Genomic DNA, 54,036 nt, shown 5'->3' on the forward strand with positions numbered 1-54,036 from the left:
AACCGCCGCAGTGCAATTGCCATTGGTGCCGCTCACGCTTCCGGCCGTCGTCGCGCCGCTTGGCGTGGGGGCCGGCGGCGGCGGAGTCGGCGGACCCGGCGTCGCACCCGGACCGGCGGCGCCGCGAGCCTCCGGTGGCGCTCCCGGCACGGCCCCGCTCCCCAGGGCTCGAGAACAACGTCCGCCGGCGTTCAGCGCGGGCAACGACGCGATGCCCGCAACGTACCGAGCCGGCTACGGCCAGTACCTGCGCACCGCGGGCCTCGGTGAGATGGCGGCCGTCGCGGTGCCGGGCGTCGCGGGCATCCTCGTGCTCACCCTCGCCGGAGGCGTCCTCGGGTTCCGGCAGGCCCGCGCCGGGCACGCCGTCCGCGCCAACGGCACCGCCCGATTCATCGGTTGATCGCAATCGTCGGCTTCAGCGTGAAAGGACAGGGATAGTGGAGTCATCGAGAGGGGGTTCGAATGCCAGCCAGCCGTCGCGTCACGCGTGCCGTCAATGAGGTTCTGGACCTCGCGCCGCGCCGGGGTGAAGTGTCGCTTGCACGTCTCGTGGATTCCGTGGCAGAGAGCCGCGGCCGACCCATCGAGCTGAAGATGGCAGACCTTCCGTCGGGAGTGTGCGGCCAATGGCGCCAGTACACCGACCGCGACGTCTTCCTGATCCAGCAGGGCCTGCCCGCCGGAGACCGGACCCTGGCGCACGAGCTGGGCCACCTCGTCCTCGGCCACGAAGGCATCTCCGTCGTCGAGGCGGCCAGGGACCACACCGAATTCGCCAGCTCCGACCTCATCGGCTACATGCTGAATCAGAGGACCGGCTGCATGGGCCCCAGCGGGGAGGACCTCGAGCAGGAGGCCGAGGACTTCGCGGCGTTGCTCATTTACCGCCTAGGCCGACTGCCGTCGGACCGCGCTTCGATCGTGCAGGTGCGCCTCGGAGAGGCGTTTGGTTGATCATCTGGGTGATAGCCGGTCTCCTCGGATTGGCCACCGGCCTGCGCATCGGCTGGGCACTCGTCAACAAGCAGTCCCTGGTCAGTGCCGCGATGATCCTCGCCCTCGGGAGCCTCGGGCTGGTCGCGGCACTCAACTGGGAGCCCCTCACACTGCTCATCGACACGCTGGTGCGGTGGCCCAACGTGTCCACCGTGCTCAGCCAGGTCGCACTGATCTCGTGCGCCGCGGGCAGCTGCGTGATGATCACGTCGGCCGCCTCGGAACGCGCGCCGACGACGATTCGCCGCATCGCGGTCGTCCAGTACGGCATCGCCGCCCTCATCGCGGCGCTGACCCTGGTGGCGTTCTTCACCTCCCCTCAGCAGCCAGAGATGGCGCCGGAGGAGTACTTGCGGCGCAACCTGGGATCCGGGGCCATGACGGTGTCGTGGCTGCTGCCGCTGCTCTACGTCATGCTGGCGCTGACGCTGGTTGCCTGGGCCGGGATGCGGCACTCGAACCGCACCCGGCGCGGTCGGGCTCTCTTCGTGTTCACCGTCGGCGTTGCGCTCATGGTCCTGGCCAGTGCGTTCTTCCTGCTGCGCGCCGTGGGCACTACCGACTTCATCGGCGTCGGCGCCGCGGCGACGCTGCTGGGCTGCGCCATGCTGGTCGTGGCCAGCGGATCACTGCTGCCGAGCGTCGAGGACTGGTTTGGTGCCCGCCACGAACTGCGGATCATCCAGCCCCTGCTAGACGAATTGAGCCGCCGTCATCCCAACGTCGGCATCGGGGTCCGGCCGCGTGGGCCACTGCTGTTCCGGGTCGCCGAGCAGATGTCGATGATCTCCGACGCGCTGTACCTGGAGGCCACTCGTGCGCTCGGCGGGGAGGTCGGCAACGAGGAATCCGACCACGACTCCACGGACTCGCCGGACGTCGAGCCGGAGGAACAGGCCCTGCGCATCGCCGAGTGGATCAATGCCGGACGCGACAACCCGGGGGAGACCGCGGACACCACGTTTCCCGGGCCACATTGGCTACGCCAGCCGCCGTCGTATTCAGATCGCGAGTGGATCCTCGCGATCGCCGATCAATATCGGACGCTCGAGAACAGGGTCAGCGTCCCGTCGAACTAGTCGTCGAGGTGCTCTTGGCGTCGCAGTTCGTCCACCTTCTGGACGAGGTCCTGCTGAGCCTCGGGCGACAGACCCACGGTGCGGGCCGCGATGCGACGGATGCCCTCGTCGCGCATGCTCGCCAGCCAGGTGAGTTCCTTGTCGAGCTTCTCGTAGTACTCGTCGTCGGTGAAGTACGCCGGCTTGATGCGGAAGAAGTTGGCCAGCGCGGCCATCGTCGCCACCGAGGGGTTGGTGCGGTTGCCCGAACGCAACTGAGACAAGTACGGCGCAGACATCGTCACCCCCTCGGACTTGAGGGCGGCAATGACTTCGGCCGACGTATGGGGGCCACGGCCGGGGGGGTAGACGGTGTCGAACAGGCGGTTCAGCCTGGCGGAAAATGTCATGCTCATCGATCTGTCCTCCACTTAGCGTTACGAGCGGGCGTCCCTTGAGGCGTATTTGCTGATCATCGTAGCGAGTGTTCTGCTGACAACCAAGTGCAAACCACCTAAAAGTCGATCCCACCCCACGCTACTACCCTTACCTGGGTGGTCTAGCAGCGGTTATCCCGGGAATGCGCACCGCGGAAGTGCAACGCCGCTAAGCCAAAAATAACGCATGAGTTGTTTTGCCCTGTGTTCCGGTGCGCTCGCTGCCAAATAGCGGGACGGGGTCTCGGTGCCGGGCAATCCGTAATATTCGTCGTTTCGACGACATCGGCGATTTGCTCCAGAATTTGACGATTCACGGTCGACGTAGCTACCACGGCTGCCTTCGCCCACGTCAGTCCGCGACGCGGCCGGGCATCCTTCGCGACGCCAGTCCTCGGACTGACAGTAGCCAATGGTTGGTTCCGTCCGAACGGTCGACGAATCGCGCACGACGCGGCACGTCAGATGGCCGCGACGGGCGACCGAGAGCGGCTAAGCCGCAAGCAGCATGGCCAGCACGGCGGTGTCGGGATGCGTAATCGGGTCGACGCCCACCCGGCTCACCATCGAGGTGATCGTGCCGTCGGATTCAGCCTCCACCCACGCCGCGCGGTGATCGAGACCGAGGTGCGGCAGACCGGGGAGCAGGACGCACCCCGAGGCGGCACCCGCGCACTCCGGAAGCGACGGCATCGTCTCCGACGGCGGGTGCAGCATCAACAACGCCGGCGGCTGGCGGCTGGCGAAGTACCCCGGCGGGATCGCGGCGTCTCCGACCACGGTGCCCTCGGCCATGACCAGGCCGACGGTGCCAGGCGCCGGTTCGTCGGGCAGCTCCTCGCGCACGCCGAAGATCGTCGTGGTGGAGAGCAACCCGGGCAGCGAGGCGACGCGAACCGCGACGATCAGCAGCTGGGCCCACTCCTTCGTCGAGTCCGGCCAGCGGCCCGAGACGACGAAACCCTTGAGTGATCCACCGGAGTGGAAGGGTGCGACTTCGATGGCTCCATGAGATCCGGTGTCCATCCTGGCCTCCGATCGGTGCGCATGATTGCCGCCCGACACGGCTGTGGGTCGATCACGGCAGTTTGCGGCAGTGGGCGGCTGGCACGCAAGGGGACACGACTGCCAGTAACGCAACCGACACCGAACCGATCAGCGTGCTTGCCGCCCGGCGAAGCTCCACACCACGCGATAGGAGCCCTCGGCCCGGACCGGGCCGAAGTCGTGGGAGTCGGAGGCATACCGCGCCCGAGGGTTGTCCGAGCGCGCCTCGAAGATCGACCCGTGCGAGGACGGGTGCACGTCGCCGACCCTCTTGACCAGCCACCGGGTCGACTTCGTCGGATCGCGGAACACCCGGATCTGGTCCCGTCGGGGCTCGCGGCCGTCGCGAAACGCGAGCAGCCACTCGCCGGGGCGCAGCGTCGGGCGCATCGACTCGCCGTCGACGCGGAAGATTCGCAGGGGCCAGCTTCGCGGAGCTTGATTGCCGCTCATGCCCAAAGGGTAAGTTGGACACATGCTTCCTCGACTCTTACCCAACGCAACTTCCGCCCATGCCCACTGCGACCTCTACTGCGGTGTCTACGATCCGGCCCAGGCCAAGATCGAGGCGTTGTCCTGCCTCAAGACGCTGAAGAAGTTCCACGACTCCGACGACGAGCACTTCAAGACGCGCGCGATCATCATCAAGGAGCAGCGCGCCGAAGAGGTCAAGCATCACCTGATGGTGCTGTGGGCCGACTTCTTCACCAAGGATCACTTCGATCAGTTCCCGAACCTGCACCAGCTGTTCTGGGACGGCGTGCACGGGGCGGGCGACGTGAAGAAGTCGACCGACGTGGCCGTCGCCGAGAAGCTGCTCAAGACGATCGACGAGATCTCCGACATCTTCTGGCAGACCGAGAAGGCCAAGGACATGGGCGTGTACCCGCCCGCCTGATCACCGACACGACGAAGGCCGGCCCTGCGCATCGCGCGGAGCCGGCCTTCTTCGTTGCCACGCCGAGATGGGGGTCAGGTCAAGACGATGAGCGCGAGCACTCCGAGTAGGGCGAGGGCGATCAGACCGGCCCGGAGGCACGCCATCAAGTGGCTGTGGGTGTAGACGTGGGCGGACGTGTGCCATTCGGACGGCGGTATAGCTCCGGGTCCCAGTGGATGCTATGCCATCAACAGCTCCTGACCTGCGCGATCACCGTTGTGTCCTCAGTGAGATCAGTCACAACGGAGTTTAGTGATCGCGATCATAGCGCCCCTGGACGCGACGGGAAAAATCGCCGTCGGAGGGTTCGTCGGGTGGTTAGCTCGCCGTGGTTTTTCGCTCCGCGTCGCGAGCCCTGTTGATTGCCGAGCCTCGTCGAGCCGAGTTGTGCACAGGTGAGTTCGGGGTGCCAGCGGATGTGCCGGGTCAGAAGGGGTGCGGCACGTGCAGCGCCTGTGCATGAACCTGTGGAAACTGTGGATAGGCCTCCGGTAGCTGACGACGCCGTGCCAGCATTGAGGACGTGAGACGCCGTGACGAGCAAGGAGCGGGCAGTGAGTGACGACACGGTTGGGGAAGCCCACATCGCCGACGTCCCCCAGACCTTCGACGAGTCGGTGGTGCTACTCGACGTCCGGGAGGACGACGAGTGGCAGCGCGGACACGCAGAGGGCGCCCAGCACATCCCCATGGGGGACGTGCCGGCGCGCATCGCCGAGATCGACACCGACGCCACCCTCTACGTGGTGTGCCACGCGGGCGGGCGGTCGATGCGCGTGGCGCAGTACCTCGCGCGCAACGGATACGAGCCCCTCAACGTGGCGGGCGGCATGCTGGCGTGGGCCGGGGCCGGGCGTGCCGTCGTCACCGACGACGGCTCTGCGGGCAGCGTCTGACGGACCGTAGGCTGGTCGCGTGATCCAGGTTTGTTCGCGGTGCGGCACGCGGTGGAACGTCCGCGACCGTCAGCGCGTCTGGTGCCCTCGGTGTCAGGGCTCGTTGCTTCCGCCGTCTGCGGAGCAAGCACCGCAGTGGTCGAGTCGACCCTCCGACGTGTCGAAACCGGGGGCCGCCGGCCCGCCGCAGCGGCTGCCCGCCGGCTACCGCTGGATCGCGGTGCGCCCGGGCGCTCCTCCGCCGGCCCGTCGTACGCCCCCTCCGCTGGGGCCGACGCCCAGATACGCGGTGATCCCGCGGTGGGGCTTGCAGGACCGGTTCGAGCCGCCCGCACCCGCGGCGCCCGTCGAACCGCCCAAGACGGCTACGCGGATGGTCCAGGCGACCGTTCTGGTCACCCTGCTGGCGCTGGCGTTCGCCGTGGTGATCCACATCGCGAACTACGCCCTGCTGCTCTACAACCGCTCCCGACTGCTCAACCCGATCGTCGCGGGCGTCGCGACGTGGGCGGGCGTCGCCGCCAGCGTGCTGGTGTTCTTCGCGTTGATCGCGACCACCGTGGTGCTGACCAATTGGCTGATCGTCCGGCGCGCGAGCACCTACGCGTGGCTCGGCGTGGAGGATCCGCGCCCGTCCTGGCAGCTGTGGGTGTGCTGCTTGGTGCCCGTGGTCAACCTCTTCTGGGCTCCGGTGTTCGTCCTCGAATTGGCCAGGGTCGAGGGACGGCTGTCGTGGCTGCGCACTCCCATCGTGGTGTGGTGGTGCGCCTGGTGGGTCAGCTGCCTGGTCTCGGCGTTCTCGTTCGCGACGAGCTTCACCAGCGATTCGCAGGGCATCGCCAACAACACGGTGGCCGCCACGATCGCGTATCTGGCTGCGCTCGCCGCACTGCTTCTGACCGTCCGGATGTACCAGGGATTCGAGCATCAAGCCGTCGACCAGCGGCCCACCACGCGTTGGGTCGTCGTCGCCGACGGTGCTCGCCACGTCGACGAGCCCGCGGACGCGACCCCGACGGACGCCGAACCGCAGGACGGGGATGCGGACGCCGCGACTCCGGCCGAGTCGGACCGTAGGGAACCGGCGGCATCGGGCATCATCAGCACATGACTTCGGCCGACGGGGCAGTGGGCGGTCACCCGTTCGTAGTGGCGCACCGGGGCGCATCCGCGGAACGCCCCGAGCACACGATTGCCGCCTACGAGCTGGCGCTGCAGGAGGGTGCCGACGGGGTCGAGTGCGACGTGCGCCTGACGCGCGACGGCCACCTGGTGTGCGTCCACGACCGGCGAATCGACCGAACGTCGACCGGCACCGGTCTGGTCAGCGACATGACGCTCGCCGAGTTGCGTGAATTCGACTATGGCGCTTGGCATTCCAGCGCGAAGGTGGACGGCGGTCCGGGGGAGACCGGGTTGCTCACGCTCGACGACCTGATTTCGTTGGTCCTGGACTGGAACCGCCCCGTCAAGATCTTCATCGAGACCAAGCATCCCGTCCGCTACGGCGCGTTGGTGGAGAGCAAGGTACTGGCGCTCCTGCACCGGTACGGCATTGCCTCGCCGGCGTCGGCAGATCTGTCCCGGGCCGTCGTCATCTCGTTCTCGGCGGCCGCGGTGTGGCGGATCCGCCGGGCGGCGCCCATGCTGCCGACGGTGCTACTGGGTGACACGTCCCGGTACCTGGGCGGCAGCGCGGCGACGACGGTCGGTGCCACCGCTGTGGGACCGTCGATCGCCACGTTGCGCGAGCATCCAGAACTCGTCGACCGTGCCGCCGTCCACGGCAGGGCCTTGTACTGCTGGACCGTGGACCACTACGAGGACGTGCGGTACTGCCGCGACGTCGGAGTGGCCTGGGTGGCCACGAATCATCCCGGCCGCACCAAGGACTGGCTGCAGAACGGGTTGACCGAGGCCCGGCCGGACGGCGCTTAGAGCCGTCCGCCTGCGGCCTTGGGAGCGGTCGCGTCGGCTTCGTCGGCACTGATCTCGCGGGCGACGAAGTCCTCCAGGTGGAACAGGTCGGCGCCGGCGCGCTCGCTGACCCGAACCAGGGTGGTCATCAGGGCGACTTCCTCGACCTGCTCCTTGAGGAACCACTGCATGAACTGCTCGCCGAGGTAGTCGCCCTCGTCGCGCGCGACGGCGGCGAGTCGGCTGATGTGCTCGGTGACGGTCCGCTCCTGCTCGAGGGCGAGACGCAGCGCCTCCGTCGGCGTGGTGAATGCGTTGCGCACGGCATCGGTGCCGGGGATCTCCACCTCGACGTCGCGGTCGATCAGGTACTGAACGAGCATCATCGCGTGGTTGCGCTCGTCGAGGGCTTGAGCGTAGAAGTGCTTGGCCAGCTGCGGGAGATCGGCGGAATCGAAGTGGACGGCGATCGCGGTGTATTGCTGCGAGGCGGTGAACTCGATGCGGATCTGCTCCTGGAGCAGGTGGTGGAACTTGGTGTCGTGGGGGGCTACTTCGCTCATGCCGCCCACGATAGGGCAGGTCAATGACCATTGTCATCAAAGGTCTGACTAATTAAGGCCAGGTTGCCCTAATTGACGGAGCCTCGAATGCAGGCACCAGAGTGTGTTTGCTACCGCGGTCGGCAAACGAAGGGTGGGCTAACCGGTGGCCGCGTCGAGAACGTCCTGAGGTACCTCGGCATCGGTGGCCATCGCGTGAAACAGGCGCGTCGCGGCATCGCTGTTCCAGACGACGACCGCACCCGAGTCACCGCTGGTGAACTCGCCGATCGGCACGGTGGTGGTGACGACGTCGCCGTGCAGGGCCCACGCCAGCCGGGCGAGATCCCAGACGTGCGCATCGGTGTCGACCGTGATCGCACCCGTCGCGGCGTGCGCCATCGGGTACCAGTGCAGTGGGTTCAGCAGAACGGCCGGACTGGTGGCCCGTTGCATCAGCGCCGCCATGAACTCCCGCTGGTGGGTCATGCGGTCGAGGTCGGCGCGCGGCGTCGCCCGCGAGCGGACGTATCCGAGCGCGCTCCGACCGTCGAGTTCCTGGCACCCGGCGGCCAGGTCGATGCCGGCGAGCGGATCGTCGATCGGCTCCGACGGGCACATCGTGACGCCGCCGACGGCGTCGACCATGGTGGCGAACCCGTCGAACCCGATCTCGGCGTAGCGGTCCAGCCGCAGTCCGGTGGCCTGCTCCACGGTCTGCGCCAGCAGCGGGGCCCCGCCCAGCGCGAACGCGGCGTTGACCTTGTCCTCGCCGAACCCGGGGATCGGCAGGTAGGAGTCGCGCGGGATCGACACCATCGTGGTGGGGACGTTCGACCCCAGGCCTGGCACGTGGACCAGCAAGATCGTGTCGGTCCGGCCGTTGCCGAGGTCACCTCCGGTGGCGAGCTCGGCCTGCTGCTCGTCGGTGAGGCCCTGCCGGCTGTCCGAGCCGACCAACAGCCAGGTGGTTCCGCTGTCGGCGGGTGGGCGGTCCGGCAGTGCCGCGAGCGCGGGCACGCGATGGAGCGACGTGTCGACCCACACGGCGGTGCCGATCGTCGCCGCGACGGCGAGCAGGACGACCGTCATCAGGATGCGGCCCCAGTGCCGCTTGCGCTTGGGCTTGGGTGCGCGGGCCGCAGGTGGCGGAGCCGTCGGCGGGGGCCGACGCGGTGGGGGAGGTCGCCGCGCCGGTGGGGGTGCGGGACGGTACCTCGGCGGCGGCGGCGGCGGCGGTGGTGGTGGAGGAGGAGGAGCGCTCCGCGGTGGGGCGATGGGTTGGGTGGCGTCGGCTGGCCGCCGCGGCGGTACCGGCGGGGGCCGGTAATTGGGGTCGCGCCGGATGACCTGCGACGCCTCCACCGGTGGCCGGGGACGCCGCGGATCGGGCGGCCGGTTGTCGCTCACGCGTCTGAATGTACGTGCCGGCGATGCCCGTGGTCAGGGCCTGACGTCGAGCCAGCCCAGGTGCCCGGCGAGCAGTGCGTAGCCGACGTAGGCGACGGCGTCGATGAGGCCGTGCGCCACGACCAGCGGCCAGAGCCGTCCGGTGCGCCGCCACACGTAGCCGAAGATCAGGCCCATCGCGACGTTCCCGAGACCTGCGCCGAAGCCCTGGTACAGGTGGTAGGCGCCGCGCAGCAGGCTGGACGCCACCAGGACGGCCACCGGAGACATGCCGAGTTGGCGCAGCCGCGTCATGAGGAACGCGACGACGATGACCTCTTCGGCCCAGCCGTTGGCGAAGGCCACCGCGAGCAGGACGGGGATGCGCCACCACGTGTCGCCGAGTTCGGACGGCACGACCGCAACCCCGATGCCCAGCGCGCGGCCCGCGACGTAGAGGCCCAGACCGGGAATGCCGATGAGTGCCGCGAGACCGAGGCCGCCCAGTAGGTCCGGACGCCAGCGGAACCGGCCGAGACCGATGCGGCTGGGCCCAAAACCGCTGCGCCACAACAGATAGAGGCCAAGAAGTCCCCAGGCGATCAGCTGGAAGACCGAGGCGAGGTTGAGCGCCAGGTTGATCAGGTCGATCGGCGACAGCTTGCGGTTGAGTGTCACCTTCTGCCCGGAGAGTCCGAGCAGGACGGCCTCGGTCAGGCTGACGAAGGCCGTATAGGCGGAGAGTCCGAACGTGACGGCAAGGACGACGGCGATCTCGAGGCGAATCGCCCGGGGGCGGGGGTCTGGCAGAAGGTCGTCAGTCGGGCCCGTCACCGGAGCTACGGTAGCCGTCCAGCCTGACCGCGGTTCGCGGCGACGTCAGATGCGGCGGGCGCGCAGTCCGTTCAGGAACGGGCAACCCATCAGGATCCGGATGGCCTGGCTGAGCCCGGTCACGTCGTCGACCGGCTTCGCGAACGGCAGCCGCACGTCGTGGTCGCCGTCCTCGGCCTCGACGCGCAACTGCACGCCGTAGCGGTCGAGCCCGAGTGGCCGGACGTGGCCGCGCCGCAGCGGGATCGGCAGCCGGTTGGCCAACCTGTCGACCACCTCGCGATGAGCCGACTCGAGATGCTGCAGCCAGCCCGACTCCATGGCGCAGAACGGATCTGGCTGGGCGTCGAGCAGGGCGCCGACGCCGACGGACTCGGCCCCAGTCGAGTCGGCCACCACGACGGAGTCGATCTCCAGCCGCACCAGGGTGTACGGGGTGTCGCCGTCACCGGCTTCGAGTGAATCGGTGTTCACTTGCAGGAGAGCAGGATTGGGGTTCTTCTCCGCGATCAGGTCGAGCAGTCCCGCCAAACCGGGCGGCGGTACGTGAAACAACCGGCCGCTGATCCACACCAGTGAACGCACCGGTTCGCGTAGGGGCAGCGGCGCGTAGTCGGTCATCTCGAGGACCGCCTGAATGCCCGCGGCGCCGGCCGTGACGGTCAACGCGGCGAGCGGTCCCCCGGAGGGCACCATGATCGCGAACGACCCGTCGTCGAGCAGGTGGTGCACCGGCGTGGGGGAGGGATCGGTGCCCTCCGCGGCCAGGATTGCGCTGCCGCCGCGAGCGCACGCGCTGCGGATCCGTTCGGCCGTCGTGGGTGCCACCAGGGCCGTTCCTGTCGTCGCGTCGCCGATCATCGCGCCTGCCTTCCATCGGATGAGGTAACCCTAACTTAGGCTAGCCTCACCGAATGGTGCAAGTGCTCGCGACGCGGTTCGCCGTGGGGCGGGCCGGCTGCCGATAGGGTTGACCCGTGCCACGCGTCGCCTATCTGGGCCCACAGGGGACCTTCACCGAGGCGGCGTTGTTGCAGATGGCCGACGCCGGCGCCATCCCCGACTCGTCTCCGGTCGTCCCGGTGACGTGCGACAGCGCCGACGGCGCGTTGGCCGCCGTCCGCAGCGGGGCCGCCGACTACGCCTGCGCACCAATCGAGAGTTCCATCGAGGGCTCGGTGGTACCGACGATGGACAGCCTCGCCGCGGGCACGCCGCTGCAGATCTTCGCCGAACACACCCTCGACGTCGCGTTCAGCATCGCCGTCCGCCCGGGCACCCCCGCCTCCGCCGTGCAGACCGTCGCCGCCTTCCCCGTCGCCGAGGCGCAGGTCAAGCGGTGGCTGGCGGCGCACCTACCCGCCGCCCACACGGTGCTCACCACGTCGAACGCCGCCGCAGCGCACGACGTCGCCGACGGCCGGGCCGACGCAGGCGTCAGCACCGCACTCGCCGCGGAGCGGCTCGGACTGGCCACGCTGGCCGACGGGGTGGTCGACGAACCGAATGCCAGGACCAGATTCGTCCTCGTCGGCCCGCCGGGACCGCCGCCGGCGCGCACCGGCGCGGACCGCACGTCGGTCGTGTTGCGGCTGGACAACGTGCCGGGCGCACTGGTCGCCGCGATGACCGAGCTCGCGATCCGCGACATCGACCTGACCCGCATCGAATCACGGCCCACTCGAGTCGAATTGGGTACGTACTTCTTCTTCCTGGACTGCGTCGGACACATCGACGACGATCCGGTGGCCGAGGCACTTCGCGCGCTCCACAGACGTTGTGCAGACGTGAGATATCTGGGTTCATGGTCGACAGGCACCGCCGTCGGTGCGACACCACCGGTCACCGACGAGGCATCCGGCTGGTTGGCCGCACTTCGAGAGGGGCGCGCCCGATGACCGGTCGACTGATATTGGTACGTCACGGACAGTCGCACGGCAACGTCGCCCGGCGGCTCGACACCCGGCCGCCCGGTGCCGCGCTCACCGATCTGGGCCACCAGCAGGCGCAGGCATTCGGTCGTTCCCTCGAGCATCCCGTCGGGCTGTTGGCGCACTCCACAGCGCTACGCGCGGTCGAGACGGCTGCGGAGATCGGCGAATACCTCGGCCTGAACGCGGTCGAGTTGGACGGCATCCACGAGGTGGACGCCGGTGACCTCGAGGACCGTAGCGACGACGAGGCCCACGAGGAATTCAACGCCGTCTACCGGTTGTGGCAGAACGGCGAGCTCGACGTCCCCATGCCCGGCGGCGAAAGTGCCCAGCAGGTGCTGGACCGCTACCTGCCGGTGGTGTCCCAGCTGCGCATGCGCTTCCTCGACGACCACGCCTGGGTGGGTGACGTCGTGGTGGTCAGCCACGGCGCCGCCATCCGCCTGGTGGGCACCGCGCTGTCGGGCGTCGACCCGGGCTTCGCCATCGAACACCACCTCGCCAACACCGAGTGCGTGGTCCTGAGCCCCATCACCGAAGGTCGGTGGAGCTGCCTGCAATGGGGGCCGCACACGCCGCCGTTCGAGCCGGTCGAGCATCCGGTCGAGGACGTGGCGCACAGCGCCGACCCGATGGGCTGACCGAGGTCAGGATGCCGCGGAGGCGACGACGACCACCGCGCACGTGCACCCGACCGCTTCGCAATCGATGCTGAAGGAGTGCAGACCGTCGGGGGTGGCGCAGTCCTCGGTGCACTCGACGTGGAACGAGGCGTGGTGCACGAGGGTGCCGTGGCAGTGTTCGAGGTCCTCCCGGCACTCGCGACAGACATCGGACATGTCTTAGTTCTAGCACCGCCCACCGACGAAGCCCAGTCAACGCGCCCGAAGTGGTTCAGGCCCAACCGAGTTCGTGCAGCCGATCGTCGTCGATGCCGAAGTGGTGGGCAATCTCGTGGATCACGGTCACGGTCACCTCGTCGACCACGTCGCCTTCGCTGTCGCAGATGTCGAGCAACGCCTCGCGGTAGATCGTGATGGTGTCGGGCAGCGAGCCGAAGTACGTCGAGTCGCGCTCGGTCAGTGCGATGCCCTCGTACAGCCCCAGCAGGTCGGGCTCCTCCGGGTGCCGGTCCTCGACCAGGACGACGACGTTGTCGATCGCCTTCGCGAGCGCCGGCGGGATCTCGTCGAGCGCGTCGGACACCAGCTCGTCGAACCGGTCCGAGCTCATCCGGACGGACATGACGGCTACTGGCCGGGCGGCGGACCCGGGACGACCGGAACCACGGGTACGGGCTCCCCGGCGGGCGGGGGCGGCGCGGCGGGATCCCCCGCCGGTGGCGGCGGCAGCGCGGGTCCGTCCTGCGGCGGCAGACCGCCGTCGCCCTGCGGTCCGGGCGCAGGCGGCGGACCGTTGAGGAACGTGTTGCCCTGCGGCGGGACCGGAGCGCCGGACGTCGGCGACGTCGCGCTCCCGGTCTGGGTGCTCTGCGTCTGCGTGGGCGTGGCCTGCTGCTGATTGGGCAGGTGGTCGTTGCCCTGGTTCCCCGAACTGCTGCTCGAGCTGCTCGAGCCGCTCTGGTCGCTGAGGTCGATCTGCGACGACGTCTGCGACGAGGTGTCCACCGACGGCAGCGGGATCGGCGGCAGGTCCAACCGCTCCTCCGGGATGTCGGGCACCGCGACCGGAGGCTGACCGTTGATGAGCAACGGTCCCTTGGCGCTGTTCAGCAGCGTCGACCATCCGCCGTTGCCGAGGGTCGCGCCGATGCTGCAGGACACCTGCTTGCTTCCGGCGGCCCAGCTCGGCAACGAAATCGTGCTGTAGATGAGGGTGAGGGTGGTCTTCCGCAGCGCGACCGGAGCCAGGTAGGCGTCGGTCATCCGCGTGCACGAATCCTTGACGAACTGGTCCTGGTCTCCGTCCGGTGGCACGGGGCCGGGGAACTTCTCGGCCAGGTTCACCGAGCCGGTCACCTCCATGGCGTGCGGCTTGGCGCAGTCGGTGGGAATGTCGGTGGGTTGATTGGTGGCCGGATCGATGCCGAGACACGTTCCGGCGGGCCACACCTTCGACTGGTCGACGTCGGCCACCTTGCCCGAAAACGCCAGTTGGTGGCCGTCGGGGCCGGCCAACTGCAAACCGCACAGCATGCGGCGTTCGTCGGCCTGCCGCCACGCCTTGTCGCCGGACCAGACGAGGCTGACGCTGAACCGGCCGTTGGGGTCGTACTTCGCCCCGAGGTACTGCCGCGCCGCGGCCTGGCACTGTTCCTGGCTGATCTGCCTGATGCGCGCCTCGGACGGCGGGGCGGCGTCGGGACCGTATTCGGTGCCGGGGAACGTCCGCATGTCGATCCGGTCGGCGACTTCGAAGCGGTGTTCGTCCTTGCAGTCCACGATTTGCGCGGCGTCGGGAACCTGTTCGGGCCAGTTCAGGCAGGTTCCACGGACGGCGTGGTCGAAGGTCGCGTTGCCGCGCGGGCCGCCGCCGAGCGCCGTCGCGCCCGCGTTGAGCCCGACGGGGAGCCCGCCGTGTCCGCCGCCGGGGATCGCGGTGATGACGCCGGCGATCAGAAGGCCGCCGAGTGCGGTCAGCAGCAGCGCGCGTCGCGTCGACTCGGCCTGAAGGCTCTGCCACCACGCCGGGCGGCGCGACGGCGGGGCGGCCTCGTCTGCGCTCTGCTCGGCGTCGTGGGGTGCATCCAACATCTGGTCCATTGTGACAGGCGAGCCAAGTCGTGTGACAAGAGATGCAGTTGTAACGTTATGTGGTTGTGCCCCGGCGTCGCCATGGCGGGCCGTCAAACGTAGGGTTTCCTCCGTGATCGACCTGAAGCTGCTACGTGAAGATCCCGATCGGGTCCGCGCGTCGCAACGGGCGCGGGGTGAGGATCCCGCCCTCGTCGACGTGTTGCTCGCTGCCGATGCGACGAGGCGTTCGTCGATCTCCGCCGCCGACGATCTTCGGGCCGAGCAGAAGGCGGCCAGCAAGGCCGTCGGGGCGGCTTCCGCCGACGATCGTCCGGCGCTGTTGGCGCGCGCCAAGGAACTCGCCGAGGCGGTCAAGGCCGCCGAGGTGGAGCAGGCCGCCGCCGAGACCGCCTTCACGGCGGCCCACATGGCCATCTCCAACGTCATCCTCGACGGGGTCCCGGCCGGCGGTGAAAGCGACTACGTGGTCGTCGACGTGGTCGGCGAACCGCCGAGCATCGCCGATCCGAAGGATCACCTGGAACTCGGCGAGTCGCTGGGCCTGCTGGACATGGAGCGCGGGGCCAAGGTGTCCGGCTCGCGCTTCTACTTCCTGACCGGGTACGGCGCGCTGCTGCAGCTCGGGGTCATGCAACTCGCGGTCAAGCTCGCCACCGAGAACCAGCACACCCTCGTCATCCCGCCCGTCCTGGTGCGTCCCGAGGTGATGTCCGGAACCGGCTTCCTCGGCGCCCACGCCGATGAGATCTACCACCTCGAAGCCGACGACCTGTACCTGGTCGGGACGTCGGAGGTGCCGCTCGCCGGCTACCACGCCGACGAGATCGTCGACCTCTCCGAAGGGCCGCGCCGCTATGCGGGCTGGTCGTCGTGCTTCCGCCGCGAAGCGGGCAGCTATGGCAAGGACACTCGCGGGATCATCCGCGTGCACCAGTTCGACAAGGTCGAGGCCTTCGTCTACTGCAAGCCCGAGGACGCCGAAGCCGAGCATCAGCGCCTGCTGGACCTCGAGCGTCGGATGCTGGCCCTGATCGAGGTGCCCTACCGGGTGATCGACACGGCCGCGGGTGACCTCGGCTCGTCGGCGGCCCGCAAGTTCGACTGCGAGGCCTGGGTGCCCTCGCAGAAGACCTACCGCGAGCTGACCTCGACGTCGAACTGCTCCACCTTCCAGGCGCGGCGCCTGGCCACCCGCTATCGCGACGAGAACGGCAAGCCGCAGATCGCCGCGACGCTGAACGGAACGCTCGGAACGACCCGCTGGCTCGTCGCCATCCTGGAGAATCACCAGCAGCCGGACGGCAGCGTCCGGGTCCCGGAGGCATTGGTGCCCTACGTCGGAAGGTCGGTGCTCACGCCGTGAAGACACAGTGACGGATCTCAAGACGGTCGACCTCGACCTCGAGGACATGCGTTCGTGGTTCGGGTTCGGGGTGGCCGGAAACTTCGCCGGGCACCTCGAGCAGGCGGGCGAGGCCGCCGACTTCGTGAACGTGTCCAGCGAAGGGGAGGCGCCGAAGGGCATCTTCCCTTGGTACGCACCAGGTTCCGACGGTGTTCTCGGTGAGTTCCCACTCTCGCACGACAGCATCCTGCTGCCCCAGAGCGACACCCCGCTCAACCTCCAGATCGAACCGGAGGTGGGCCTTGCCTGCCACGTGACGTGGCAGGGCGACACCGTGGTGTCGCTGCAGCCGTTCGCCCTCGGAGCGTTCAACGACTGCTCGATCCGCCGGCCGGGCGCCCTGAAGATCAGCCACAAGAAGAACTGGGGGCCTGCCTCCAAGGGCGTGGCCGCACAGTTCTTCGACGTCGGCGACCTGACGCCCGACGGCCCGACGGCGACCCTGCGCCTGGTGTGCGACCTGCGCACCGCCGACGGCAACGAGCACGGCTACGGCGTCGACAGCCCGCTGCTGGGTTACTCGTACTACGGCGAGGTGCTCCTCGACTGGGTCACCGAGCGGCTGGCCAACCAAAGGGGTTCTGCCGAAACACCATTGGAGGACGTGGGGGCGATGATGGTCGCCTCCGGGCATCCGTCCAAGGTGTTGATCGGCATCGGTGCGACTCGCTACACGAAGCTCGGCGAGTCGACCTTCCTGCAGCCGGGTGACGAGGCGATCGTGCGGGTGTACGACACCGAGTCCGAGGTGTATTCGGAGTTGCGACAGCTGGTTTCGTCTCGCTAGGAGGACCGATGTCCGACGTCGTGGTGTCCCAACTGTGGCGGTTCCCGGTGAAGTCCATGGGCGGCCACCGGGTTGACGAGGTGCGCGTCGACCGACGCGGTGTGCACGCCGACCGGCTGTGGGCGGTCCGCGACCTCGAGAACGGCGTCACCGCGTCAGCGCGGCGAGTGCCGAAGCTGTTGGGGTGTTCGGCTGCCTACGGGTCCGAACCGGGGCCCGATGCAGGGCCTGGCAACGTGCCAGAGGTGACCGTCACGTTCCCGGACGGCACCGAGTGTTCGAGTTCCGACGACGCGGTGCACGGGCTGCTGTCCGAGCTGGTCGGCCGCGAGCTGCGACTGGTCGCGCTGCCCCCGGTCGACGACACCAGCCAGCACCGGATGACGATGGCGGACTCGCTGGCGAACTTCCGCGAAGCGCAGGTGCGCAAGGACTTCGGGCTCGACGACGCGGAGGCCTTGCCGGACACGTCGGTGTTCAGCACCAAGGACATCATCACTCTGGCCAGGTTCTCGACACCGCCAGGCACCTTCGTCGACCTGGCGCCCGTGCATCTGATGAGCTCGACGAGTTTGGCGTCGTTGTCGGCGACCGCCGACGCCTACGACGTGCGGCGGTTCCGGCCCAACGTCCTGGTCGACGTCGGTCAGTCGGATGCGGACTTCCCCGAGACGGCCTGGGCGGGCGGCGACCTCGAGATCGGTTCGGCCACTTTGCGGGTCACGATCCCGACCATCCGCTGCGTCGTCCCCACCAGGCCGCAGCCGGGGCTTGGGCTGGATCGTGCCGTCACCCGCCAACTCGCCGACCGAACCAACCGCTTCCTCGGCGTCTACGCCGACGTGACGCGCCATGGGCTGATCCGGGTCGGCGACGTCGTGTCGGTGCGGTCGGGTCCTTCGCCGAGCGCGGGCCGCCGGGTGTTATCGACGGTGGAGAAGGCCGCGACCCGCCAGGTGCAGCGGCTGCTCGAGGCGACGGTGCTGCGGGAGAAGCGTTGACGCACCCGAGCCGGGTGGCGGTGGTCACCGGCGGTGCCGGCGGCATGGGTCTGGACACGGCCAGGATCGTGGGGCGCGAGCACGCGATCGTGCTGTGTGACGTCCGACAGGACCGACTCGAGCGTGCGGCCGACACGCTCGAAGGTCTCGGCGTCGCGGTGACGGCGGTGAACTGTGATGTCACCGACCGGGCGGCGGTGACCGAAATGTTCCATACCGCAACGGGTCTGGGGAAGCTGGTCTCGGTGATCCACGCCGCCGGCGTCAGCCCCAGCATGGGCGACGCCGAGTACGTGACGAGGACCAACGCGATCGGCACGCTTCGCGTCGGTGAGGCCTTTCACGCGGCGGCGCCCGAGGGGGCGGCGATCGTCAACGTGGCCTCGATGGCGGCGTACCTGGTCCCCGAGGAACTCGTCCCCACGGCGGCGTTCCCGCTCGCCCTGCACGACGAGGACGCCTTCATGGCAGCCCTGGGCTCGGCGTGCGACGCGATGCCCGAGGCCTCGCGGTCGGCGTTCGCCTACGCGGTGAGCAAGAGCTTCGTCAGGTGGTATAGCGCGTCTCAGGCCGAGCGGTTCAACGGACGCGGCCAGCGCATCGTGTCGGTCTCGCCGGGTTCGGTGGACACGGAGATGGGCAAGCTCGAGGAGCGCAACGGTGCGGGCGCGATCGTCGCAGACTTCAAGGTGCCGCGCTGGGGCAACGCCGAGGAGATGGCCGAGCTCTTTGCCTTCTGCGCCGGCGACAGGGCCGGTTACCTCACCGGGACCGACATCCTCAACGACGGCGGGGTGGTGGCCTCGATGAGGGAGCGGGCCAGGGTGGCCGCCCAGCGGGCCTAACGCTCCAGCAGCTGGTCGAGCACCGCGGTGAACTCGTTGGCGCGCAACGGGGTGAAGGCGGGGCTGGGGCGGGTGCCCGGCACGTCGAGAGTCACCAGCGTCGACTTGATCGGCCGCCAGACGTCCAGGGGAAGCCAGCGACGCAGGTCCGAACTGCCCCAGATGCGAAAGCGGTTGAGCACCAACCCCAGCGGCTCGGTGCGGTATCCGCGAACCGTCCGCAGCGGGATCACCTTCGAGGTGCCCGAGGGAAAGTGGTAGCGGCGCAACGTGATGGCGTGGCGATCCAGCAGGACGAGACCGTCGTCGTAGCTCGGACCGGTGGTCACGCCTTGGCGCTCCGGAGCTCGTGTCCCTTCGACGTCAGACACCGGCCGTTGGTCAGGTTCCACGACCAACCGTGCAGGTTGCAGGTCAGCGTGGTGCCGTCGACGACGCCGAACTTCGACAGATCGGCCTTCAGGTGTGGACACCGACGCTGAATCTCCCAGCCGTCCAACGTGATCGACGCCGAGTCGTCGTGCGCTTCGGCAAACCAGCCGTCCGCGTAGGCGATGCGCTCGTCGGTCAGGCACTTGAAGAACGTGTACAGGTACTCGTTGTACCCGCCGACGCGCCACGCCCGGAAACGGGTGGACAGGAAGACGGTGTTGACCCAGTCCGGCTCGTCGTCGCGCAGCACCGTCCGCACCAACTCGGGGGCGATCTCGAAGCCGTAACGGAACTTCTCGTCCGCAATCGGTTCGCGCACGGTGCGTTTCGGAAAGTCCAGCACGACCAGTTCCGATCCCATGCGAAGCTCGACCGGGTAGCCGATGCCGTCGCAGATCTGGTCGCTCTGCAACATGATCGGCTCGAACTTCGCGCGCAGCGGCTCCAGGAGCGGATCGCCCTCGGCGGGTGCCCAGCTGGCCTTGGCGGCGGCCAACACCGGCGCCATCCGTTGTGCGTACGCCTCGATGTAGTCGGCCTTGCCGTCCGTGAAGATCGTCTCGGGGTCGTCCACGGGATGGGTCAACGAATTCAGTGCGGAGCCGGTGAAGTCCGCGGCGGTGCCCGGGATCATCAAGAGCCCGCGGTCGTGGCCGTGGGTGCGCATCTGGTCGAGGAAGACGACCTGGTCGGGAAAGATGTTGGCCGGGTCGCCGTGGTCGTCGTTGAGGTCGCGCAGGTCGGAGTCCAGGAAGCAGGGCGGCCCGGCAGACGGAACCACCCAGGTGGCGCCGACCTGGGCGATGTACTGCCGGCAGCGGTCCATCTGACGCTGACGCTTCTGGATGCCGAATGCTTCCTTGGCCCTGGCTGGCATGTCGTAGACCATCGGGTACCAAATGGCACCCGAGTACTGCAGCATGTGCACGTCCACGTGCCCGAATTCGGATTCGAGGACGTCGAGGTCGACGGGCCTGGCGTCGTTCATGTTGAACGCGACGGTCTCGCCGTCGGAGACCACCAGTCCGGAGTCGCCGATGGGGCCGTCGGCCGGGGCGCGCAGGGCGATGATCATCACGTCGAGGTCGCCCTTGGGGCCGCTCACCCGGTGTTTGGTCGAGTCGGTGGTCTCGAAGAATCGGTGAAAGCCGAGAGCCTCCAGCGCGCGACGCAGGTCCGGCACGGGATAGTCGGGCAGCAGGACCACGGCGTCCTTGTTGACGTGGGTCGCCAGGTGCTCGGGATCGAAGTGGTCCTTGTGCAGATGGCTGACGTAGAGGTAGTCCACGTCGCCGAGCGCGTCCCAGTCCAGGCCGCTGTTGTCCGGGAACGGGAACCACGACGCGAAGTACGCGGGGTTCACCCAGGGGTCGCAGAGGATGCTTCCGGCGTTGGTGTCGATGCGGAAGCCTGCGTGTCCGACGCTTGTGACCTGCACGTATTGCCTTCCCTGCGGGGTTTGCGTACCGCCGATCCTACCGGTGCGGCTCGGACCACTGGTCCCAGCGATCCCGGTAGTAGGCGATTCGCTCGCGGTCGGGGGCGACTCCATAGGCCTCGAGCAGCGCCGTCTCGTCGGCGGACGGGTAGTTCCAGGCCAGCGACATCGTCGCGATCGCCAGGTCGGCCCATCGGTCCGCGACACCGAGGTCGCCAAGGTCGACGTGCCCGCTGCAGCGACCGTCGTCGCCGATCAAGCTGTTGGGGGCACACGCGTCGCCGTGACAGACCACCAGCCGGTCGGCTGCGGGCGCGTCGGCGGGCACCCACGACGGCCTGTCGAACGGGCACCCGTCAACGGGGAGCGCATCGTGGAGTCGGCGAAGACCGCTGCCGATCGCTCGGGCGGCCTCCGCCGGTCGCCCGGCCCAGTGCGGGTCGACGGCCGATCGGCCAGGCAGCGCTGCGGTGTGCAGCCAGCCCGGCCCCGTGGACAGCACGCGGGGAACGGCGGTGAAGCCGGCGGCCCAACGCAGTCGGTCTGCCTCGGCGATCAGCAGCGCGGCGTGCTCGGCGGGATACACCTTGACGAATGCGTCCCCGGCGATCGAGAAGGTCACGCCGCCCAGTTCGTTCACCCAGGCCGGCGCCACCGGCCGACCCTCGGCGATGCGCACGACGACGTCGGGCACGGCGATGGAGCCACTCGGGAATGACACGGTTCACACCATGCCATTGCCTCGGCACTAGGCTGACTGTCGTGGAACCGGTATACGGAACTGTCATCACCCTCGCCCGCTGCGTATGGCGGCTACAGGGGTTGAAGTTCACCGTCACCGGCGTGGAGAACCTGCCGACCACCGGCGGTGCCGTGGTCGCGATCAACCACACCAGCTACTTCGACTTCACCTTCGCCGGCCTGCCCGCCTTCAAGCAGGGCCTCGGCCGCAAGGTGCGCTTCATGGCCAAGCGAGAAGTGTTCGACAGCAAGGTCTCCGGCCCGATCATGCGGAGCCTGCGCCACATCCCGGTGGACCGCGACAGCGGGGCGGCGTCGTTCGCCGAGGCGTGTCAGCGGCTCAAGGAGGGCGAGCTCGTCGGCGTCTACCCGGAGGCGACGATCAGCAGAAGCTTCGAGATCAAGGAGTTCAAGTCGGGTGCGGCGCGCATGGCCATCGCCGCCGACGTGCCGATCGTCCCGCACATCGTCTGGGGCGCCCAGCGCGTCTGGACCAAGGGCCACCCCAAGAACATGCGACGGCCCAAGGTGCCCATCTCGATCGCCGTCGGCGAACCGATCATGCCGACGTTCCCTCCCGCCGAGCTGACGGCGCTGCTGCACTCGCGCATGCAGCACCTCCTCGAGCAGGTGCAGACCAGCTACGGTCACCACCCGGCCGGCGAGTACTGGGTTCCGCACCGGATGGGCGGCGGCGCACCGACACTCGCCGAGGCCAATCAGATGGACGCGGACGAGGCTGCCGAGAAGGCGGCGAGGCGCGCCCGACGAAACGAGTCCACGGACTAGCACGATGGAGCCGGTCTTCCGAACCTTGGAGATCGCGGCCACGACCGCCGTGCGAGTCACCGGTACGCGGATCACCTACCGGGGCTTGCAGAACATTCCGTCCGAGGGTGGCGCGGTGATCGCGATCAACCACACCGGTTACCTCGACTGGCTGCCCGCGGCGCTCGGCGTCATGCACCGTCGGCGCCGGCTGCGCTTCATGATCAAGGCCGAGATGCAGCGCGTGAAGGTCGTCGACTTCCTGATCAGGCATACCAGGACCATCCCGGTGGATCGCCGGGCGGGCGCGGGTGCGTACGCGGTTGCCGTCGCCCGCCTGAGGGAGGGCGAGCTCGTCGGCGTGTACCCGGAGGCGACCATCAGCCGCAGCTTCGAGCTCAAGGACTTCAAGACCGGGGCGACGCGGATGGCGCTGGAGGCTCAGGTGCCGATCGTCCCGCTGATCGTCTGGGGTGCGCATCGCGTCTGGACCAAGGACCATCCGCGAAACCTGGGGCGCAAGAAGATCCCGGTCGTGGTCGCCGCGGGGCCGCCGTTGCTGCCGACCGGGACCTCCGACGAGTTGCTGCGCGACCTCCGCGCGGGGATGGCCGAACTGCTGCACCAGGTGCAGCAGTCCTACGATCATCCCGAGGGCGCTTACTGGGTGCCTCACCGCCTCGGTGGAGGCGCCCCGACCATGGAAGAGGCGATAGTGCGCGAAGAAGCCGAGCTTGCCGAACGCGCTCGACGGGACTCGGGGAACCAGTAGTGCTGCCACTTCTCATCGCCACCGACGTCGACGGCACCCTGCTCGACGAGCACGAGCGGGTCACGCCGCGCACCAAGGCAGCCGTGCTGACCGCCGTCGACGCGGGCACCCAGTTCGTCCTCGCGACCGGCCGTCCGCCGCGCTGGATCTCCCCGGTCGTGGAGGAGTTGGGCTTTGCGCCCATGGCGGTCTGCGCCAACGGGGCGGTCTTGTACGACGCCGCGGCCGACCACATTCTGTGGGCCAGGACGTTGTCGGTCGACGTGTTGCGGGAGCTCGCCGAGGTGGCGACCCGCGTCATCCCCGGTGCCGGACTCGCGGTGGAGCGCGTCGGCCGCAGCGCCCACGACGCGGCGACGCCGCAGTTCTTGAGTTCACCGGGGTACGAGCACGCGTGGCTCAACCCCGACAACACCGAGGTCTCGCTCTCCGACGTCCTCGACGCGCCTGCCGTCAAACTGCTGATCCGCAAGGCGGGTGCCCAGAGCGCCGACATGGCGGCGGCGTTGGCCCCGCACGTCGGTCTGCAGGGCGATCTGACGTACTCGACCAACAACGGCCTGATCGAAGTGGTGCCGCTCGGCATCAGCAAGGCGACCGGGGTCGCGGAGGTCGCCACCCCGCTGGGGATCATGGCCGAGGACGTCGTCACGTTCGGGGACATGCCCAACGACATTCCGATGCTGCTCTGGGCGGGGCTCGGCGTCGCGATGGGCAACGCCCACCCCGAGGCGAAGGCGGCAGCCGACGAGGTCACCACGCCGAACACCGACGACGGGTTGGCGCGCGTCCTCGAGCGGTGGTGGCTGTAGGGCTCAGGCCTTCTTGCCGATGGGGGTGAAGCGCTCCAACTGGACGGGAGCGTCACCCTGGTCGAGGGGGATGTTCAGCTCGACGCCGTCGATGACGCGGATGACGGTGCCGTGCTCGCGGTCGAAGTTCAGCGTGCCGTGCTGAAAGTTCTGCACGATCCACTGCGGTTCTTGAATCTCGCCGCTGGTCGGCAACCCCAGCGCGCCGCGTTCGAAGCCGAGCGTGCCCCAGGCCTCGTAGATCGAACCGGTGACGGGTTCGGCGCCGGTGTCGGGTGACCAGTACAGGGCGCCCTTGTCGAACGTCACGTAGCGCGACTCGCCGTCGCCGGGTGTCTCGGGTGTCTGCGGCGCGCCCAGCGGGCTGGCCTCGCCGCCCATCTGCGCCCACTTTCCGTAGATGGCTCCGCCGCGCAGGGTGTCGGCGAGGTCGCGGGGCCCGATGGGGGTGTTGAAGTGGGCGGCGGTGTCGCGCAGCAGTGGCATGGCCGCGTAGGCGGCGTTCCCCGGGCAGTCGGTGTTGCCGACGTCGCGGTGGGTGAAGATCGTGGGCAGCGTGACCGGGGTGCCGCCGGGGAACTTGGTGAACGAGCCGCCCGCGGAGGTCAAGGTGACCGATCCCAGCGGGTCGACGTGGTCGAGGCCCAGGCGCCAGCCCAGGAGACGGCCGGTGGTGCGCAGCTGGATGGGCGTCGGCGGCACCAGGTCGAAGTTGCCGAGCATGGCCACGCCCCAGGTGTCGGTGTTGAAGCCACCGGTGTGCGCACCCTCGACGGGCCGGTCCATCCCGCCGGCGCGGCCCTCGAACACCTGGCCGTACTTGTCGACCAAGGCGTTGTAGGCGATGTCGCACCAGCCGAGAGTGCGGGTGTGGTATTCGAAGATGGAACGGACGATGCCGGCCGAGTCTTCTGGTGCGTACTCGTTGCTGCCCGCGGTGTGGTGGACGATGCCGGCGCGAACCCCGTTGTCGTACACGGGCTTTCCGCACAGTTCCGATTCGTTGGCGCCCCATTGGGCGCGCCCGATGATCGCGGGGGGTACCCCGGGCGGGGTCGCGGCCTCCGGAGGGATCGACGAGATGTCGACCGGTGCCTGCGGCGGGCTGATCAGCACGGCCTTGAGGTCCTGGCCGAGCGGTCGTTCGGCGTTGGCGGGGACGTAGCCGAGGTCCGGCGTCGACGTGGGGGAGGGGCCGACGACCGGCGTGGCCGGCATGGCGCGGTCGACCTTGATTTGGACGTCGGTGGTGTGGCCGACGAAGACGGGGTCGGTGCCCTTCACTCCGCCGCCGTCGGGGCCGACGCCCTCGAGGTTCTCGGCCTGGTACCAGGGTCCCCAGGAGCCGTCGGCTCTCTTGGCGCGCACGCTGGCCGAGGTTCCACTCAGGTCGTCGGCGGTGAGCGCGACCATGGCGAACGGGGTGTTCTGGTGCAGTTCCCGGACGGTCTCCCCGCCGCCGACGCCGGTCAGGGGTCGCTCGACGATCAGGGGTGCGGTGGCCAGCGGTGTTTGGTGGGCGTCACCGGGCAGGCCGTACATGGCCAGCGGCATCATGACCGCGGTCGCTGCGACTGCAGAGAACAGCAGCGACGGAAGTTGGCGGCGACACGACACGGCCCGATGTTACGTATGTGTCAGGTGTTACCAGTGTTTCGACACGGCGTGGCGAGGGTACGAGTCGCGCGCAACGGCACCGCAGAGCCCCGTCGGATGTTCCGATGGCTTCTGCGGTGCCGTTTCGTCGCAGGACCTAGGCGGCGGGAAGGGCCGCCGGTGCGGCGGCCGCGGCGGGTACCGCTGCTGCCGCGCTCTTCTGGATGGCTCCGGTGATCATGGGCATCACCATGCCCTTGAGCAGGTCGATGGCCTGTCCGGCGCCGAGGCTCTCGGCGGCGCTGTTGAGGTCGCCGAGCAATCCGCCACTGCCGCTGCTGGCCGCGGGTGCGCCGAGGCCGAGCGACGGATCGCCACCAAGGATCGGGTAGGTGCCCGAGGTCGGGTCCAGGCCGATCGGATCGGCGATCGGGACCTCGCCCGCGCCGGGAACCCCGAGGCCGAGGCCGGTGTTGGCGGCCGGTGTGGTCAACCCCGGCGTGGTCAACCCGGGCGTGGTCAGCCCCGGCACCGTGGCGGTGGGGCTGGTCAGGGCGGGATTCGTCAGACCGGCGTCGGTCAGCCCTGGCGTCGTGAGGCCCGGGGTCGTGAGCCCTGGCGTGGTCAGGCCGGGGGTGGTCAGACCGGGTGTGGTCAGACCGGGTGTCGTGAGGCCGGGGGTGGTCAGGCCGGGGGTCGTGAGGCCGGGGGTGGTCAGACCGGGCGTGGTCAGACCGGGGCTGGTGAGCCCCGGGCTGGTCAGCGTCGCCGCCGAGGGCGCGCCGGTACCGCCCAGGACCCCACTCGGCAGGTTGACGCCGAACTGCGAGAGTCCCTGGGACAGCGCTCCGAGGAGCTCGCTCGGCAGATCGGTGACCAGCGCGGCCTGGACGAACTCGCGGTGCTGCGGCGCGGCGTCGTTGGTGGTGGACATGTCGGACAGTGCGACAACTGCAACTGGACTTGCAACGGCCAGGGCGGCGACTGCGCTCATGGCTGTCGAGAGCTTGCGTCGACGACGGTTAGGCACGGAAGTCTCCTCGTGTTTTCTCGGACCGTGGCTTCTTGGACCGTATAAATGGACTGCGGGCGTACTGATGCAACGCGTTCGATGGTACGGCTGTGACTGGTGTGTCTAGAGTGACGATGCGGAATCGTGAGCGAATTGCGACCTGCCGCGACCCGACGACCGGCCGAGCACACATTCGGGTCGGGACCCCTCCGTCGGATACCCTTGCTGCCGATGACAGCTCCTACCTCACGGGTCGCTGCGCAGGCCAGCTTCGACCTCATAGTCGTCGGCTCCGGATTCTTCGGCCTGACGATCGCCGAACGCGTGGCCACCCAACTCGACAAACGAGTGCTCGTGCTCGACCGCCGGTCACACATCGGCGGCAATGCCTACTCGGAGCCCGAGCCGCAGACCGGCATCGAGATCCACAAGTACGGTGCGCACCTATTTCACACCTCCAACCAGCGGGTGTGGGACTACGTGCGGCAGTTCACCGAGTTCACGGGTTATCAGCACCGGGTCTACGCCATGCACGCCGGGCAGGCCTATCAGTTCCCCATGGGCCTCGGCCTGGTGTCGCAGTTCTTCGGCAGGTACTTCACCCCCGACGAAGCCCGCGCACTGATCGCCGAGCAGGCCGCCGAATTCGACTCCAAGGATGCGCAGAACTTCGAGGAGAAGGCCATCAGCCTGATCGGGCGCCCGCTCTACGAGGCGTTCATGAAGCACTACACGGCCAAGCAGTGGGAGACCGATCCGACCAACCTGCCTGCCAGCAACATCACCCGCCTGCCGGTGCGGTACACCTTCGACAACCGCTACTTCAACGACACCTACGAGGGTCTGCCGGTCGACGGTTACACCGCCTGGCTGGAGAACATGGCCGCCGACGACCGCATCGAGGTTCGGCTGGACACCGACTGGTTCGACGTCCGCGACGAACTCCAGTCGGCCAGTCCCGACGCTCCGATCGTCTACACCGGGCCGCTGGACCGCTACTTCGACTACTCGGCGGGCCGGCTCGGCTGGCGCACGCTCGACTTCGAGACCGACGTCCTCGACACCGGCGACTTCCAGGGCACCCCCGTCATGAACTACAACGACGCCGACGTGCCGTACACCCGGATCCACGAGTTCCGGCACTTCCACCCCGAGCGGTCCTACCCCGCCGACAAGACCGTGATCATGCGTGAATACGGTCGGTTCGCCAAGGACGACGACGAGCCCTACTACCCGATCAACACCCCCGAGGACCGGGCGATGGTCACCGCCTACCGCGAGCTGGCCCGCGCCGAGACGGCGTCGGGGAAGGTTCTGTTCGGCGGCCGGCTCGGCACCTATCAGTACCTCGACATGCACATGGCAATCGCCAGTGCACTGAACATGTACGACAACACGCTGGCGCCGCACCTGCGCGACGGCAGTGCGCTGTCGGCTTCAGAAGACGAAAGCAGTTGAGCATGAGTGACATTCCGTCGGGCGCGCTCGACACCGGACAGTCCAAGGCGGTCAGCCTCCTGTCCCGCATCATCTTGCCCCGACCCGGCGAACCGCTGGACGTGCGCAAGCTCTACATCGAGGAATCCGAGACCAACGCGCGCCGCGCCCACCCGCCGACGCGCACCACCCTCGAGATTGGCGCCGAGTCCGAGGTGTCGTTCGCGACCTACTTCAACGCCTTTCCGGCCAGCTACTGGCGGCGGTGGTCCATCCTCGACTCGGTGGTGCTGCGCGTCGAGTTGACCGGTAGCGCCCGCATCGACGTCTACCGCTCCAAGGCCACCGGCGCCCGGATCACAGTGGGCGGCACCGAGGCGGTCAGCACCGACCCCGACCGCCCCGCGGTCACCGAGTTCGAGATCGAGCTCGACCCGTTCGAGGACGGCGGTTGGATCTGGTTCGACATCACCACCGACAGCAAGGTGACGGTGCACAGCGCGGGGTGGTACGCACCGATCCCCGCCCCGGGCCGGGCCGACGTCGCGATCGGAATCCCGACCTTCAACCGGCCGGCGGACGCCGTCAACGCCCTCGCGGCCTTGACGTCGGACCCCCTGGTCGACGAGGTGATCACCGCGGTGATCGTCACCGACCAGGGCACCAAGAAGGCCAAGGACAATCCTGGCTTCGCCGAAGCGGCTGCGGCCCTTGGCAACCGGCTGACGATTCACGATCAGCCCAACCTCGGCGGCTCCGGCGGCTACAGCCGCGTCATGTACGAGGCGCTGAAGAACACCGACTGCGAACAGATCCTGTTCATGGACGACGACATCCGCATCGAGCCCGACTCGATCCTGCGGGCGCTGGCGTTCAACCGCTTCGCCAAGATCCCGACCCTGGTCGGCGGTCAAATGCTCAACCTGCAGGAGCCGTCACACCTGCACGTGATGGGCGAGATGGTCGACCAGGCCAACTTCATGTGGACCAACGCGATCAACACCGAATACGACCACAACTTCGCGAAGTTCCCGCTCAACGACGAAGAGGAGTACCGCAGCAAGCTCCTGCACCGGCGCGTCGACGCCGACTTCAACGGCTGGTGGATGTGCATGATTCCGCGGTCGGTCGCCGAAGAACTCGGCCAGCCGCTGCCGCTGTTCATCAAATGGGACGACTGCGAATACGGCTTGCGCGCAGGCGAACACGGCTATCCGACGGTGACGCTGCCGGGTGCGGCCATCTGGCACATGGCGTGGAGCGACAAGGACGACGCCATCGACTGGCAGGCGTACTTCCACCTGCGCAACCGGTTGGTGGTGGCTTCTCTGCACTGGGACGGCAGCGTCGTGGGCCTGGTCGCCAGCCACCTCAAGGCCACCCTCAAACACCTTCTGTGCCTTGAGTATTCGACGGTGGCGATTCAGAACAAGGCCATGGACGACTTCCTCGCCGGCCCCGACCACATCTTCTCCATTCTGGAGTCCGCGCTGCCCGCGGTGCGCACGATGCGCTCCGCATTCCCCGACGCGGTCGTGCTGCCGAGTGCGACCTCGCTGCCGACCCCGTCGGACAAGCGGTGGCGCCGGAAGGTCAAGATCCCCGTCAGCCCGGTCGCGATCGCGGTGCGCCTGTCCCGCGGCGTGATTCACCAACTGAAGGCTCACGATCCGCAGCACCACGTCCGGCCGCAGATCAACGTCGCCACGCAGGACGCCCGGTGGTTCTCGCTGTCGCGGGTCGACGGCGTCACCGTCACCACGGCCGACGGTCGCGGCGTGGTCTACCGCCAGCGCGACCGCGACAAGATGTTCGAGCTGTTGCGCGAATCGCTCAAGCGGCAGGCTCTGCTGCTGCGCAAGTTCAACCGGATGCGCAAGGTCTACCGCGGCGCGCTGCCGGAGCTCACCAGCACGCAAAAGTGGGAGAGCGTGTTGCTGCCCGCCGCGAAGGCTCCGGCGGAAGTGTCCCGGTGACCGACACCCTGCGGGGCGAGGACGCGGCTCTCGTCGCCGTGCAGTCCACCCTCGCCGGCCGTCCCGGCGTTCTTCCCGGAGCGCGGGCACTGTCGCACTTCGGCGAGCACAGCGCCGGCTGGATCGGGGTGTCCGTCCTCGGGGCGCTGCTGCAGCCGGCGCGCCGGCGGGTCTGGCTGACGGCCGGGGTCGGGGCGTTCCTCGCCCACGCCGCCGCGGTCGTCATCAAGAGAGTCGTCAAGCGCCAGCGCCCGCACCATCCGTCGATCGCCGTCAACGTCGCGACGCCGAGCCGACTGAGTTTCCCGTCGGCCCACGCGACGTCGACCATGGCCGCGGCCATCCTGTTGGCCAGAGCGTCGGGGTTGCCGTTGCCGTGGCTGCTGGTGCCGCCGATGGCCTTGTCGCGCTTGGTGCTCGGCGTGCACTATCCGACCGACGTGCTCACGGGAGTGGCCGTCGGCGCGGTCGTCGCCAAGACAGTCGAGGCGGTTGCGGACCGGAAGGAAACAGGTGAGCGCGCATGAGTGAGGAAGCTCCGCCGTTGGCGGGCCCGCCGAAGAACCTCGCCTCCGGGCTGGTCAAGGCGGTCCGGCCGCGACAGTGGGTGAAGAACCTGCTGGTGCTCGCGGCGCCGGTGGCGGCGCTGGGCCGTGACGTCCGCTTCGGCTTCGACGACGGTGTGCACGTCCTGATCGCGTTCGTGGCGTTCAGCCTCGCGGCGTCGTGCGTTTACCTGGTCAACGACGCCCGTGACGTCGACGCCGACCGCGCGCATCCCACCAAGCGCAATCGCCCCATCGCCGCCGGCGTGGTGCCCGTGCCACTGGCGTACGGCCTGGCGGTGGTGCTGGGCGTCGTCTCCATGGCGCTGTCCTGGTACGTCTCGCCCAACCTGGCGTTGGTCATGGCCATCTACATCTCCGTGCAGATGGCCTACTGCTTCGGCCTCAAACACCAAGCCGTACTGGACATCTGCATCGTGTCCTCGGGCTTCCTCATCCGTGCCATCGCCGGCGGCGTCGCCGCGAACATCCCGCTGTCGCAGTGGTTCCTGCTCGTCATGGCGTTCGGTTCGCTGTTCATGGCGGCGGGCAAGCGTTACGCCGAACTGCAACTCGCCGAGCGCACCGGCGCCAAGATCCGCAAGTCGTTGGAGCGGTACACCAGCACCTACCTTCGTTTCGTCTGGACCCTGTCGGCGACCGCCGTCGTGCTCTGTTACGGCCTGTGGGCCTTCGAGCGCGACCGCACCGCGGGCGGCTCCCTGTACGCCGTGTCGATGGTCCCGTTCACCATCGCGATCCTGCGCTACGCCGTCGACGTGGACGGCGGCCTCGCCGGAGAGCCGGAGGACATCGCGCTGCGCGACCGGGTGCTGCAGCTGCTTGCCGTGGCATGGATCGGAAGCGTCTGTGCAGCGGCCTACTTCAGCTAGCGAATCCACCCTGGCGGTCCGGCTGGCGCGCTGGCCGGCCTTCCGCTTCACCCCCACGGTCCGGGTCAGCCTCTGGTTCAGCGTCGTCGTGGTCGGGGTCCTGTTCGCGTGGGGCGCCTGGCAGCGCAGATGGATCGCCGACGACGGCCTGATCGTCCTGCGCACCGTGCGGAACCTGTTGGCGGGCAACGGCCCGGTCTTCAACCAGGGGGAGCGGGTCGAGGCCAACACGTCGACGGTGTGGACCTACCTCGTCACCTTCGCCGCCTGGATCGGCGGTCCGCTTCAGCTCGAATACGTGGTCCTGACCTTGGCGTTGACGCTCAGCGTCGCCGGGATCGTGTTCGTCATGCTCGGCACCGGCCGGCTCTACGCGCCCGGCTTGCGCGGCAGGCAGGCGTTGCTCCTGCCCGCCGGGGCGGTGGTCTATATCGCGATTCCCCCGGCGCGCGACTTCGCCACCTCGGGGCTCGAAAACGGTTTGGTGTTGGCCTATCTCGGCCTGCTCTGGTGGCTGATGGTCTGTTGGTCTCAGGCGCCGCGAATCAACCCGCCCGCACCGAACGAGCCGGGTGGCAACGCGACCGGACGGGTCTTCGAGGGGTCGTTGGCCTTCGTCGCGGGACTCAGCGTGCTGATCCGGCCCGAGCTCGCGTTGGTCGGCGGGGTCGCTCTGTTAATGATGCTCCTCGCGGCGCACGGCTGGCGCCGGCGGCTGCTCATCGTCGTCGCGGGCGGTCTGCTGCCCGTGGTGTACCAGGTGTTCCGGATGGGCTACTACGGTCTGCTGGTCCCCGGCACCGCCGTCGCGAAGGATGCGTCGGGATCCAAGTGGTCCCAAGGCTTCGTCTACCTCACCAACTTCAACCGGCCGTACCTGCTGTGGGTTCCGCTGGTGCTGCTCGGCGGTCTCGCGTTGCTGCTGCTCGGAGTGCGAAGTCTGTTGTGGCGCAAGCGCGGTCACGTCACCCGAACCCGCGGTCGGTGGACCAGCGTGCTTCAGAGTCCGACCGCCGTGGTCGTCTTCATGGCGGGCAGTGGCGTGATACAGGCGGTCTACTGGGTGCGCCAGGGCGGTGACTTCATGCACGGCCGCGTGCTGCTGACCCCGTTGTTCTGCCTGCTCGCGCCAATCGCGGTGATTCCCATCGTGCTTCCGTCCGGCATGCGCGCGGTCCGCGGCCCCGGCTATCTGCTCGCCGGCGCCTCGGCGGTGTTCTGGCTGCTGATCGTCGGCTGGTCGCTGTGGGCGGCGAACTCACCGGGCCTGGGCAGCGACGCGACCCGGGTGACGGCCTCCGGCATCGTCGACGAGCGTCGGTTCTACGCCCAGGCGACGGGCCACGCGCATCCCCTGACCGCCGCCGACTATCTGGACTATCCGCGCATGCGGGCCGTCGTGGCGGCCATCGACAACACCCCCGACGGGGCGCTCCTCCTGCCGTCGGGCAACTACGACCAGTGGGACGTGGTGCCCGCGATCCCACCGCCCCTCCCGCCCCCGCCGGTCGGCGCCGCGCCGGTCTTCGTCAGCCAGCGCAGCGGACCCCACACCGTGTTCTTCACCAATCTGGGCATGCTGGGCATGAACGTCGGACTCGACGTCCGGGTGATCGACCAGATCGGACTGGCCAACCCGCTGGCCGCGCACACCGCGCGTCTCGACGACGCCCGCATCGGCCACGACAAGAACCTCTTTCCCGACTGGGCCGTCGCCGAGGGCCCGTTCCTCCCCATGCGGCCCTTCATCCCGCCCTACCTCGACGAGGACTGGATCGCGCAGGCCAAGGCGGCCCTGACGTGCTCGGACACCGACGCCATGTTGACCTCGATCCGCGGTCCGCTCGGGGTGAAGCGCTTCTTCTCGAACGTGTTGCACGCCGCCGCGTTCACCAAGTACCGAATCGACCGCGTTCCCCGCTACGAGCTGGCGCGGTGCGGCATCACGCCGCCGCCGCCGAAGGTTCCCCCGTACACCGGCATGCCCGCGACGGGGCCGTGACCCGCACCTACGTGTAACGGGCCGGCCGGACGCGGCGATGTACAGACCGATGTGGACCAGACCGGGACTTCGCCGCGCAGTGCTGGCGCTGATCGCAGCCGTGTCGGTGCCCGCCGCCGTGGTCGTCGGTGACGTCTCGGGTGCCACCGCGACGGCGTCGGCCTTCTCCCGGGCGGGTCTGCCCGTCGAGTACCTCGACGTCTACTCCGTGGCGATGGGCCGAAACATCCGCGTCGAGTACCAATCCGGTGCCACCCCGGCGCCCGTCCCCGATCCCGCGCCACGCAAGGCGGCGTACCTCCTCGACGGCCTGCGCGCCCAGGACGACTTCAACGGCTGGGACGTCAACACCGCCGCGTTCGAATGGTTCGACCAGTCGGGAGTCGACGTGGTGATGCCCGTCGGCGGGGAGTCCAGCTTCTATACGGACTGGTATTCGCCGTCGAGCTTCAACAAGCAGGCCTTTACCTACAAATGGGAGACATTCCTCACCCAGGAGCTGCCCGCGTACCTCGCCACGGCCAAGCAGGTCTCCCCGACCGGAAACGGCATCGTCGGCCTGTCGATGGCTGGCGGTGCCGGGCTGATTCTCTCGGCGTACCACCCCGCCCAATTCAGCTACGCGGCCTCGCTGTCGGGATTCCTCAACCCCTCGACGCCCTTCATGAAACAGGCCGTCCGAGTGGCGATGCTGGACGCCGGCGGTTACAACGTCGACGACATGTGGGGAGCGCCGTGGGATCCGGCCTGGAAGCGCAACGATCCCCTGCTCCAGGTGGACCGCATCGAGGCCAACCACACGCGGTTGTGGATCTATTGCGCGCCCGGTGGAGGTCCGCTCGACGAGAGCGTCGACCCCGGTCAGTCCGTCGGCGCCACCAGCCTGGAAACGCTCGCCCTCAACGGCAACAAGCGGTTCCAGGACGCCTACGCCAAGGCCGGTGGCAGCAATGCCACCTTCGTCTTCCCCAGCGAGGGAAACCATTCGTGGGCTTACTGGGGTCAGCAGCTACAGGCCCTCAAGCCCGACCTGATTGCCACACTCAATGGCTGAGCGGGTGACCAGGGACGACACGTGCGAGAGAGAGTTTTCGCTCTCGTGTGTGGTTGACTACAGCGGCACGCAGCGGGTCTGTCGTGCGGCATTCAAACGAAAAGGATTCATACAAGCATGAGTTTCGTAGGGAAGATGGCGCGCCGCGCTGCGGTTGCCGCCCTGGCAGCGGGAACGCTGTCGGGACTGGTCGGCGTCGTCGGAGGCTCGGCGACAGCGGGCGCGTTCTCGAAGCCGGGTCTGCCGGTCGAGTACCTGATGGTTCCGTCCGCTGGCATGGGTCGCGACATCAAGGTGCAGTTCCAGAGCGGTGGCCCCAACTCGCCGTCGATGTACATGCTCGACGGCCTGCGTGCGCAGGACGACTTCAACGGCTGGGACATCAACACCGCCGCCTTCGAGTGGTACAACGGCTCGGGCCTGTCGATGGTCATGCCCGTCGGTGGACAGTCCAGCTTCTACAGCGACTGGTACAAGCCGGCCTGCAGCAAGAAGACCGGCGTCTGCCAGACCTACAAGTGGGAGACGTTCCTCACCCAGGAACTCCCCGCATACCTTTCCGCCAACAAGGGCGTCGACGCGACCCGCACCGCGGCGATCGGCCTGTCGATGGCCGGCTCGGCTGCGCTGACGCTGTCGATCCACCACCCGCAGCAGTTCCAGTACGCGGCATCGCTGTCGGGCTTCTTGAACCTCTCCGAGGGCTGGTGGCCGGGACTGGTCAACACCTCCATGGGTGATGCCGGTGGCTACAAGGCCGACGACATGTGGGGACCGGCTGAGACCGATCCCGCCTGGAAGTACAACGACCCGATGGTCAACCTGGCGACGTTGGTTGCCAACAACACCCGGATCTGGGTCTACTGCGGCAGCGGCACCCCGTCGGATCTCGGCGGCAACAACCTGCCCGCCAAGTTCCTGGAGAGCCTGACCCTGCGCACCAACAAGACGTTCCAGGACAACTACCTGGCTGCCGGTGGCAAGAACGCCGTCTTCAACTTCCCGGACGCCGGCACGCACGACTGGCCGTACTGGGGCCAGCAGCTGCAGGCCATGAAGCCGGACGTCCAGCGCGTTCTGAACGCGGTTCCGACGCCCGTCTCCTAAGGCGCCAGCAAAACAAAATCGATTGACGGCGGCGACCCCCGAGGGGATCGCCGCCGTCACTCGTTTCCGGCGCGGCTCGTCGTCGTGATGTGATTCACTACAACCGAATCAACAGATTGGTGAGATGGGTATGAGGCTGCTTTCGGCGCTCGTCAGAACGATGTGTGCGTTGACTCTGGCCGCCGGGCTGTGGCTGGCGAGCCCCCACACCGCCAAGGCAGAGGGCGTCGAATACTTGATGGTGCCGTCGGCTTCCATGGGCCGCGACATCCCGGTCGCCTTTCAGGGCGGCGGTCCGCATGCCGTGTTCCTGCTAGACGCCTTCAACGCCGCGCCCGACACCAGTAACTGGGTCACGGCCGGCAACGCGATGAGCACCCTCGCAGGCAAGGGCATCTCGGTCGCGGCTCCGGCCGGCGGCGCCTGGAGCATGTACACCAACTGGGAAGCCGACGGAACCAAGCAGTGGGACACCTTCCTGTCCCAGGAGCTGCCCGACTGGCTCGCGGCGAACAAGGGCCTTGCCCCCAACGGTCACGGCGTCGTCGGCGCCGCCCAGGGTGGCTACGCCGCCATGGCGCTGGCCGCATTCCACCCGGACCGGTTCCGGTATGCGGGGTCGCTGTCGGGCTTCCTGACGCCGTCGCAGACCGCGTACAACGGCGCCATCACCGCTGGTCTGGCCAGCTTCGGTGGCGTCAACACCCAGGCCATGTGGGGTGCGGCGCAGCTCGGCAGGTGGAAGTGGCATGACCCCGACGTTCACGTGAACCTGTTGAACGACAACAACACTCGGCTGTGGGTGTACAGCCCGGCGGTGATGGACTGCAGCGATCCCGCGGCGATGATCGGTGTCTGTGACCAGACCGCGGGTAGCAACCGCACCTTCTATCAGCACTACCGTGCCGTCGGCGGCCACAACGGGCACTTCGACTTCCCGACCTCGGGCCAACACGACTGGGGCAGCTGGGCGCCGCAGCTCGCGGCAATGTCCGGGGACCTGTCCGCCGCGATCAGGTAGGCGCACCGCTCGACGAAACTGGCAAACGGTCCTCCGGGGTCGCCGACACGAGCCGGTACCTTGGAGGCGTGCACCTGGACGGACCTCGAACGGCAAGCGCCGCCATGGCCTGTGCCGCACTCGTGGTCAGTGGTTGCGGTATGGGTGACGACGTCATGGCAACCATCGGAATGCCGTCGGGGACCACCGCCAGCGGCAGCAGTGCCCAGCCGTTCGCCCAGGCTCCCGCCGTGCAGCCGGGAGAGAATCCCGAGTTGGTGGTCACGCCCGCGCAGCGCGCGTTCCTCGACGCGCTGACCGAAGCGGGCCTGAATCCCTCGAGTGAGTTGTCCGCGCTGAACATCGGCTCCTGCGTGTGCCAGGCGAAGGCCGCCAAGCAGAGCGACCAGGAAGTCTGGGACTTCGTTCTGCCGATGGTGCGCGGTGACGTCCGGGACTCCTACGGCGAGTCGGTGGCGCCACCGGCCGGCCAGGTCAACTCCGAGACGGCCGACTACATTCGCATCGCCACCGAAACACTCTGCTAAGTAGGAGACCTCCTCACTTCATGGCTACCAATCGCCAACGCAAGCGTCATCGACTCCTCGCCCTCGTGGCGGCCGGGTCGGTGGCGGTGCTGGTCGGCCTCCTCGTCGTCGGGCTGTGGATTCTGCTGCGGTCGCCGGAGTCGCCGCCCACTGCCACCCCTCCGTCGGCTCAGCCGTCGACGAGCGGCATTCCGACCACGCCCGGTTCCAAGCCGCGGCCCGAGTCCCAGGACGCCAGCTGTGCCGACGTGATGGTGTTGTCCATTCCGGGCACGTGGGAGTCCTCGCCCCAGCTCGACCCCGTCAACCCGACGCAGTTCCCCATCGCTCTGCTGCTGAACGTGACCAACCCGCTTCGGCAGGCCTACGGCGAGGACCGGGTGGCCGAGTACACGGTTCCGTACACCGCGCAGTTCCACAATCCGTTCGCCGCCGACAAGCAGATGTCGTACAACGACAGCCGCGCCGAGGGCACCAAGGCCGCGATTCAGGCGCTGACCGACATGAACAACCGCTGCCCCTTGACCAGCTACGTCATCGTGGGATTCTCCCAAGGCGCCGTCATCGCCGGTGACATCGCCAGCGACATCGGCAACGGCCGCGGCCCCGTCGACGCCGACCTGGTCCTCGGCGTGACGCTGATCGCGGACGGACGCCGGGAGCCGGGCGTCGGGAACGACATCGGCCCCAATCCGCCCGGACAGGGCGCCGAGATCACGCTGCAGGAAGTGCCCACCCTCTCGGCCCTCGGCCTGACGATGTCGGGCCCGCGGCCCGGTGGGTTCGGATCGCTCAACGACCGGACGAACCAGATCTGCGCCACCGGCGACCTGATCTGCTCGGCGCCCGAAGGGGCGTTCTCCATCGTCAACCTGCCCAAGACGCTCGAAGTGCTCAGCGGTGGCGCCGGCCAACCGGTGCACGCGATGTACAACACCCCGGACTTCTGGGTGCTCGACGGACAAACCGCCACGCAGTGGACGCAGTCGTGGGCGCGAGGCGTGATCGACAACGCGCCACACCCGAAGCACGGGTGATTTGGCTACGGCCACGAGCTCACCTAACATTAAGAGAAAAGTAAGAGCACCCGTCCTTGAAACCCGGCGGGTCGTCTGCAGAGTGGGTCCCAAGGCAACGGCCTACCCACCGATATGATCTTGGGGTTTGGCCTCGGCCGGTTCGCGACGGCAGGGGCAGCATCGACAGAGGAGTGACATGGGATTCCACAACCCGTTCTTGAAGGACGGCCTGATCAGGTTTCCCGACAACGGCAACCTGGTGCGGCACGTCGAGAAGTGGGCCACGGTACGTGGCGACAACCTCGCCTACCAGTTCATCGACTTCTCCACCGAGCGCGACGGGGTCGCCCGCAACCTGGGCTGGCGCGACTTCAGCGCCCGCAACAAGGCGGTCGGCGCCCGGCTGCAGCAGGTCACCCAGCCCGGTGACCGCGTCGCGATCCTCTGCCCGCAGAACCTGGACTACCTCGTCGGCTTCTTCGGCGTGCTCTACGCCGGTCGCATCGCCGTCCCGCTGTTCGACCCGTCCGAACCCGGTCACGTCGGCCGGCTGCATGCCGTCCTCGACGACTGCAAGCCCACCGCGATCCTGACCACCACCGACTCGGCAGAGGGCGTGCGGAAGTTCTTCCGCACCCGGCCCGCCAAGGAACGGCCTCGCGTCATCGCCGTCGACGCCGTGCCCGACGAGGTCGGCGCCACCTGGGTGCAGGAGGACGTCACCCACGACACGGTCGCCTACCTGCAGTACACGTCCGGGTCGACCCGCATCCCGACCGGTGTGCAGATCACCCACCTCAACCTCGCCACCAACATCGTCCAGGTCATCGAGGGCATCGGTGGCGACGAGGGCGACCGCGGCGTCACCTGGTTGCCGTTCTTCCACGACATGGGTCTCGTCACGGCGATGATCCCGCCGGTGGTCGGTCACTACATCACCTTCATGACGCCCGCCGCGTTCGTCCGCAGGCCCGGCCGCTGGATCCGGGAAATGGCCCGCAAGGACGACGACACCGGCGGCGTCATCTCCGTCGCCCCCAACTTCGCGTTCGACCACGCCGCCGCGCGTGGCGTGCCGAAGGACGGCGAGCCGCCGATGGACCTGTCGAACGTCAAGGCGGTCCTCAACGGCAGCGAGCCGATCTCCGCCGCGACCGTCGCCCGCTTCAACGCCGCGTTCAACCCGTTCGGGTTCAACCCGAAGGCCATCAAGCCGTCCTACGGTCTGGCCGAGGCGACGCTGTTCGTCTCCACCACCCCGACCGACGAGCCGCCGAAGGTCGTCTACGTCGACCGCGAGCAGCTCAACTCCTACCGCTTCGTCGAGGTCTCCGAGGACGCGCCGTCCGCGGTGGCGCAGGCGTCCGCAGGCAAGGTCGGCGTTGCCGAGTGGGCCACCATCGTCGACGCCGAGAGCGCGACCGAGCTGCCCGACGGGCAGATCGGTGAGGTGTGGATCAGCGGCCAGAACATGGGCACGGGCTACTGGAACAAGCCGGAGGAGACGGCGGCGACGTTCCAGAACATCCTCAAGTCCAGGACCAACCCGTCGCACGCCGAGGGTGCCGCCGACGACGCCACCTGGGTGCGCACCGGCGACTTCGGGGCGTTCCACGACGGCGACCTCTACATCACGGGCCGCGTGAAGGACCTGGTGATCGTGGACGGCCGCAACCACTACCCGCAGGATCTCGAGTACTCGGCGCAGGAGGCCAGCAAGGCGCTGCGCACCGGGTTCGTCGCGGCGTTCTCGGTGCCGGCCAACCAGCTTCCCGACGAGGTGTTCGAGAACGCGCACGCCGGGCTCAAGCGGGACTCCGACGACACCTCCGAACAACTCGTCATCGTCGCCGAGCGCGCCGCGGGCGCCAACAAGATGGACCTCGAGCCGGTGGCCGACGAGATCCGCGCCGCCATCGCCGTCCGGCACGGCGTGACGGTGCGCGACGTGCTGTTGACGCCGGCCGGTGCCATTCCGCGCACCTCGAGCGGCAAGATCGGCCGGCGGGCCTGCCGGTCGGCCTATCTCGACGGCAGCTTGCGCAGCGGAAAGATCGCCAACGACTTCCCCGACCAGGCGGACTAACGCGCTCCGTCGGTCCACCCAGGCCGCACCTCGGCGAAAGTGACTGTGAATATGACTGAATCCGAAGACAATTCGCCATCGCCCGCCGGGAACGGCTCGTCGGCGCCCGCCGACAAGCCGGCTCGTACCGACAAGACGGTTCCCGAGCTGCGCGAGTTCCTGCGGAACTGGATCGCCGACGCCACCGGGCAATCGGTCACCGGCATCGACGAGTCCGCGCCGATGGTCGAACTGGGCCTGTCGTCGCGCGACGCCGTGTCGCTGGCCAGTGACATCGAGGATCTCACCGGCGTCACGTTGACGGCGACGGTCCTGTTCCGGAACCCGACGATCGAGTCGCTGGCGACGGTCATCGTCGAGGGTGATCCCGAGGACGAGACCCCCGTCGACGACGACTACGACTGGTCGCGCACCTCGAACGTCGACTCCGGCCAGCTCGACATCGCGATCGTCGGCATCGGCACCCGGTTCCCCGGTGACCTGAACACTCCCGACGAGATGTGGCGCGGCCTGCTCGACGGCGTCGACGCCATCACCGACCTGCCCGAGGGACGCTGGGAGGAGTTCCTCGGCGATCCGCGGATCGCCGAGCGCGTCGCCCGGGCGCACACCCGCGGTGGCTACCTGTCCGACATCAAGGGTTTCGACTCCGAGTTCTTCGCACTGTCGAAGATGGAGGCCGACAACATCGATCCGCAGCAGCGGATGGCTCTGGAACTCACGTGGGAAGCGTTGGAGCACGCCAGGATTCCGGCGTCCAGCCTGCGCGGTGAGACCGTCGGCGTGTTCGTCGGCGCGTCCAACAACGACTACAGCTTCCTGTCGGTGTCCGACGCCTCGGTCGCGCACCCGTATGCGATCACCGGAACGACCAGCTCGATCATCGCCAACCGGGTGTCGTACTTCTTCGACTTCCGCGGACCGTCGATGGCGATCGACACCGCGTGCTCCTCGTCGCTGGTCGCCGTGCACGAAGGGGTCAAGGCCCTGCGCGCCGGTGACGCCGACGTGGTGCTGGCGGGCGGCGTGAACGCGCTGATCACCCCGCTGGTCACCATCGGCTTCGACGAGGTCGGCGGGGTGCTCGCACCCGACGGCCGGATCAAGTCGTTCTCGTCGGACGCCAACGGATACGCCCGCTCCGAGGGCGGCGGCATGCTGGTGCTCAAGCGGGTGGCCGATGCCCGCCGCGACGGTGACCAGATCATCGCGGTCATCGCGGGTACCGCGGTCAACCACGACGGCCGGTCCAACGGGCTGCTCGCGCCGAATCCGGACGCGCAGGCCGACGTGTTGCGCAAGGCCTACAAGGACGCGGGCATCGACCCGCGCACCGTCGACTACGTCGAAGCCCACGGCACCGGCACCATCCTCGGTGACCCGATCGAGGCCGACGCCCTGGGCCGGGTCATCGGCAAGGGCCGCGCCGCCGACAAGCCCGCCCTGCTGGGTGCGGTGAAATCCAATGTCGGACACCTGGAATCGGCTGCCGGCGCGGCCAGCCTGGCCAAGGTCGCGCTGTCGTTGCGCAACGACAAGCTCCCGCCGTCGATCAACTACGCGGGCCCCAACCCGTACATCGACTTCGACAAGATCCACATCAAGGTCAACGACGAGGTCGCCGACTGGCCCCGCTACAGCGGTCACGCCATCGCCGGCGTCTCGGGCTTCGGCTTCGGTGGCGCCAACGCCCACCTGGTGGTCCGCGAGGTGCTGCCAGCCGACCTCGTCGAGCCCGAGCCGGTAGTGGAAACCGTTGCGGCACAGCCGAAGGAGGACGCCAACGCGGTGTTCGTCGGCGGTGTCCGGGTGGACGAATACGGCGACATCCTCGACGACGACGATCTCGACGTGCCAGCCGTTGCAGTCGACGCCGAGCCCGAACTGCCCGGCCTCACCGACGAAGCGCTCCGACTGCTCGAAGCCGCCCGCGCCGAGCTCGACGCCGCCGAACCCGTGGCGCCCATCGTGCCGCTCGCGGTCTCCGGCTTCCTGACCTCGCGCAAGCGGGCCACCGCCGCCGAACTGGCCGACTGGATCGACAGTGAGGCGGGCCGGGCGTCGTCGCTCGAGTCGATTGGGCGATCCCTGTCGCGGCGCAACCACGGGCGTTCGCGCGCAGTGGTCTTGGCCCACGACCACGACGAAGCGGTCAAGGGGTTGCGTGCCCTGGCCGAGGGCAAGCAGAGCCCGCTGGTGCTCGCGGCCGACGGACCCGTGTCGAACGGACCCGTCTGGGTGCTGGCCGGTTTCGGTGCCCAGCACCGCAAGATGGGCAAGAGCCTGTATCTGCGCGACGAGGTCTTCGCCGAGTGGATCAACAAGGTCGACGCGCTGATTCAGGACGAGCGTGGCTATTCGATCGTGGAGTTGATCCTCGACGACGCCATCGACTACACCGACGAGACCTGCGAATACCCCATCGAAGTGGTCCAGACGGTCATCTTCGCCATCCAGATCGCGCTTGGCGAGCTGCTCAAGGCGCACGGCGCGAAACCCGGTGCGCTGGTGGGACAGTCGCTCGGCGAGGCGGCGGCGGCCTACTTCTCCGGCGGTCTGTCCCTGGAGGACGCCACCCGCACGATCTGTTCGCGGGCTCACCTGATGGGTGAGGGCGAGGCAATGCTGTTCGGCGAGTACATCCGCCTGATGGCGCTCGTCGAGTACTCCGCCGACGAGATCAAGACCGTGTTCTCCGATTACCCCGGTCTGGAGGTGTGCGTCTACGCAGCACCCACCCAGACCGTGATCGGCGGCCCGCCCGAGCAGATCGACGCGATCATCGCCAGGGCGGAGTCCGAGGGCAAGTTCGCCCGGAAGTTTCAGACCAAGGGCGCCAGCCACACCCAGCAGATGGATCCGCTGCTCGGTGAGCTCTCGGCGGAGATCACGGGCATCGAGCCTCATCCGCTCCGGACGGCGTACTACTCCACCGTCCACGAAGGCCAGCTGATCCGCGCCGGCGCCGAGCCCATCCACGACGTCGACTACTGGAAGAAGGGACTGCGGCACAGCGTCTACTTCACCCACGGCATCCGCAACGCCGTCGACGACGGGCACACCACGTTCCTCGAGCTGGCGCCAAACCCGGTGGCGCTCATGCAGGTTGGCCTGACGACGGCGTCGGCCGGTCTGCACGACGGGCAGCTGATCCCGACGCTGGCCCGCAAGCAGGACGAGGTCGACTCCATGACCTCGGCCATGGCCCACCTGTTCGCCCACGGCCACGACCTGGACTTCCGCACCCTGTTCGCGCCCGGTGAGTACGCCGACATTCCTCCGACGCGCTTCAAGCGCAAGCCGCACTGGCTCGACGTCCGGTTCTCTGGAGACGGCTCCAACGTCGTCCCGGGCACCCACGTCGCGATGCCTGACGGCCGCCACGTGTGGGAGTACTCCCCGCGCGCCACCACCGACTTGGCCGCGCTGGTGAAAGCCGCTGCGGTGCAGGTACTTCCGGACGCCAAGCTGACCGCGTACGAGCAGCGTGCGGTTCCGGCGGACGACGCCCGGCTGGTGACGACGCTGACACGCCACCCCGGTGGCGCGACGGTGCAGGTGCACGCCAGGATCGACGAATCGTTCACCCTCGTCTACGACGCGATCGTGACACGCGCCGGTCAGGCGACGGCGTTGCCGACCGCGGTCGGCGCCGGCGCGGCGATCTCCGAGGTGGCCGTCGCGCAGCCGGTGGCGATCGAGGAACCCGAACCCGAGGACGACGCGGCGATCCTGCAGGACAACCTCACTGCCGGAGCGGGTTTGGCGGCCGGCTTCGCCAAGTGGACACCCGAGTCGGGCGAGACCATCGCGCAGCGACTGGGCACCATCGTCGGCAGCGCCATGGGTTATGAGCCCGAGGACCTGCCGTGGGAGGTGCCGCTGATCGAGCTGGGCCTGGACTCGCTGATGGCGGTTCGCATCAAGAACCGCGTCGAGTACGACTTCGACCTGCCGCCAATCCAGCTGACCGCGGTGCGCGACGCGAACCTGTACGCCGTCGAGAAGCTGATCCAGTACGCCATCGAACACCGCGACGAGGTGGGTCAGCTCGCAGAGGTCCAGAAGACGCAGACCGACGAGGAGATCGCCGCGGCACAGGCCGAGCTGATGGGCGGAGCCACCACGGTGGCCGAGCTCGAGGAGGTGCTCGCCAAGAAGGCAGCCGAGGCCGGAATCCCCCTGGAGAGTGAAGCCCCCGCCCCGCCCGCGGCCCCCATCGAGACCGCCGGGATCGTCCCGCCCCCGCCGCCACCACCGACCAATCCGGCCGGACCGTCGGCCCAGGCGAAGACGCCGAACCTGGCCGGTGCGGCGCAGGTGCTCAACCAGCAGGCGATCTCGGAGGCGTTGAACAGCGACGTCCCGCCGCGCGACGCCGCCGAGCGCGTCACGTTCGCGACGTGGGCGATCGTCACCGGCAAGTCGCCGGGCGGCATCTTCAACTCGTTGCGCGAACTCACCGACGAGGAAGCGCAGAAGATGGCGCAGCGGCTGTCCGAGCGCGCCGAGGGCACGATCACCGCCGAGGACGTCAAGAGGGCGCAGACCATCGAGGAGCTGTCCTCCACGGTCCGCGAGTTCCTGGAGGCCGGTGAGCTCGACGGCTTCGTCCGCACCATCCGCAAGGCCGAGGACGAGAGCGACGTTCCGGTCTTCGTGTTCCACGCGGCCGGTGGCTCGACGGTGGTCTACGAACCGCTGCTCAAGCGGCTGCCCGCGGGCACGCCGATGTACGGGCTGGAGCGCGTCGAGGGCACCATCCAGGAACGGGCGGCGCAATACGTGCCGAAGCTCTTGGAGCTCAACGGAGACAAGCCGTTCATCCTGACCGGTTGGTCGCTGGGCGGCGCGCTGGCGTATGCCTGCGCGATCGGGCTCAAGCAGCACGGCGCCAACGTGCAGTTCGTCGGCCTCATCGACACGGTGCGTGCTGGCGAGGAGGTTCCGCAGACCAAGGAGGAGACCCGCAAGCGCTGGGACAGGTACGCGGAGTTCGCCGCCAAGAACTTCAACGTGGAGATCCCGCCGATCCCCTACGAGGAGCTCGAGGAACTCGACGACGCGGGCCAGGTGCAGTACGTGCTGGACGCCGTGCAGAACGCCGGAGTGCAGATCCCCGGCGGCATCATCGAGCACCAGCGGACGTCCTACCTGGACAACCGCGCGCTGGAGACCGTCGTGATCGAGCCCTACGACGGTCACGTCACCCTCTACATGGCCGACCGGTACCACGACGACGCGATCAAGTTCGAGCCCCGCTACGGCGTCCGTCAGCCCGACGGCGGCTGGGGCGAGTTCGTCTCCGATCTGGAGGTCGTGAACATCGGGGGCGAGCACATTCAGGCGATCGACGAGCCGTACATTGCGAAGGTCGGCGCGCACATGAGTGAGGCGATCAACCGCATCGAGAGCGAGCACAAGTGACCCAGGAAGCGGCCCCCGTCGCCACCAGAGCCCACACCACGGCCGAGAAGCTGGCCGAGCTGCGTGAACGGTTGGAGCTCGCCAAGGATCCGGGTGACGAGAAGGCGAAGGCCCGTCGCGACAAGAAGGGCATCCCGAGCGCTCGCGCCCGCATCCACGAACTGCTCGACCCGGGCAGCTTCCTGGAGATCGGCGCGCTGGCTCGCACCCCCGGCGACCCCAACGCCTTCTACGGCGACGGCGTGGTGACCGGTCACGGCACCATCGACGGGCGTCCGGTCGGCGTGTTCAGCCACGACCAGACGGTGTTCCAGGGTTCGGTCGGCGAGATGTTCGGCCGCAAGGTGGCCCGGCTGATGGAGTGGGTGGCCATGGTCGGTTGCCCGATCATCGGCATCAACGACTCCGGTGGCGCCCGCATCCAGGATGCCGCGACGTCGCTGGCCTGGTACGCCGAGCTCGGCCGACGCCACGAGATGCTGCGCGGTCTGGTGCCCGAGATCTCGCTGATCTTCGGCAAATGCGCTGGCGGAGCGGTCTATTCGCCGATCCAGACCGATCTGATCGTCGCCGTGCGCGACCAGGGTTACATGTTCATCACCGGGCCCGACGTGATCAAGGACGTCACCGGTGAGGACGTGACCTTCGACGAGCTCGGCGGCGCCGACGTGCAGGCGCAGCGCGGCAACATCCACAAGGTGGTCGAGTCGGAGAGTGCGGCGTACCAGTACGTGCGCGACTACCTGAGCTTCTTGCCGCCCAACCACTTCGACAGCGTGCCGATCGTCAACCCCGGGCTGGAGCCCGAGATCACGCCGTCCGACATGGAGCTCGACACGATCGTGCCGGACTCGGACAACCAGGCCTACGACATGCACGAGATCCTGCTCCGGATCTTCGACGACGGCGACGTCTTCGAGATCGCCGAGCAGCGCAGCCCGTCCATGATCACCGCGTTCGCCCGCATCGACGGTCATCCCGTCGGCGTGATCGCCAACCAGCCGTTGAACAACGCCGGCGCCGTGGGCAACGAAGCATCCGACAAGGCAGCAGGTTTCATTCGGTTCTGCGACTCGTTCAACCTGCCGCTGGTCTTCGTCGTCGACACCCCGGGTGCCATGCCGGGCCTCGAGGAGGAGAAGGGCGGCATCATCAAGCGCGGTGGCCGGTTCTTCAACGCCATCGTGGAAGCCGACGTACCGAAGGTGACCTTCGTGATCCGCAAGGCGTACGGCGGCGGGTACGCGGTGATGGGCTCCAAGCAGTTGTCCGCGGACCTGAACTTCGCCTGGCCCACGGCGCGCATCGCGGTGATCGGTGCCGAGGGTGCAGCGCAGCTGTTGGTGAAGCGGTTCCCCGATCCGACCTCGCCCGAGGTCCAGAAGATTCGTGCGGACTTCATCGAGGGTTACAACCTCAACCTGGCGACGCCGTGGATCGCCGCCGAGCGCGGTTACATCGACGGGGTCATCGAACCGCACGAGACGCGGCTGTTGTTGCGCAAGTCGATGCAGTTGTTGCGGGACAAGCAGAGCCGCAACAAGGTGTTGCGCAAGCATGGTCTGACGCCGCTCTGATCCGTCGGATTGGCCTGCGCCACTGACACTTTCGGAGTTATCCACAGGCTGCGCGTGACGCCTGTTGCGAGTCGTAGTTCACGGGTAGATTCGAATGTATGTTCGAGTCATTGGTCACCGCTACCGACACTTCGGGGAGTTATCCACAGGCTGCGCGTGACGCCTGTTGCGAGTCGTAGTTCACGGGTAGATTCGAATGTATGTTCGAGTCATTGGTCACCGCTACCGACACTTCGGGTGCCGGTGCGGTGGAGGCGTGGTCTCGGGCGGAGTCCGCCGCGTGTGCCCGCAAGGTCGCCGCGATGGCCGCCATGTTCGAGGAGGCTTCCGCCGTCGAGGGGGCCGCGGAGCGGGACCTGTGGTGCACCGACACCTGGGACTTCGTCGCCGCCCACATCGGGGCCGTTCTGCGGATCACCCCCGGCGCCGCGTCCAACCAGTTGTTGGTCGCCGTGGCCTTGCATGAACGCTTCCCCAAGGTGGCCGCGGTGTTCGCCGACGGGCTCATCACCAGCTGGTGAAGGCGGTGGTGCAGCGCGGTGCCCTGGTCGTCGACCCCGACGCCCTCCGCGCCCTGGACGAGCTGCTCGCCGAGGCGCTGAGCAGCCGGGAACCCATGTCGGTGGCGACGCTGGAGAAGACGATCGACGGGTTCGTCGCCCAGGTCGACCCGCAGGCGGTCATCCGGACCGAGACTAGGGCGCGGGGCCGGTCGGTCGAGGTGGGTGAGGAGGACGGCAGCGGGATGGCGACGGTCTTCGCGACCCTGTTCGCCCACGACGCCAAGGCGTTCGACGCCCGTGTGGACGCGTTGGCCCGCACCGTCTGCCCGGCTGATCCTCGCACCCTGGATCAGCGTCGCTCCGATGCGATGGGCGCACTGTCTCACGGAGCGGACCGCCTGGCGTGCCTGTGTGGGTCCGAGGATTGCCCGGCCGGTGAGAATCCTCCCTCGACGGGGGTGGTGGTCTTCGTCATCGCCAGCCAGGACACGCTCACCCTCGATGAGCGGCCGGCACCAGAGTCACCTGCACCGCCACTGCCGCCGCCCGTGCCGGCCACCCCGGCACCTGGTTCGCCAACGGATGACCGCGGATGCACCGGCGATGGACAAACTGAGACCGCCGAGGACATCGACGCTGCCGACGACGCGGCGACCGTCGATCAGGCTGCCGCGGAGCAGGAGTCGGCCGACACCCCGGCCAGCCCGGCCCCCGCCGCCGAGCGGACCGCCCTCGACGGCGAACCCCCGGCCATGTTCACCAAGCCGCTGCGCGAGCTGACCCTCACCGAAGCCCTCACCCCCACCCCCGGCCGGCTGGCCAGCATTCGGCCCGCGGCGATGATCGGTGGACAGTTCCTGCCCGGCGCGATCGCCTGCCGAGCCACCGTCGGGGCCACGATCACCGCGATCGTGCACCCCGGGCAAGCCCCACCCGAACCCCGGTACCGACCCTCGAAGAAGCTGGCCGACTTCGTCAGATGCCGCGACCTGACGTGCCGCTTCCCGGGCTGCCGCGCCCCGGCGACGAATTGTGACGTCGACCATACGATTCCGTGGCCCTACGGGCCCACGGCGGCGTCCAACCTGAAATGCCTATGCCGTCGACACCACTTGCTGAAGACCTTCTGGGGCGGCGAGAACGGTTGGCGCGAAACCCAACTCGACGACGGCACCATCGTGTGGACCGCACCCGACGGCCGCACCCACACCACCACACCGGGCAGCCGACTGCTCTTCCCCGAACTGTCCCAGCCGACCAGAACCGTTGAGGCGAGAAGCGTTCCAACACGCCACGCGTCGGGTCTCACCATGCCGCGCCGCACGACCACCCGCGCCCACGACCGCGCCAGACGCATCCAACGCGAACGCGATCTCAGCCAGGCGGCAGACGAGGCTAGCTAGTGCTCGCCAGCGCGAAGGGCAGCACTTCCGACGCGCCCGCGGACCTGACGACACGCGCGGCCATCGTGATCGTCCACCCGGTGTCGGTCATGTCGTCGACCAGTAGCACCGGTCCGCCGGCGTCGGCGATCACGGACGGATCGGGGGCCAGCCAGGCACCGTGCAGTGCCGCGACCCGGTACGCGGAGTTGGCCGCGGTCACCGGGCGGCGCTCCGGCGCGTACTGCAGCGTGCCCAGATCGGTCAGCCGCCCGAGGCGAGCCAGTTCGCGGGCCAGCGAGCGGATCAGCACGGGATGGCGTTCGGAGTCCATCGCCAGCACCGCGGTCGGCCGCGTCGACCAGTCCCACGACGCCAGCACCTTGACCGCCGCCTGCACCACCTCCGCGGGCACCTCGGCGTCCGGCTCGTCGAGCAGTCGCCGCAACCGGGCACCCCATCCGAGATCGGTCAGCCTGCCGATCACCCTGCCAGGTGCGGGACCGTCACCGATCTTGCCGCTCAGGTTGACGCCCAACTTCGCCAAACCGGACGGCCACTGCTTGCGGGGGGCGATCTCGACGCCCGGGCGCATCAGACGCTGGCGGGTGTCCTCGGCCGAGGACGGATCGACCGAAGCGTCGTACTGCTTGCCGGTGCAGTTGTCGCAGCGACCGCACCGTTCACCCTCGGCGAGCTCCGGATCGTCGAGCTGGCCCCGTAGGAACGCCATCCGGCAGCCGTCGGTCACCTGGTAGTCCAGCATGGCCTGCTGCTCGCGCTTGCGTGCCTCGTCGAGCTTTCGATACCGCGCCTCGTCGTACTCCCACGGCACGCCGGTGCCGATCCAGCCGCCCTTCACGCGCCGCACCGCCCCGTCGACGTCGAGCACCTTCAGCACCATCTCCAGCCGGGTCCGCCCCAGATCCACCAGCGGCTCCAGCGCCGGCGTCGACTGCGGCCGCTCGGACTCGAGGGCGTCGATCACGTTGCGCACCATGGCTTCCGACGGGAACGCCACCGACGAGAAGTAACGCCAGACGTCCTGGTCTTCGTGGCCAGGCAGAAGCACCACCTCGGCACTGGCCGTCGACCGGCCCGCACGGCCGACCTGCTGGTAGTAGGCGATGGGCGAGGACGGGGCACCCAGGTGGACGACGAACCCGAGGTCGGGTTTGTCGAAGCCCATGCCGAGTGCCGAGGTGGCGATCAGCGCCTTGACGCGGTTGTCCAACAGGTCTGCCTCGAGTTGCTCGCGCTCCGAGGTCTCGGTGGCTCCGGTGTAGGAGGCCACCGGGTGCCCCTGGTCACGCAACAGCGCAGCGACGTCGTTGGCCTGGGCCACGGTCAGCGTGTAGACGATGCCCGAACCCGGCAGCGAATCTATGTGCGCGGCAAGCCAAGCCGCGCGCTGGGCGGGGTTGCCGGCCTTGACCACCGACAACCGCAGCGACTCGCGGTCCAACCCTCCGCGGAGCACCAGGGTGTCCTGACCGCCGACCCCGAGCTGACTCGCCACGTCGTCGACGACGCGGTCGTTGGCGGTGGCCGTCGTGGCCAGCACCGGCACGTCGGTGCCCAGTTCGGCGATCAGCGTGCGAATGCGCCGGTAGTCCGGCCGGAAGTCGTGGCCCCAGTCCGACACGCAATGCGCCTCGTCGACGACGACGAGGCCGGCGTCGTGCGCCAGGGCGGGCAGTACCTGGTCGCGAAAGTCCGGATTGTTCAACCGCTCCGGGCTCACCAGCAGGACGTCGAGGTCACCACCCCGCACTCGCTCGTGGATCTCGGCCCAGTCGGTGACGTTGCTCGAGTTGATGGTGGCCGCCCGCACGCCGGCACGGTCGGCCGCCTGCACCTGGTTGCGCATCAGCGCCAGCAGCGGCGAGACGATGACCGTGGGCCCGTGCCCGCTGGCGCGCAGCAACTTGGCCGCGATGAAGTACACCGCCGACTTGCCCCATCCGGTGCGTTGCACGACGAGGGCGCGGCGGCGCTGCACGACGAGCGCCTCGATGGCCGTCCACTGGTCGTCGCGCAGGACGGCCTGCGGACCGGCCAACTGCTCGAGGATCGTCTGCGCCTGCTCGCGGGTGGCCATGCCGTACATCGTGCCCGTACGGTCCGACGCCCTAGCGGCCGAGGCAGCGCCGAAGGGCTGCGGTGAGGTTGTTCGCCCGGTGATCACGCGGTGCGATGAGGTTGTTGACGTAGCCGAAGCCCGTCTTGCTGTCGGCGTCCGCGAAGCCCAGGCTGCCGCTGGCACCGTCGTGGCCGAACGACGAGTCCGACACCAGAGGACGGAACGGGATGCCGTTGACCAGGAATCCCGTCGAGAATCGGATCCCCGGCGGGCTGAGCGCAGCGGACCACCCCTTCCCCACCGAGCGCACCGTGACCGCGTCGGCGATCGACGCTTCGGACAGCAGCGGCGCACCGGTCAGGGGTGCCACGGCCGAGGCGTAGATCGTCGCCAGGGCACGGGCATCGAGGATCGCATTGGCTGCCGGGATCTGCGCGGCGTGGACGGCCTCGGTGTTGAAGTCGCCCGCGCACCCGTCGATCAGTGAGAACGGAAACGCCGAACCCAGGGTGACGGCGCGCACCGCCGGCGCCTTCCCGATACGGCTCAGGATCGTGGGCATCGCTCGGTACGCGGTCCTGAGCACCCGCGACCGCGGCGCGTGCATCCTGGCCACCCGGTGCTCGAGGTTCGACGGCAACCCGATCCACGCGTTCACGCCGAGCTCGTCGGTGAAGTTCGCGGCGAGCAGTTCGCCCGGCATCATGCCGGTGGCACGGTGCAATATCTCGCCGGTGAGCCAGCCGAACGTCAGCGCGTGATAGGCGAACGCGGTGCCCGGCGTCCAGAGCGGACGCTGATCCTCGATGGCGCGGATCACCGGATCCCAGGCCAGCACGTCGGCCAGGGTGAGATCGGCGTCCAACGCCATCAGGCCCGCCCTGTGTGCGAAGACGTCGCGAATCACGATGTCCTGCTTGCCGCGAGCGGCGAACTCCGGCCACACCGACGCGACGGGGGCGTCGAAGTCGAGCAGTCCGCGCTGATGTGCGAGATGACCGCACAGTGCCATCAGACCCTTGGATATCGAGAAACCAACGGTGAGAGTGTCTGCCGTCCAAGGTCTTCCGGTGGTCGCGTCCGCGACGCCACCGTGTAGGTCGACCACGAGTCGGCCGTCGTGGTGCACCGCACACGCTGCGCCGATCTCCGGGCCGCGACGAAAGTTCTCGGCGAACGCGTCCGCGACGGGCCCGAAGCCCTCGTCGGCGAACCCGGGGAAGTCAGTACGCATACGTGTTGGCCGGTTTGTCGACTGGTGTGACACTCGTGACCGTCATGGTCGGGATGTACCCGTCATCTGCATGGGACGACCCTGGCACGATCTGACCTTCGATCCGCAGCCAGGTGTCCTCCGGATGGTCGGCGGCGGACGTGACCGCGGGTCCGGTCAGGTGGATGCGCGCGAGCTGTGCGTCGGCCGCGCAGCAGACGATGACCACCCGCCCGAGGTCGACCCCGTCGGAGTGGTGCAGCGTGAATCCGGTGAGCGTGATGGACCGTCCGACAAGCGAATTCGTCGAGTCGGCCGCCGCCCGCATGACCACTTCGGGCAGGGAGACCGTGGGTGCGTCACCGGCAGGCAGCGGCGGGAAGGCGCGCGGCTGGGGCGCAGTGACCGCGGCCGGCGTGGCGCCACGGGCGTCCAGCGCCGGAGGGACGACGAAGGCGACCATCGCGATGGGGATCAGCAGCAGCCAGCCAAGCCACGGCTGGTGTCGATGCCCGTGCTCGTGGTCGTGGTCATGGTCGTCTCGTGCCGACCGCAGGTCGCGCACGACGGACACCACCCCGAGCGTCACCAGTACGGCCGCCGAGACGGCCAGCCACGGCAGCAGCCCCGGCCGCACGTAGTTCAGGTAGGTGCCCTTGACCAACATCACCGCGGTGCTCAGACCGACCAGCAGCAGCACCACGTTCTGGGTGCCCCGGCTCACGAGCCACCGCCCAGGATCGCCAGCCCGACGACGGTCGCGACGACGCTGGCCACCACCAACGTGGCCGGGCCGAAGCGCAGCGCGAAGGCGCGGCCGAACATGCCCGCCTGCATCGCGGCCAACTTCACGTCGAACGCCGGTCCGACGACGAGGAACACCAGTCGCGGCACCAGCGGAACCATCGTCAGGCTCGCGACGACGAACGCGTCGGCCTCCGAGCACAGCGCCAGGACCACCGCGAGGAGCGCCATGGTGACGACCCCGACGAGGAGGTTGCCTGCCAGGTGCTCGAACATCCACGCCGGCACCAGCACGTGCAGCGCCGCCGCGGCGGCCGCCCCCACCACCAGGTAGGACGCGGCCTGCAGGAAGTCGTGTCGCGCCGCCTCGGTGAACACCACCCACCGCGACGAGCCGTCCGGCGCGGCCTCGGGCAGGTCGCGGGTCACCCACACGGCCTTGCCGAATCGCGACCACAGCAGTCCCATGACGACGGCGGTCACCAGTGAGGCGACGCAGCGGGCGAGCACCATCGCGGGCTGGCCCGGGAACGCCACGGCCGTCGCGACGAGCACCACCGGGTTGATCGCCGGCGCCGACAGCATGAACGTCAGGGCGGCCGCGCCGTTCGTGCCGGGCCCGAACAGCCTGCGAGCCACCGGAACCGAGCCGCATTCACATCCCGGCAGGGCGGCACCGCCGACGCCGGCTACCGCAACGGCCAGGGCAGGCCGACGCGGCAGCCAACGTCGTAGCCGCTCGGCGCTGACGAACGCGGCGATCAACCCGCTGACCACTACGCCGAGTACCAGGAACGGGAGGGCCTGGACGAACACCCCGCAGAACACGGTCGCGGCGGTGCGCAGCCCGGAATTGTCCGCGACGAACTCGCTGACCACCCCGGCGGACGTCGCCAGCGCGATGAGGCCGAGCAGCAGAACCTCGAGGGAACCGACGCGTCGTCGACTCTGGGGAGGGGCCGAAGTCACGGCCCCATCCTGCCTGGCGTTTCTGGCAGGACGGTTCGACTACGCGGTGGTGGCGGCGTCCTGTTCGCGTTTGATTTCCAGGGCGATGTCGATGAGTTGGTCTTCCTGGCCGCCGATGAGTTTGCGTTGCCCGGCGCGGTGCAGCAGCTGAT

The 54,036-nt window shown here is 68.5% G+C and carries 50 protein-coding genes and 1 pseudogene; 31 read left to right on the forward strand and 20 right to left on the reverse strand.

Going from position 1 to position 54,036, the window contains the following annotated elements:
* The 3 genes and pseudogenes from H7J06_RS02275 to H7J06_RS02285 form a co-directional block, all read left to right on the forward strand.
* A pseudogene (locus tag H7J06_RS02275) lies at positions 1 to 403 on the forward strand (hypothetical protein); the annotation flags it as partial.
* Positions 404 to 465: 62 nt separating this feature from the next.
* Complete coding sequence (locus tag H7J06_RS02280) at positions 466 to 957, forward strand: DUF955 domain-containing protein (protein ID WP_264036626.1); 492 nt, start codon at positions 466 to 468, stop codon at positions 955 to 957.
* Positions 954 to 2,078 carry a hypothetical protein gene (locus tag H7J06_RS02285; protein ID WP_264036628.1) on the forward strand — a complete coding sequence of 375 codons (1,125 nt, stop codon included), beginning with the start codon at positions 954 to 956 and terminating at the stop codon, positions 2,076 to 2,078. Before H7J06_RS02280 ends, H7J06_RS02285 begins: the two co-directional genes overlap by 4 nt.
* Here H7J06_RS02285 and H7J06_RS02290 read toward each other — a convergent pair.
* From H7J06_RS02290 to H7J06_RS02300, 3 genes are all read right to left on the reverse strand, one after another.
* A complete protein-coding gene (locus H7J06_RS02290; protein ID WP_140697828.1) occupies positions 2,075 to 2,473 on the reverse strand; it encodes a helix-turn-helix transcriptional regulator in 399 nt (132 codons plus the stop codon). The genes H7J06_RS02285 and H7J06_RS02290 overlap by 4 nt on opposite strands.
* Before the next feature lie 513 nt (positions 2,474 to 2,986).
* Positions 2,987 to 3,520 (reverse strand): peptidase, encoded by a 534-nt coding sequence (locus tag H7J06_RS02295; RefSeq protein WP_149479948.1) that lies wholly within the window; start codon positions 3,518 to 3,520, stop codon positions 2,987 to 2,989.
* Between the two features lie 129 nt (positions 3,521 to 3,649).
* Positions 3,650 to 3,994, reverse strand: a complete 345-nt coding sequence (locus H7J06_RS02300) for a S24/S26 family peptidase (protein WP_264036632.1) — start codon at positions 3,992 to 3,994, stop codon at positions 3,650 to 3,652.
* Positions 3,995 to 4,016: 22 nt separating this feature from the next.
* Between H7J06_RS02300 and sodN the strand changes: the two genes are divergently transcribed.
* From sodN to H7J06_RS02320, 4 genes are all read left to right on the forward strand, one after another.
* Positions 4,017 to 4,439: a superoxide dismutase, Ni gene (gene sodN / locus H7J06_RS02305; RefSeq protein WP_264036634.1), complete on the forward strand. Its 423-nt coding sequence runs from the start codon at positions 4,017 to 4,019 to the stop codon at positions 4,437 to 4,439.
* Between the two features lie 596 nt (positions 4,440 to 5,035).
* A complete protein-coding gene (locus H7J06_RS02310; RefSeq protein ID WP_264036636.1) occupies positions 5,036 to 5,377 on the forward strand; it encodes a rhodanese-like domain-containing protein in 342 nt (113 codons plus the stop codon).
* A gap of 157 nt (positions 5,378 to 5,534) precedes the next feature.
* Positions 5,535 to 6,488 (forward strand): DUF4328 domain-containing protein, encoded by a 954-nt coding sequence (locus H7J06_RS02315; protein ID WP_264036638.1) that lies wholly within the window; start codon positions 5,535 to 5,537, stop codon positions 6,486 to 6,488.
* The gene (locus H7J06_RS02320) at positions 6,485 to 7,315 is read left to right on the forward strand and encodes a glycerophosphodiester phosphodiesterase (RefSeq protein WP_264036641.1); all 831 of its coding nucleotides are present in this window, start codon (positions 6,485 to 6,487) and stop codon (positions 7,313 to 7,315) included. The genes H7J06_RS02315 and H7J06_RS02320 overlap by 4 nt, the downstream gene beginning before the upstream one ends.
* Here H7J06_RS02320 and H7J06_RS02325 read toward each other — a convergent pair.
* The 4 genes from H7J06_RS02325 to H7J06_RS02340 all read right to left on the reverse strand — a co-directional run bounded on the left by H7J06_RS02325 (position 7,312) and on the right by H7J06_RS02340 (position 10,920).
* Positions 7,312 to 7,857 (reverse strand): ferritin, encoded by a 546-nt coding sequence (locus H7J06_RS02325; protein ID WP_264036644.1) that lies wholly within the window; start codon positions 7,855 to 7,857, stop codon positions 7,312 to 7,314. The two genes, H7J06_RS02320 and H7J06_RS02325, sit on opposite strands and share 4 nt — an antisense overlap.
* A 138-nt stretch (positions 7,858 to 7,995) precedes the next feature.
* A complete protein-coding gene (locus H7J06_RS02330; protein WP_264036646.1) occupies positions 7,996 to 9,246 on the reverse strand; it encodes an LCP family protein in 1,251 nt (416 codons plus the stop codon).
* 33 nt (positions 9,247 to 9,279) lie between these two features.
* On the reverse strand, positions 9,280 to 10,059 hold the full coding sequence (locus H7J06_RS02335; protein ID WP_264036648.1) for a CPBP family intramembrane glutamic endopeptidase: 780 nt from the start codon (positions 10,057 to 10,059) through the stop codon (positions 9,280 to 9,282).
* Between the two features lie 45 nt (positions 10,060 to 10,104).
* Positions 10,105 to 10,920: a DUF2470 domain-containing protein gene (locus tag H7J06_RS02340; RefSeq protein WP_264036650.1), complete on the reverse strand. Its 816-nt coding sequence runs from the start codon at positions 10,918 to 10,920 to the stop codon at positions 10,105 to 10,107.
* Between the two features lie 116 nt (positions 10,921 to 11,036).
* On the opposite strand from H7J06_RS02340, the gene pheA reads away from it, so the two are divergent.
* Together pheA and H7J06_RS02350 are read left to right on the forward strand one after the other, a co-directional pair.
* Complete coding sequence (gene pheA, locus H7J06_RS02345) at positions 11,037 to 11,957, forward strand: prephenate dehydratase (RefSeq protein ID WP_264036652.1); 921 nt, start codon at positions 11,037 to 11,039, stop codon at positions 11,955 to 11,957.
* Entirely contained in the window at positions 11,954 to 12,634 is a 681-nt protein-coding gene (locus H7J06_RS02350; protein WP_264036653.1) for a histidine phosphatase family protein, read from the forward strand. Before pheA ends, H7J06_RS02350 begins: the two co-directional genes overlap by 4 nt.
* A 6-nt stretch (positions 12,635 to 12,640) precedes the next feature.
* Here the strand turns inward: H7J06_RS02350 and H7J06_RS02355 are convergent, their stop codons facing one another.
* The 3 genes from H7J06_RS02355 to H7J06_RS02365 are packed head-to-tail and all read right to left on the reverse strand — an operon-like array spanning position 12,641 to position 14,716.
* Entirely contained in the window at positions 12,641 to 12,832 is a 192-nt protein-coding gene (locus tag H7J06_RS02355) for a hypothetical protein (protein ID WP_264036655.1), read from the reverse strand.
* Between the two features lie 55 nt (positions 12,833 to 12,887).
* Entirely contained in the window at positions 12,888 to 13,238 is a 351-nt protein-coding gene (locus tag H7J06_RS02360; protein WP_264036657.1) for a metallopeptidase family protein, read from the reverse strand.
* Between the two features lie 5 nt (positions 13,239 to 13,243).
* Entirely contained in the window at positions 13,244 to 14,716 is a 1,473-nt protein-coding gene (locus H7J06_RS02365) for a septum formation family protein (RefSeq protein WP_264036659.1), read from the reverse strand.
* 103 nt (positions 14,717 to 14,819) lie between these two features.
* On the opposite strand from H7J06_RS02365, the gene serS reads away from it, so the two are divergent.
* Genes serS through H7J06_RS02385 form a run of 4 tightly spaced genes read left to right on the forward strand, consistent with a single transcriptional unit; the run spans position 14,820 to position 18,748 of the window.
* Positions 14,820 to 16,073 carry a serine--tRNA ligase gene (gene serS, locus H7J06_RS02370; RefSeq protein WP_264036661.1) on the forward strand — a complete coding sequence of 418 codons (1,254 nt, stop codon included), beginning with the start codon at positions 14,820 to 14,822 and terminating at the stop codon, positions 16,071 to 16,073.
* A 46-nt stretch (positions 16,074 to 16,119) separates the two neighbouring features.
* On the forward strand, positions 16,120 to 16,902 hold the full coding sequence (locus tag H7J06_RS02375; RefSeq protein WP_264036713.1) for a DUF5718 family protein: 783 nt from the start codon (positions 16,120 to 16,122) through the stop codon (positions 16,900 to 16,902).
* Between the two features lie 8 nt (positions 16,903 to 16,910).
* On the forward strand, positions 16,911 to 17,903 hold the full coding sequence (locus H7J06_RS02380; protein WP_264036663.1) for an MOSC domain-containing protein: 993 nt from the start codon (positions 16,911 to 16,913) through the stop codon (positions 17,901 to 17,903).
* Positions 17,900 to 18,748, forward strand: a complete 849-nt coding sequence (locus H7J06_RS02385) for an SDR family oxidoreductase (RefSeq protein ID WP_264036665.1) — start codon at positions 17,900 to 17,902, stop codon at positions 18,746 to 18,748. Before H7J06_RS02380 ends, H7J06_RS02385 begins: the two co-directional genes overlap by 4 nt.
* On the opposite strand, the gene H7J06_RS02390 is transcribed toward H7J06_RS02385, so the two are convergent.
* Genes H7J06_RS02390 through H7J06_RS02400 form a run of 3 tightly spaced genes read right to left on the reverse strand, consistent with a single transcriptional unit; the run spans position 18,745 to position 21,339 of the window.
* Complete coding sequence (locus H7J06_RS02390) at positions 18,745 to 19,077, reverse strand: hypothetical protein (protein WP_264036667.1); 333 nt, start codon at positions 19,075 to 19,077, stop codon at positions 18,745 to 18,747. The two genes, H7J06_RS02385 and H7J06_RS02390, sit on opposite strands and share 4 nt — an antisense overlap.
* Positions 19,074 to 20,618, reverse strand: a complete 1,545-nt coding sequence (locus H7J06_RS02395; protein WP_264036668.1) for an MBL fold metallo-hydrolase — start codon at positions 20,616 to 20,618, stop codon at positions 19,074 to 19,076. Before H7J06_RS02395 ends, H7J06_RS02390 begins: the two co-directional genes overlap by 4 nt.
* A gap of 37 nt (positions 20,619 to 20,655) precedes the next feature.
* Positions 20,656 to 21,339 carry an aminoglycoside 3'-phosphotransferase gene (locus H7J06_RS02400; protein WP_264036669.1) on the reverse strand — a complete coding sequence of 228 codons (684 nt, stop codon included), beginning with the start codon at positions 21,337 to 21,339 and terminating at the stop codon, positions 20,656 to 20,658.
* Positions 21,340 to 21,380: 41 nt separating this feature from the next.
* Between H7J06_RS02400 and H7J06_RS02405 the strand changes: the two genes are divergently transcribed.
* From H7J06_RS02405 to H7J06_RS02415, 3 genes are read left to right on the forward strand one after another with little or no spacing between them, the layout of a single operon-like run.
* The gene (locus H7J06_RS02405; RefSeq protein ID WP_264036670.1) at positions 21,381 to 22,148 is read left to right on the forward strand and encodes a lysophospholipid acyltransferase family protein; all 768 of its coding nucleotides are present in this window, start codon (positions 21,381 to 21,383) and stop codon (positions 22,146 to 22,148) included.
* 4 nt (positions 22,149 to 22,152) lie between these two features.
* A complete protein-coding gene (locus tag H7J06_RS02410) occupies positions 22,153 to 22,899 on the forward strand; it encodes a lysophospholipid acyltransferase family protein (protein ID WP_264036671.1) in 747 nt (248 codons plus the stop codon).
* On the forward strand, positions 22,899 to 23,711 hold the full coding sequence (locus H7J06_RS02415; RefSeq protein WP_264036673.1) for an HAD family hydrolase: 813 nt from the start codon (positions 22,899 to 22,901) through the stop codon (positions 23,709 to 23,711). Before H7J06_RS02410 ends, H7J06_RS02415 begins: the two co-directional genes overlap by 1 nt.
* Positions 23,712 to 23,714: 3 nt before the next feature.
* On the opposite strand, the gene H7J06_RS02420 is transcribed toward H7J06_RS02415, so the two are convergent.
* A complete protein-coding gene (locus H7J06_RS02420) occupies positions 23,715 to 25,268 on the reverse strand; it encodes an N-acetylmuramoyl-L-alanine amidase (protein ID WP_275078891.1) in 1,554 nt (517 codons plus the stop codon).
* A gap of 196 nt (positions 25,269 to 25,464) precedes the next feature.
* A complete protein-coding gene (locus tag H7J06_RS02425) occupies positions 25,465 to 26,337 on the reverse strand; it encodes a PPE family protein (protein WP_264036677.1) in 873 nt (290 codons plus the stop codon).
* A 213-nt stretch (positions 26,338 to 26,550) separates the two neighbouring features.
* Here H7J06_RS02425 and glf point away from each other — a divergent pair, with 213 nt between their 5' ends.
* From glf to H7J06_RS02500, 15 genes are all read left to right on the forward strand, one after another.
* Positions 26,551 to 27,777, forward strand: coding sequence for a UDP-galactopyranose mutase (glf, locus tag H7J06_RS02430; protein WP_264036679.1), 1,227 nt, complete (start codon positions 26,551 to 26,553; stop codon positions 27,775 to 27,777).
* Between the two features lie 2 nt (positions 27,778 to 27,779).
* Positions 27,780 to 29,732 carry a glycosyltransferase gene (locus tag H7J06_RS02435; RefSeq protein ID WP_264036681.1) on the forward strand — a complete coding sequence of 651 codons (1,953 nt, stop codon included), beginning with the start codon at positions 27,780 to 27,782 and terminating at the stop codon, positions 29,730 to 29,732.
* The gene (locus tag H7J06_RS02440) at positions 29,729 to 30,259 is read left to right on the forward strand and encodes a phosphatase PAP2 family protein (protein ID WP_264036683.1); all 531 of its coding nucleotides are present in this window, start codon (positions 29,729 to 29,731) and stop codon (positions 30,257 to 30,259) included. Before H7J06_RS02435 ends, H7J06_RS02440 begins: the two co-directional genes overlap by 4 nt.
* Positions 30,256 to 31,170 carry a decaprenyl-phosphate phosphoribosyltransferase gene (locus H7J06_RS02445; protein WP_264036685.1) on the forward strand — a complete coding sequence of 305 codons (915 nt, stop codon included), beginning with the start codon at positions 30,256 to 30,258 and terminating at the stop codon, positions 31,168 to 31,170. The genes H7J06_RS02440 and H7J06_RS02445 overlap by 4 nt, the downstream gene beginning before the upstream one ends.
* Complete coding sequence (gene aftB / locus H7J06_RS02450; RefSeq protein WP_308205676.1) at positions 31,148 to 33,172, forward strand: terminal beta-(1->2)-arabinofuranosyltransferase; 2,025 nt, start codon at positions 31,148 to 31,150, stop codon at positions 33,170 to 33,172. Before H7J06_RS02445 ends, aftB begins: the two co-directional genes overlap by 23 nt.
* A 49-nt stretch (positions 33,173 to 33,221) precedes the next feature.
* A complete protein-coding gene (locus tag H7J06_RS02455) occupies positions 33,222 to 34,226 on the forward strand; it encodes an alpha/beta hydrolase (protein WP_264036687.1) in 1,005 nt (334 codons plus the stop codon).
* A 117-nt stretch (positions 34,227 to 34,343) separates the two neighbouring features.
* Positions 34,344 to 35,333: an esterase family protein gene (locus H7J06_RS02460; RefSeq protein WP_275078883.1), complete on the forward strand. Its 990-nt coding sequence runs from the start codon at positions 34,344 to 34,346 to the stop codon at positions 35,331 to 35,333.
* A gap of 160 nt (positions 35,334 to 35,493) precedes the next feature.
* Positions 35,494 to 36,354, forward strand: coding sequence for an esterase family protein (locus tag H7J06_RS02465; protein ID WP_372515217.1), 861 nt, complete (start codon positions 35,494 to 35,496; stop codon positions 36,352 to 36,354).
* 155 nt (positions 36,355 to 36,509) lie between these two features.
* Complete coding sequence (locus tag H7J06_RS02470) at positions 36,510 to 36,881, forward strand: DUF732 domain-containing protein (protein WP_264036691.1); 372 nt, start codon at positions 36,510 to 36,512, stop codon at positions 36,879 to 36,881.
* Between the two features lie 20 nt (positions 36,882 to 36,901).
* Positions 36,902 to 37,918 (forward strand): carboxylesterase Culp6, encoded by a 1,017-nt coding sequence (gene culp6 / locus H7J06_RS02475; protein WP_264036692.1) that lies wholly within the window; start codon positions 36,902 to 36,904, stop codon positions 37,916 to 37,918.
* A 178-nt stretch (positions 37,919 to 38,096) separates the two neighbouring features.
* The gene (gene fadD32, locus H7J06_RS02480; protein WP_264036693.1) at positions 38,097 to 39,986 is read left to right on the forward strand and encodes a long-chain-fatty-acid--AMP ligase FadD32; all 1,890 of its coding nucleotides are present in this window, start codon (positions 38,097 to 38,099) and stop codon (positions 39,984 to 39,986) included.
* A gap of 51 nt (positions 39,987 to 40,037) precedes the next feature.
* A complete protein-coding gene (pks13, locus tag H7J06_RS02485; protein WP_264036695.1) occupies positions 40,038 to 45,413 on the forward strand; it encodes a polyketide synthase Pks13 in 5,376 nt (1,791 codons plus the stop codon).
* On the forward strand, positions 45,410 to 46,990 hold the full coding sequence (locus tag H7J06_RS02490) for an acyl-CoA carboxylase subunit beta (RefSeq protein WP_264036697.1): 1,581 nt from the start codon (positions 45,410 to 45,412) through the stop codon (positions 46,988 to 46,990). Before pks13 ends, H7J06_RS02490 begins: the two co-directional genes overlap by 4 nt.
* A gap of 200 nt (positions 46,991 to 47,190) precedes the next feature.
* Complete coding sequence (locus H7J06_RS02495) at positions 47,191 to 47,511, forward strand: DUF222 domain-containing protein (protein ID WP_264036699.1); 321 nt, start codon at positions 47,191 to 47,193, stop codon at positions 47,509 to 47,511.
* Positions 47,508 to 48,896 (forward strand): HNH endonuclease signature motif containing protein, encoded by a 1,389-nt coding sequence (locus H7J06_RS02500; RefSeq protein ID WP_264036702.1) that lies wholly within the window; start codon positions 47,508 to 47,510, stop codon positions 48,894 to 48,896. The genes H7J06_RS02495 and H7J06_RS02500 overlap by 4 nt, the downstream gene beginning before the upstream one ends.
* Here H7J06_RS02500 and H7J06_RS02505 read toward each other — a convergent pair.
* The 5 genes from H7J06_RS02505 to H7J06_RS02525 form a co-directional block, all read right to left on the reverse strand.
* Positions 48,889 to 50,976, reverse strand: a complete 2,088-nt coding sequence (locus tag H7J06_RS02505; RefSeq protein WP_264036704.1) for a RecQ family ATP-dependent DNA helicase — start codon at positions 50,974 to 50,976, stop codon at positions 48,889 to 48,891. The genes H7J06_RS02500 and H7J06_RS02505 overlap by 8 nt on opposite strands.
* Positions 50,977 to 51,007: 31 nt before the next feature.
* Positions 51,008 to 52,192: a serine hydrolase domain-containing protein gene (locus H7J06_RS02510; RefSeq protein WP_264036706.1), complete on the reverse strand. Its 1,185-nt coding sequence runs from the start codon at positions 52,190 to 52,192 to the stop codon at positions 51,008 to 51,010.
* Positions 52,182 to 52,895 carry a TIGR03943 family putative permease subunit gene (locus H7J06_RS02515; RefSeq protein WP_264036708.1) on the reverse strand — a complete coding sequence of 238 codons (714 nt, stop codon included), beginning with the start codon at positions 52,893 to 52,895 and terminating at the stop codon, positions 52,182 to 52,184. Before H7J06_RS02515 ends, H7J06_RS02510 begins: the two co-directional genes overlap by 11 nt.
* Positions 52,892 to 53,884 carry a permease gene (locus tag H7J06_RS02520; RefSeq protein ID WP_264036710.1) on the reverse strand — a complete coding sequence of 331 codons (993 nt, stop codon included), beginning with the start codon at positions 53,882 to 53,884 and terminating at the stop codon, positions 52,892 to 52,894. The genes H7J06_RS02515 and H7J06_RS02520 overlap by 4 nt, the downstream gene beginning before the upstream one ends.
* A gap of 39 nt (positions 53,885 to 53,923) precedes the next feature.
* Positions 53,924 to 54,036, reverse strand: a 113-nt coding sequence (locus H7J06_RS02525) for a 4-hydroxy-2-oxovalerate aldolase family protein (RefSeq protein ID WP_504928666.1), incomplete at its 5' end; no start/stop codon positions are given.

Source organism: Mycolicibacterium hodleri (assembly GCF_025822245.1).
Classification (GTDB): domain Bacteria; phylum Actinomycetota; class Actinomycetes; order Mycobacteriales; family Mycobacteriaceae; genus Mycobacterium; species Mycobacterium hodleri.

Excerpts from the sequence above, each read along its gene's own strand:
- H7J06_RS02280 (WP_264036626.1), top strand. The coding sequence starts at position 466 with ATGCCAGCCAGCCGTCGCGTCACGCGTGCCGTCAATGAGGTTCTGGAC.
- H7J06_RS02290 (WP_140697828.1), bottom strand. The coding sequence starts at position 2,473 with ATGAGCATGACATTTTCCGCCAGGCTGAACCGCCTGTTCGACACCGTC.
- H7J06_RS02295 (WP_149479948.1), bottom strand. The coding sequence starts at position 3,520 with ATGGACACCGGATCTCATGGAGCCATCGAAGTCGCACCCTTCCACTCC.
- H7J06_RS02300 (WP_264036632.1), bottom strand. The coding sequence starts at position 3,994 with ATGAGCGGCAATCAAGCTCCGCGAAGCTGGCCCCTGCGAATCTTCCGC.
- sodN (WP_264036634.1), top strand. The coding sequence starts at position 4,017 with ATGCTTCCTCGACTCTTACCCAACGCAACTTCCGCCCATGCCCACTGC.
- H7J06_RS02320 (WP_264036641.1), top strand. The coding sequence starts at position 6,485 with ATGACTTCGGCCGACGGGGCAGTGGGCGGTCACCCGTTCGTAGTGGCG.
- H7J06_RS02325 (WP_264036644.1), bottom strand. The coding sequence starts at position 7,857 with ATGAGCGAAGTAGCCCCCCACGACACCAAGTTCCACCACCTGCTCCAG.
- H7J06_RS02340 (WP_264036650.1), bottom strand. The coding sequence starts at position 10,920 with ATGATCGGCGACGCGACGACAGGAACGGCCCTGGTGGCACCCACGACG.
- H7J06_RS02350 (WP_264036653.1), top strand. The coding sequence starts at position 11,954 with ATGACCGGTCGACTGATATTGGTACGTCACGGACAGTCGCACGGCAAC.
- H7J06_RS02355 (WP_264036655.1), bottom strand. The coding sequence starts at position 12,832 with ATGTCCGATGTCTGTCGCGAGTGCCGGGAGGACCTCGAACACTGCCAC.
- H7J06_RS02360 (WP_264036657.1), bottom strand. The coding sequence starts at position 13,238 with ATGTCCGTCCGGATGAGCTCGGACCGGTTCGACGAGCTGGTGTCCGAC.
- H7J06_RS02365 (WP_264036659.1), bottom strand. The coding sequence starts at position 14,716 with ATGGACCAGATGTTGGATGCACCCCACGACGCCGAGCAGAGCGCAGAC.
- H7J06_RS02375 (WP_264036713.1), top strand. The coding sequence starts at position 16,120 with ATGCGTTCGTGGTTCGGGTTCGGGGTGGCCGGAAACTTCGCCGGGCAC.
- H7J06_RS02380 (WP_264036663.1), top strand. The coding sequence starts at position 16,911 with ATGTCCGACGTCGTGGTGTCCCAACTGTGGCGGTTCCCGGTGAAGTCC.
- H7J06_RS02410 (WP_264036671.1), top strand. The coding sequence starts at position 22,153 with ATGGAGCCGGTCTTCCGAACCTTGGAGATCGCGGCCACGACCGCCGTG.
- H7J06_RS02420 (WP_275078891.1), bottom strand. The coding sequence starts at position 25,268 with ATGATGCCGCTGGCCATGTACGGCCTGCCCGGTGACGCCCACCAAACA.
- glf (WP_264036679.1), top strand. The coding sequence starts at position 26,551 with ATGACAGCTCCTACCTCACGGGTCGCTGCGCAGGCCAGCTTCGACCTC.
- H7J06_RS02435 (WP_264036681.1), top strand. The coding sequence starts at position 27,780 with ATGAGTGACATTCCGTCGGGCGCGCTCGACACCGGACAGTCCAAGGCG.
- H7J06_RS02445 (WP_264036685.1), top strand. The coding sequence starts at position 30,256 with ATGAGTGAGGAAGCTCCGCCGTTGGCGGGCCCGCCGAAGAACCTCGCC.
- H7J06_RS02455 (WP_264036687.1), top strand. The coding sequence starts at position 33,222 with ATGTGGACCAGACCGGGACTTCGCCGCGCAGTGCTGGCGCTGATCGCA.
- H7J06_RS02460 (WP_275078883.1), top strand. The coding sequence starts at position 34,344 with ATGAGTTTCGTAGGGAAGATGGCGCGCCGCGCTGCGGTTGCCGCCCTG.
- H7J06_RS02465 (WP_372515217.1), top strand. The coding sequence starts at position 35,494 with ATGTGTGCGTTGACTCTGGCCGCCGGGCTGTGGCTGGCGAGCCCCCAC.
- H7J06_RS02470 (WP_264036691.1), top strand. The coding sequence starts at position 36,510 with ATGGCAACCATCGGAATGCCGTCGGGGACCACCGCCAGCGGCAGCAGT.
- culp6 (WP_264036692.1), top strand. The coding sequence starts at position 36,902 with ATGGCTACCAATCGCCAACGCAAGCGTCATCGACTCCTCGCCCTCGTG.
- fadD32 (WP_264036693.1), top strand. The coding sequence starts at position 38,097 with ATGGGATTCCACAACCCGTTCTTGAAGGACGGCCTGATCAGGTTTCCC.
- pks13 (WP_264036695.1), top strand. The coding sequence starts at position 40,038 with ATGACTGAATCCGAAGACAATTCGCCATCGCCCGCCGGGAACGGCTCG.
- H7J06_RS02495 (WP_264036699.1), top strand. The coding sequence starts at position 47,191 with ATGTTCGAGTCATTGGTCACCGCTACCGACACTTCGGGTGCCGGTGCG.
- H7J06_RS02505 (WP_264036704.1), bottom strand. The coding sequence starts at position 50,976 with ATGGCCACCCGCGAGCAGGCGCAGACGATCCTCGAGCAGTTGGCCGGT.
- H7J06_RS02510 (WP_264036706.1), bottom strand. The coding sequence starts at position 52,192 with ATGCGTACTGACTTCCCCGGGTTCGCCGACGAGGGCTTCGGGCCCGTC.